The organism is Bradyrhizobium sp. 2TAF24 (genome assembly GCF_052115025.1).
Taxonomy (GTDB): domain Bacteria; phylum Pseudomonadota; class Alphaproteobacteria; order Rhizobiales; family Xanthobacteraceae; genus Bradyrhizobium_A.
This window is the reverse complement of sequence record NZ_JBFRFW010000011.1, coordinates 170862-226512: the sequence shown is the minus strand read 5'-3', so window position 1 is coordinate 226512 and position 55651 is coordinate 170862. Positions and strand designations below refer to the sequence as shown.

The window sequence follows — 55651 nt, the reverse complement described above, 5'->3', positions numbered from 1 at the left end:
CACTTGTGTCACTTGGGGAAGTGACGGGGTCGTCATGGGGTAGTCACTTGGGGTAGTGGGTAGTCTACGTATCCACGGGGCGACTTTGGGGGGCTGGTAAAGAGCCTCGTGAATTCCTGAAATCTCTCTCCTCGTGTCAGCGGGCGGCGTCAGCGAACCACGGAACCGGTGCTCGTCAGCACAACCGGCTTGCCGGCCTTGATGACGCGCGCAGTCTGGGTCCCTTCGTCGGCACCGATGTGAGCGGTGATTCCGACGCCTGCGACGACGATGGCGGCGACCAGCGCGACAACTACAATTTTCAGGTGGGTCGATCGATCCGCACTGTAAATCGAGTGGTTCACGGAAGCCTCCTGCCCTCACGCTGTCCTGCTTCAGGACGTTGGTCGTGTCGTCGGCTGTCAGGTTCAACGCTGTGACCTAAAGAACGTAGGGATCGGCCTTTCGGTTCCAAATAGGCGATCACAAAGCGGTGATAATGCTTGAACGGCCGCGATTAGAAAACCGCGGCCGTTCAAAAATGTAAATTATATCAAGTATTTAAATTGATCCGACAGTTTTGAGTCGGGCGCGGGGGTGGATCTCGGCCTGCGACAAAACAGTTGTCTGTGACCGAAAACGCTCAACCAGAGAGCGGACGAACGGCCGGATCGCCGCGGAGGTTACGAGCACCGGAGCCTCGCCTTCCCGCGCCGCCTGCTCGAAGCGGTCGCGCACCACGGTCATGAATTCCGACAGCTTGGAGGGCTGCATCGCGAGGCTGCGGTCGTCGCCGGTGCCGATCAGCGATTCGGCGAACGCCTGCTCCCATTTGGCCGACATGGCGATCAGCGGCATGTAGCCGTTGATCGAGGTGTTCTGGGCGCAGATCTGGCGGGCGAGGCGGGCGCGGACATGCTCGACCAGGGTCGCCGGGTTTCGGGAGAACGGCAGCGCGTCGGCGATGCCCTCCAGGATGGTCGAGAGGTCGCGGATCGAGATGCGCTCGGCGAGCAGCAATTGCAGCACCCGCTGGATGCCCGACACGGTGACCTGGTTGGGAACGATGTCCTTGAGCAGCTCGCCCTGTTCCTTCGGCAGCTCCTTCAGCAGCTTCTGGACCTCGCCGTAGGAGAGGAGGTCCGACATGTTGTTCTTCAGCAGTTCGGTGAGATGGGTCGAGAGCACGGTCGCGGCGTCGACCACGGTGTAGCCCTTGAGCGAGGCTTCCTCCTTGAGTGCGGCATCCACCCAGGTCGCCGGCAGGCCGAAGGTCGGCTCGGTGGTGTGGGTGCCGGGCAGTTGCACCTGGCCGCCGGCGGGATCCATGACCATGAAGTTGCTCGGCCAGACCCGCCCGTTGCCGGCGTCCACTTCCTTGATCTTGATGATGTAGGTGTTGGCTTCGAGCTGGACGTTGTCGAGGATACGCACCGCCGGCATCACGAAGCCCATCTCCATCGCCAGCGACTTGCGCAGGGCCTTGATCTGCTCGGTCAGGCGGTCGGTGCCGTCGGGGCCGTTGACCAGCGGCAGCAGCGCGTAGCCCAGCTCGATCTTGAGGTCGTCGATCTTGAGCGACGCCGAGATCGGCTCTTCCGCGGCGGCGGCCGCAGCGGCCGCGGCCGCGGGCGCGGCGGCGACGGCTGCGGCTTCGGCCGCGTCCTTGCGGCTCTGCTTGCGGGCGATGACCGCGAGCGCGCCGGCGCCGCCGCCGAGCAGCAGGAACGGAATGGTCGGGATGCCGGGCACGATCGCCAGCAGGATCATCACCGCCGACGACATGCCGAGCGCCTGCGGGTAGCCCGAGAACTGCTTCATCAGCGCCTTGTCGGCGGCGCCGCTGACGCCGGCCTTGGACACCAGGAGGCCTGCGGCGGTGGAGACGATCAGCGCCGGCACCTGGGTGACGAGGCCGTCGCCGACGGTGAGCAGGGTGTAGCTGCGCGCCGCTTCGGTGAACGGCAGGCCCTGCTGGGCGATGCCGATGATCATGCCGCCGATGACGTTGATGAACACCACCAGCAGGCCGGCGACGGCGTCGCCGCGCACGAATTTCGAGGCACCGTCCATGGCGCCGTAGAAGCCGCTCTCGTCCTCCAGCGCCTTGCGGCGCTCGCGGGCGGTCTTCTCGTCGATCAGGCCGGCGGACAGGTCGGCGTCGATCGCCATCTGCTTGCCGGGCATCGAATCGAGGTGGAAGCGCGCCGCGACCTCGGCGATGCGGCCCGAACCCTTGGTGATGACCACGAAGTTGACGATCACCAGGATGATGAAGACGATGATGCCGATGACGAAGTTGCCGCTCATCACGAAGTTGCCGAACGCTTCGATGACGTGGCCGGCCGCGGCGCTGCCCTCGTGGCCATGGGCCAGGATCAGGCGGGTGGAGGCGAGGTTGAGCGACAGCCGCAGCATCGTCGAGATCAGCAGCACGGTCGGGAACGCGGAGAACTCGATCGGCGACTGGATGAACAGCGCGGTCATCAGGATCAGCACCGACAGCGTGATCGAGACCGCGAGGAACAGGTCGAGCACGATCGACGGCAGCGGCAGGATCAGCACCACCAGGATGGTGAGGATGCCGATCGCGAGCGCGATGTCGCCGCGCCGCAGGATGCGGCTGATCTCGGCAAACGAGGGAATTCCGGTCGTGGCCGCCGCCACGCCGCCGCCAGCCACCGCCGTCTCTGCCATTGCCGCCGCTTCCCCGCGCCCGTGCCGATCGCGGCCGCCAAGCGTCCGCGCGGCGGCCAACGGGCCGCCGACCGAGAAGTGATTCACCGCACTGGCGTCCACGGGGCACCCCCGCTCTGCAGGCCGACGACACTCACCTTCACTGGGCAAAATTTGCCCGGTGTATGGTTAGCAAATGGTTAACGGACGCCCGGCGGAAGGTCGCAGTGGCTTTGTGGCAGCATGTTTTTTCTTGCATGGGCGCCATTCGTAGAACGACTTGACCGGGAGGCGCGCGGCGATGAAGCTGTCACCGTCGCCGGGTTTCAATCATTCCATGTCTCAATCGTCTGTTTTCGTCCCTAACTCGCGCCAGGCGTGGGTCCGACTCGGGCTCGCCCTGATCATTGGCTCGCTGGGCAGCGTCGGCATGTGGTCCGTCGTGGTGTCGTTGCCGGTCGTGCAGGCCGACTTCTCCGCCACGCGCGGCGCCGCCTCGTTCGCCTTTACCTGCGTCATGCTCGGCTTCGGGGCCGGCGGTGTGGTGATGGGGCGCGTCACCGACCGCCTCGGCATCGTCCCGGCCATCGCCATCGGCCTCGTGGCGCTGGCGATCGGCTTCCTGGGCGTCGGATTCTCGCAGGCGCTGTGGCAGTTCAACGCCATGTACGTGGCGATCGGGCTCGGCGGCGCCGCCACCTTCGGGCCGCTGATGGCGGAGGCCTCGCACTGGTTCGAGCGCCACCGCGGCTTTGCCGTCACCATCGCCGCGAGCGGCAATTATATTGCCGGCACCATCTGGCCGCCGCTGGTGGAGCGCGGCATCGCGCTGGCCGGCTGGCGCACCACCCACATCGCCATTGCCATCGCCTGCGGCATTCTGATGGCCCTGACGCTGCTGGTGCTGCGGGCGCAGATGGGCGGGCAGGCGCAGCGCGGCCATGCCGACGCGGCGCCGCCGCGCATCGACCTGCGGCTCGGCACCAACACGCTGACGGCCCTGCTCAGCCTCGCCTCGATCGCCTGCTGCGTCGCCATGGCGATGCCCCAGGTGCACATCGTCGCCTATTGCGGCGATCTTGGCTACGGCGTGGCGCGCGGCGCGGAGATGCTGTCGCTGATGCTGGCGTTCGGGATCGTCAGCCGGGTCGGATCAGGATACCTCGCCGACCGCATCGGCGGCCTGCGCACCCTGCTGCTGGGCTCGGTCGCCCAGGGCATGGCGCTGCTGTTCTATGTGTTCTTCGACGGCCTGACGTCGCTGTACATCATCTCGGCGATGTTCGGCCTGTTCCAGGGCGGCATCGTGCCGAGCTACGCCATCATCGTGCGCGAGTCGATGCCGGCGAGCGAGGCGGGGACCCGCGTCGGCATCGTCATTTTCGCCTCGGTGTTCGGCATGTCTCTGGGGGGCTGGATCTCCGGCGTGATCTTCGACGCCACCGGCTCCTATGCCGCGGCCTTCCTCAATGGCCTCGCCTGGAACGCGGTCAACATGGTGATCGCCGTCAGCCTCCTGCTGCGCGCCCGCCGCCGCTTCGCGCTGGCGTGAGGGGGGCGGACGCCCCGGCCGAGCGAGGCTCGGGGATCGCCTGATTGCGGGGAGCTCGCCTTCATTGTAAGGGGTGATCCGCTGCCGTGGCGCGTTCGGCCCCGGCGGGCCTGTAGCTCAATGGTTAGAGCCGGCCGCTCATAACGGTCTGGTTGCAGGTTCGAGTCCTGCCGGGCCCACCACACCAGACCCGAGAACGAAGCGGCGTCTGTTCTTACAGCGCGTCCTAATGTTCAACCCGGTACAGCCGCCAGCGTTGCGGAACGCCTTTGAGCTGGTGGACGCCGCGGTCCTTGAAACTGATGTCAGACTTCGGCATTAAATCCCGGACCGCGCTCGACACCAGCACTTCGCCGGCGCGCGCCTTGGCGGCGACGCGGGCGCCGATGTGAAACGCAAGGCCCACCACCTCAGCGCCGCTCACCTTGTACTCGCCGGCATGCAGCCCCACTCTGATCTCGAGGCCCAGTGTGCGCACGGCTTCGCGGATCGCAGTCGCGCAACGCACGCCGGCGGCCGGCGCCTTGAACGTCGCGAGCAATCCGTCGCCCGTCGTCACCACTTCCTTGCCGCGCGAACTCCTGAGCTCCTTACGGACGGCGGCGTAGTAGTGGCCCATCACCTTGGTCCAGCGGGCGTCGCCGAGTCGCGCGGCTTTTTCAGTCGAGCGGACGATATCGACGATGAGGATGGTGGCGAGGGCCTGTTTGAGGTCGGCGTCACGCGTGGCCGATCGGCGCCCGTTCGCGATCGGCCCTGTCAACGGCTCGTAGCGATGGTTGCGACGCCGCGCGATCGCAGCCTTCGTGTAGTCCATGGCACGCTGCGCCGTGCCGCAGCGTACGGTTTTCTCCCGCGGCGGAATCGTCCAGAACACCTTTCGCCCGGCGCCCGCGCCCTGGACCTCGACGGCGCCCCACTTGAGGAGGACCGCCGAGCCGACCCGTCGCACACACCACGCCTTCGAGGTGTAGCCGGAGACGTTCGACTGATGGATGCCGATGCGAAGGAATTTGGGCATGAACGTGCGGCCAATCGAAAAACCGTTCGGGCGTATCGGTCGTGAGCGTAGTCATCCGGCCTTTTCTTGGCAACGGTCTGACTGATCGAGTTGGTAGTCGTCAGATTGATTGATGATCAGCTCGTATTTCAGACTCACGCCGCCTTCGCACGTGGGGTCACTTGTGGAAGTCCGCGCTTATAGGGGGCGTCTTGATGCCACTCCCGTCCAGGGCCTCACTGCGGTCTGATGCTGGTGTCGCCGGGGCCGACCTATGCCGGCAGAAGACCCGCGGCGCGATAGCTATCGATCAACGAATCGTAGAGCGAAATATCGCTGCGGCTTCTGGCCATGAGCTGCGCGCCGGCGATGGCGGCGAAGATGGCGCGGGCCCGCTGTTCGCTCTTCCTCGAATTAGCCAGGCGCGTGGCCACCAGCAGTTTGCTCAGCCACGCCACGTTGACGTCGGCAAAGGTCCGGACCTCCTGCTTCACTGCGTCCGGCAGGTCATCGACTTCCGCGGACATGTAGCTACAGAGGCACATCCGGTTGTTGCTCTCGAGCGCTTTACGAAACACATCGGGATATCGACGCAGACAGCGGACAGGATCCACCGTTTCCGTCAGCATCAACTCGAGCTGGGCGGCGGTGTCCTCCCAGTAGCGCCGCGCGACGGCCACGCCGAGATCGGCCTTGCTCGGGAAATGGTGGTAGATGCTGGCGGCCTTGATGCCGACTTCGTCCGCGAGATCGCGGAAATTCAAGCCGCCATAGCCACGCGCCTGCGCGGTCCGCTTTGCCGCCGCCAGGATGGCCTCCCGAGAGCTTGAACTCATTTCATCGCCTCACCGCCTCGTTATCTACCAAGTGACAGATAGGCTTTGACGAGTCGGATTTGAAGCCCTTATATCTACCTACCAAGTGGTAGGTAGATAACATGGGAGTCGTGATGAAGATCTACGATTGGCCAACCGGCCCATATCCGGCCCGCGTTCGCATCGCCCTGGCCGAGAAGAACCTGCGGTCGCACGTGCAGTTCGTATTGGTCGATCTCTACAAGGGCGAGCACAAGAAACCCGAATTCCTCGCCAAGAACTACTCGGGCACCCTTCCGGTGCTCGAGCTCGACGACGGGGCTTTTATTGGCGAATGCACGGCCATTACCGAGTATCTTGACGCGCTCGATGGCGCGCCGACGCTGACCGGCAAGACGCCGCGCGAAAAGGGCATGATCCACATGATGAGCAGGCGCGCCGAACTGGAACTGCTCGACGCCATCAGTGTCTATTTCCACCATGCCACGCCGGGTCTTGGGCCTCATGTCGAGATCTATCAGAATCCTGAATGGGGGTTCCGTCAGCGCGACAAGGCCCTCAAGGGAATGCACTATTTTGACGGCATTCTGAAAAGACAGCCGTTCGTCGCCGGCGAGGCGTTCACGATGGCCGATATCACCGTCATAGGCGGCTTGATCTTCGGGGGACTCGTGAAGGTGCCGGTGCCGGCGGAGTGCGAGGCTCTACTGGCGTGGTACGCGAGGATGCAGGAGCGTCCCAGCGTCAAGAACCGGATAACGATGTCCGAGACGACCGAGACATCCGCTTGAAATCGCCTGCGAGCAACCGCTCTCGCGCGGCCAGCGCGAGGGCGGATCGGCAAGTAGAGCCCGGATGAGCGCAGCGATATCCGGGGCCCTTCCATTCGCGTCGTGGTCTCCCGCATATCGCTGGGCTCATGCCCGCTACGCGGCTAGCCGCTCTTCGAACAGCGTCCATACGCCTTCGATTACGGCTCCTTCTTGAATAAATCCTGGAAGATGAGCTGGCCCCAAGTGCGGCCGCGCGCGTGCACGTGCGCGCCACCCTCGTTGAGCTTTCCGAGCTTGACCGAGTCAGACGTCAGCTTCGGGGTAAACGCGCCTGACCCGGCCAATCACGAATGCCACCTGATGTCGGGCTCACGTCCAACAGCGAACGACGTCGCATCGGCGATGCAACCCGTTCTGCGATGAGCCAACTTGGAACCAGGAAGGATCACCGCGACGCGAATGTACCCGCGCTTCACGCGGATGTCGCTCCGAGCGAACAGCTTAAGGCGGACTATTTCAGCGTTAGAACGACCGGTCCAGCAACGGGATCTGTTACACCGAGCCCGTTGCCGAGGTCTTCCAAGGTGTCCCGGAACGAATTCAGTGTCGCGATCATGTCCGAACGTGCGCTTGCTAACGTTTCCATGTCCGGCCACTCGGCGATGACGCAATATGTGCGCTCGCCCGTCTTTATCATGTGAGAATGCTTAAGGCCGGGCCAGCTGACGTTCTTGTGAGCTTCAATAAATTCTTCATCACGTCCGGGCTTCACCCGAAAGCGTACCGCGTTGAATGCAGTCATGGGTGTGCGTCCTTCCAGCGCAGATGCGAATAGCCCCGATTTCTTGCACGGGGATCATCCCCATTTTACATCGTTGCGCAAGCACCGCCCAACTCGCCCTGACCGCTCTGATGTCGGCACCGGGCCAATCGCGTCGTTTGGGCCGACCACGCATGACTTCCGGTCTTCACCCGGAAGCCGACATGATCAACGCAGTCGGAGGTGCAAGAGCCTCAAAACTGCCCACCAGACATCCCACAGAAATCCCCTGAACAAACGCGCATGAATGCACGAGCTTCATTGAAAACACTCGAATTTTCCGGATATTCGCTGCGCTCAGCAACAGACTTCATCCACATTCTTGAGAGACAAAAACTCGTTCTACTCGCGAAGTTGGTCGAGCGGCACGTTTCCGATCTGTAGGCACGATAAGTGATCTGACCTCAGTTGGCGCAACGGCAGCGCCAGCAGCGCACCAGAACGACCCAACCGAAAACGCAACAACGCCAGACCCGAGGACGAACCAGCGTCCGTTGTTGCGGCTTGCCCTCATGTTCAACCCAGTACAGAAGCCATCGCTGCGGCACGCCCTTGAGCTGGTGAAAGCCGCGCTCCTTGAAGCGGATCTCTGACTGCGACATCACATCCCTGACCGCGCTCGCGGCGTGCCGCCAGGCGTCGATCTGATCCGAAGCTTCGCTCGGGGACTGTCGCCCGCGCCACGCTCCAGCCTTGCTCCCGAACGGCGCTTCCGGCCTGATCGCCCGTCGGATTGGCCGGATGGCACCCCCGGTTTGGCCGGCTTCCACCGTTTCCCGGACCGAGCGATGGCCTACTCTTGGCGGCGAACTTGGCCCGCAGCAGGAGGCTCAACATGGGCGCACGCATCGACCAGTTTTGCGAAGACCTTCGGCAAAAACTCACCAGCGCCGACAGCGGCCTCGACAGCCTGAAGGCAAAGATCGACGGCAAGGTGGCGCACGTCGAACAGGACGTGCAGAGCCATCTCGACAGGGTGCGCAAGCGTGTCGAGCAGGGCCGCACCAAGATCGCGGCTGCTCAGGCTGACATCCAGGAGTGGGCGGACCAGAAGAAGGCCGCCACCAGTGACAGGATCGCCGAATGGAAGGCGACGCGCGAGCTCGACAAGCTGCAGGGGCGCGCCGACAAGGCCGAGCGTTATGCCGCGGCGGCCTCGGCCGTTGCAGTCGCCGCCCTCGATGAAGCAGAGGAAGCCTCGCTCGAGGCATGGCTCGCTCGCCAGGATGCGAACGCGGCACAGGCGAAGTAGGCGGCCGATCGGTGTTTCCGGCATGCGGCCATGCCCCGTCGACACCCAGATGATTGCATTGTGGAGGTTATCATGAAGCGTCAAGCTACAGCGGTGCTGGCCGCTCTCGCTCTGATCGTGCCGGTCGTGGTCCAGGCACAGGTCGCCGGATCGACCCTTCTTGGTGTGAGCTACGGTGAGCTGCGCAATGTGACGCTCGGCTGGAGCGCCAAGCGGCAGATCCTGGGACATCCAGTCTACAACAACGTAGATGAGAGGATCGGTGCGGTCGAGGACATCATCGTCACGACAGACAAGTCGGTCTCCTACGCCATCATCAATGCCGGCGGTTTCCTCGCGGTTGCGAAGCACACCGTCGCCATCCCCGTTTCCCAGTTTCAGCTGAATGGCGAGAAGCTGGTCCTGCCGGGCGCGACCAAGGACGCTCTGAAGGCGACCCCGACATTCGAATACGCCAACTGACCCGTTTCACGGCAGCGGCGATTGTCGCACCGGCAGTCGCCCGAGGCAGAGCCGAATGGAGAAGCACAATGGCTGATACGCATCCTCAAAGTCGACCGGTGGTGGGCCTTGCCGGGCCGGGCCTGCTGCGTTCGCTTGCAGACAATTGGTGGCTGCTGCTGCTGCGTGGCCTCGCGGCCATCGCCTTTGGCGTCCTGGCGTTCCTCTGGCCGGGGCTGACGCTGATCACCCTGACCTGGCTCTGGGGCGCTTATGCCCTGAGTGACGGCATCATTGCGATTTGGGCTGCCATCAGCGCATCGGGCGGCGATGCCAGTCCGCGCTGGTGGCTCGGCCTCAGTGGCGTCGTCAGCATCTTCGCCGGCGTCGCGGCGTTCTGGTACACCGGCATCACCACGCTCATGCTGCTGATGTTCATCGCCGTGTGGGCCGTCATCATCGGTGCCATCCAGATCTGGGGCGCCATCGCGCTGCGGAGCGTGGTGCAGAACGAATGGCTGCTCATCCTCAATGGCGTGCTGTCGATCGCCTTTGGTGGCATTCTGATGGTCCAGCCAGGCGCGGGCGCGCTGTCGGTGGTCTGGATAATCGCCTGGTATGCGATCTTCTTCGGCGGTCTCTACGTCGCGGCAGCTGTCCGGCTCCGGCGCTACAGGAGCGCATAAGGACCATCGCCGAACGCCGATGAATTCGCCGTCAGAGGCCGGGTTTATCGGCTGCCGGCATCATTCGGACCGTGTCCTGCTCCGATCACGGACCGGAGGGTGATCGCCCTCCGTCCGGGAGTGATCCTCTCCAGGGCGAGGAGGCTGGCGGGGTGCCATCGCCGCATCACCTCGCCTTCGTCCGGGGGCGTTGAAAATAGCCTCTGAAAAATAGCCCTTGACTTTGACGCTACGTCAAACCGCCATAACAGCCTCCTCGAGCAACCGAGGAGGCCTGTCATGATCACCACGCGCCGCATATTCCTGGGAACGACGCTGCTGGCCGTCTCGGCGGCGGCCTTGCCGCGCGTCTGCGATGCTCAGGACACGGTCCGCACCGGCACGATCAAGGGCAAGGACGGTGTCGAGCTGTTCGTGAAGGATACCGGCGGCACGGGCCGCGCGATCGTCCTCACCCATGCCTGGCCGCTGAACGCCGATATCTGGGATGATCAGGCCCGTGCGCTGTCCCGGTCGGGCTTTCGTGTCATCAGCTACGACCGCCGTGGCTTCGGGCGCTCCGGCAAGCCGGACAGCGGCTATACATTCGATACGTTCGCAGATGACCTGGCTGCGGTCATCGACCAGACCGGGGTGCGCGACGCCACCATTGTCGGCTACTCCATGGGGGGAGGCGAGGTCGTGAGATATCTCACGCGCCATAACGGCAGGAATGTCGGCAAGGCGGCTCTTGTCAGCGGCGCGGCATACGACCTGCTCAGGACCGAGGATAATCCGATCGGTGCGGACATCGCGGTCTTCGACGGCATGAAGCAGGGCGTGCAGCGCGACCGCAAGGCGTTCCTGACGGAGCTGCTGACCAACGTCTTTTTCGACGCCAAGCGTTCGTCGACGGTCCCGGTGACGCCGCAGGTGATCGATCGGGCGGTCGCTATGGCGATGCAGGCGAGCCTGCCGGCCACGATCGGCTGCATCGATGCCTTCAGCAAGACCGACTTCCGCCCGGAACTCGGGGCGGTGAAGGTGCCGACGCTGGTTCTGCACGGCACGGCCGACATTCCCGTGCCGTTCGCGCAGGCGAAGGCGACCGCCGCGGCAATCGCCGGGGCGAGGCTGATCGCCTATCAAGATGCGTCACATGGCATTGTCGTGACCGAACGTGACCGGGTCACCATGGACTTGCAGGCGTTCGTCGCCGGCTGAAGATACCCCGACAGAGGCAGGACCGCTCATGTTTCGCATTGGTGAATTTGCCCAGATTGCCCAGATCTCCAGCCGCCAGCTGCGGTTCTACGATCAGCTCGGGCTGCTGCAGCCGGCTCACATCGATCAGCAGACCGGCTACCGCTACTACACGATCCGGCAGCTGCCGCGGCTCAACAGCATCCTTGCGCTGAAGGAGCTCGGGCTGTCGCTCGAGCAGATCGGCCCCCTCCTGGACAAGGAGGCATCCGCCGCCCAGCTGCGCAGCATGCTGACGCTGAAGCGGGCGCAGGTCGAGCGCTCGCTCCAGGAGGAGGAGGCCCGGCTGCGGCACATCGAGTCGCGGATCGCGCAGATCGACAGGGAAGGGAAGGCCGAGGGTTTCGATATCCTGACGAAGTCGGTGCCGGCGACGCCGATGCTGTCCGTCAACTGCGCGTGTGACGGCATGGATGACGTCGTGCGCATGGTGCGAACGGTCGCGGAAGAAGGCACGCGGCGGATCAAGCCGGCGCTCCGCGACAAGCTCGTCGTCATCGCCCGCAACGACGTCGACGGCGACAGGCTCGACCTCGACATCGGGTTTTCTTTGACGCGGTCCACGAACGAAAGCGTGCGTATCGCCGGCGACCTGGTGCTGCGCCCCGCCGAACTGGCCGCGGTCGAGACCATGGCCACCATCGTGCGGCCGGGAACGAACGCCGAAAGCCACACCTCGTTCAGCGCCCTCGGCCGCTGGATCGAGGCCAACCACTACGAGATCGCGGGGCCGTGCCGCGAAATCTTCCTCGAGCCGATCATCGGCGCCCCAGGCTTTGAGGGGGCGCTGGTCGAAATCCAGTTCCCGATCCGCAAGGCCGCCTAGCTTCATCGACGGCGATTTGCGTTCTCGCCGGGCACGCCACGCGTGCCGGCAACACCCCGGCTTTGCCTCATGCAAGCCTCAACCGCAGGAGACCAAACATGTTGACCATTCATGGCGTGCCGCTCTCGGTCCACACGCGCAAACCGATCGTGACCGCAATCCTCAAGAAGCTGGACTACACATTCGAGGTGGTGATTCCGGTGATCCCGGACAATCCGCCGGCGAACTGGAATACCTTGAGCCCCACCGGTCTCATTCCGGTGCTTCAGGACGGCGGCTATACGCTTCCGGACTCGACGGCGATCTGCCTCTACCTCGAAAAGAAGCAGCCCGCGCCGGCGATCCTGCCGGACGATGCCAAGCACTATGGCCGCGTGCTGTGGTTCGATGCCTATGCCGGCGGCACGATCTACCGGCACGTTGTCCATCCTCTCTTTATCCAGACCATCGTTCGTCCCAACATCCGCAAGGAGTCGACGGACAAGGCGTTGGTCGACGATGTTCTGAACAACGTCCAGCCCAAGATCCTGAACTACCTGGAATCGCAGATCAGCGGCAAATTCCTGGTCGGCGACACGATGACCCTCGCCGATATCGCGATCGTGTCGAACTTCATTGTCTACCACTACATGGGCTACAGGCTTGACGCTGCGAAGTATCCAAAGCTCATCGCCTACATCAAGGGCATCGCCGCCACGGATGCTTATGGCAAGGCACTCGACGATGAACGGCCGTTCGTTGCCAGCATGGGCCTCGATCGCAGCTTCTTCGGCTGATCGCCCGCGCGATCGTTCCAGCTGTCCTGGAGACGGGGAGCTGCCGTTCGTCACGGCAGCCCCCATGATCTGATCGCGGTGCGCCGCGGAATCCGTATGGCCGACGACTGCGGTGAACGGTGACACATGTACCGCCACGAGCGGTCGCTCGACCGATCCAAAGGCGCTGCGGCGTCGGTGGCGTCCTCGCGTCCCGGCCAGCAGCATGTCGCTTGAACCGGCATCTTCGTCAGGGCGCTCGAGCGCTGGCGTTCGGCGAGATCTGGGGCATGACGAAAGCCCCGCCAAACGCGACAGCGACGGCCTGCTGCTGTGGCCCCGCCGCGATCTGGCCGCCAATCTCCGCCGCGGTGCCGGGAGCGCCGATGCACGCGGTATCAATGACAAAACAACGGTTTAAAGGCATAAACCAGTTGCCGAAAATCGTCGCAGGTGTCACGTTCCCGGGCGACAGCGGCACCATTTGATTGCCTCACCGCTCGATACCGAGGAAGCCTGCGCATGAGCACGACGCCCCCCACCATCATCTACACGCTGACCGACGAAGCCCCGGCGCTGGCGACCGCCGCGTTCCTGCCCATCGTGCGGGCGTTCGCGGCCTCCGCCGGGATCAATGTCGCCACCAGCGACATTTCGGTGGCGGCTCGCATCCTCGGCGAGTTCCCGGAGGCCCTGAGTGCGGATCAGCGCGTGCCGGACAACCTGGCCGAACTCGGCCGGCTGACACTGCTGCCGGGCACCAACATCATCAAGCTGCCGAACATCAGCGCGTCGGTGGCGCAGCTCAAGGCGGCTATCAAGGAACTGCAAAGCAAGGGCTACAGGATCCCCGACTATCCGGACACGCCCAAGACCGACGAGGAAAAGGCGATCCGCACACGCTATGCCAGGTGCATCGGCAGCGCGGTCAATCCGGTGCTGCGCGAGGGCAATTCCGACCGCCGCGCGCCGCTGGCGGTGAAGAACTATGCCCGCAAGAACCCGCACAGCATGGCCGAATGGAGCCAGGCGTCGCGCTCGCATGTGTCGCACATGCATCACGGCGACTTCTACCACGGCGAGAAGTCGATGACGCTGGACCGGGCGCGCGACGTCAAAATGGAGCTGATCACCAGCTCCGGCAAGACCATCGTGCTCAAGCCCAAGGTGTCGCTGCAGGACCGCGAGGTCATCGACTCGATGTTCATGAGCAAGAAGGCGCTGCTCGATTTCTACGAGCAGCAGATCGAGGACGCCTACAAGACCGGCGTGATGTTCTCGCTGCACGTCAAGGCCACGATGATGAAGGTGTCGCACCCGATCGTGTTCGGCCATTGCGTGCGGATCTTCTACCGCGACGCCTTCGCCAAGCATGGCGCGCTGTTCGATGAGCTCGGCGTCAACGTCAACAACGGCATGGTCGATCTCTACAACAAGATCGCCACCCTGCCGCAGAGCAAGCAGGACGAGATCAAGCGCGACCTGCACGCCTGCCACGAGCACCGGCCCGAGCTCGCGATGGTCGATTCGGCCAAGGGCATCACCAACTTCCATTCGCCCAACGACATCATCGTCGATGCGTCGATGCCGGCGATGATCCGCAACGGCGGCAAGATGTGGGGGGCCGACGGCCGCCTCAAGGACGTCAAGGCGGTGATGCCGGAAAGCACCTTCGCCCGCATCTACCAGGAGATGATCAACTTCTGTAAATGGCATGGCGCCTTCGACCCCAGGACCATGGGCACCGTGCCGAATGTCGGCCTGATGGCGCAGCAGGCCGAGGAGTACGGCTCGCACGACAAGACGTTCGAGATCCCCGAGGACGGCGTCGCCAACATCACCGACCTTGCCACCGGCGAGGTGCTGCTGAGCGAGAACGTCGAGCAGGGCGACATCTGGCGCATGTGCCAGGTCAAGGATGCGGCCATCCGCGACTGGGTCAAGCTGGCGGTGACCCGCGCCCGCAACTCCGGCATGCCGGTGGTGTTCTGGCTCGACGCCTACCGCCCGCACGAGGCGCAGCTCATCACCAAGGTCAAGATGTACCTGCACGAGCACGACACCACGGGGCTCGATATCCAGATCATGAGCCAGACGCGCGCCATGCGTTATACGCTGGAGCGCGTGATCCGCGGCCAGGATACCATCAGCGCCACCGGCAACATCCTGCGCGACTACCTGACCGACCTGTTCCCGATCATGGAGCTGGGCACCTCGGCCAAGATGCTGTCGATCGTGCCGCTGATGGCCGGCGGCGGCATGTACGAGACCGGGGCGGGCGGTTCGGCGCCCAAGCATGTGCAGCAGCTGGTGGAGGAGAACCACCTGCGCTGGGACTCGCTGGGCGAGTTCCTGGCGCTGGCGGTCTCGCTGGAAGACCTTGGCCTGAAGACCGGCAATCAGAAAGCCAAGCTGCTGGCGAGGACGCTGGATGCGGCCACCGGCACCTTGCTGGACAACAAGAAGTCGCCGTCGCCACGGACCGGCGAGCTCGACAACCGCGGCAGCCAGTTTTATCTCGCGATGTACTGGGCACAGGAGCTCGCGGCGCAGACCGAGGACCCGGCCCTGCAGGCGCAGTTCAAGCCGGTCGCGGAGGCCCTCGCCCGCAATGAGGACAAGATCATTGCGGAGCTCGCAGCCGTTCAGGGCAAACCGGCCGATATCGGCGGCTACTACCTGCCCGATCCGCGCAAGTGCGAAGCCGTGATGCGCCCGAGCCCGACGCTCAACGCGGCGCTGGCGCTCGTGGCTGGTGGGGCATAAGGGATGGCCGCCGATCAGCACATGGGGCGCTGCAAACGTCCTCCATGGTGATGTCGTCCGAGCCGAACAGCGAGGCAGCAGACAAGCGCGGGCGTGGCCGATGCCGAGCCCGGCGTGGTGTTCTGTGCGGTCGACCGCCCGGACGGCCGGGCGAATACGTTCTTCCTCTATGAGCTGTACCGCACGCGTGCCGGCTGGGAGGAGCACCTGCAGATTTCGGTCATCGCCGATGCACTCAGGCAGTTCGAGACGCTGCTGGCCATCCCGCCGAAGATCACGTTCTGCCAGGGCGCGTTCGTCACCGGCGTCGGGAGGTCCTGACGCCGGCGCGCCGGAGCGGCGGTCGAGTCAGCTTTTGCCTGGAGCGCCCTGCGCTTGCTCGAAGAAGCTGCGCTCCTCCGCGGCGGCGTCGAGCAACTGGGTGTCCTGCTCGTAGATGTCGTCGCGGAAGTGCACGGTGCCGTCGCGGGTCATCCAGGCGGTGAGGTAGATCCACGCCACCGGTACTTTCTTCGCCAGCTGGACGTTCTGGCGCTCATTGGTGGCAATGGCGGCGTCGATCCCAGCGCGGTCCCAGCCGGGGGTGTCCTGCAGCAGCCAGGCGGCGAGGTCGCGAACCTGGTCGACGCGCACGCAGCCGTGGGAGTCGAAACGGTAGTCGCGGCTCAGCAGGCTCTTCTGGTTGGTGTCGTGCATGTACACGGCATAGGCGTTCGGCATGTTAATCTTGAGCTGTCCCAGCGCATTCCAGCTGCCGGGGTCCTGGCGGACGATGACGTTCGGTGTCCTGCCCTCGCTCCAGTCGACGGTCGCGGGGTCGACGATGCCGTCGTGCTCGTCATAGAGCTGCATGTGCATACGGGCGAGGTAGCCGGGATCGCTGCGCATATGAGCGGCGATCTCGTTCTTGGTGATCGAGGCCGGCACCGTCCAGCGTGGGTTGAGGCTGATGTCGGTGATCTCGGCGGAGACCGTCGGCGACGGCTTCTCGGTCTTGCCGACGACGACACGGTAGCGGTGCACGACCTTGTCGCCTTCCACGGCCTCGACATAGGCGGCGGGAATGTTGACGGCGACGAAGCGCGGGCCGAAGCCGAAATTGATCGCGGAGGTACGCAGCAGCGAGGCTTCGAGCTGCTTGCTGCGCTGCTCGACGGGCACGTCGAGCGCGGCGAGGGTGCGCGGGCCGACGGTGCCGGTCTCCGGCAGGCCGTGGCGCGTCTGGAAATGCTTCACCGCGGTGGTGAGCGTGTCATCGAACGCGCCTGACGTCTTGTCGGCGGCGAGGTCGCCGGTGGCGATGAGGCGCCGGCGCAGCAGCGCATCGTGCGGGCCCTCGACGCCCGGCGTGAACTTGGCGTCCTTGGCAAGGATCGGCCAGCCGCCATGCGCCGCGATCGCGGCGTAGCGCTGAATGGCTTCCTTGATGCGTCCCGCGGTGCCCTGATCGAAGGTCGGATCGCTGGTCGCGGGCAGGTCGCGCGTGATCTTGACCTGGGGCGCGGCCGCGCTCTGTGGCGCTGCCTTGTCCTGCGGCACGGCGGACTGGCCGTGGATCAGGCTGGCGCCAAGCACATCGGTCGCTGCAACCACCAGAATGAAGAGTGCACGCTTCATTGTTCGCCCCATCTGAAGAACGAGGAGCATGCTAGGGCAAGACCATCAACCACCCGTTAACGATATAAGTCGTTGTTATGGCGGTCTTTTTCCAAGAAGGTGCTGTGCATGGCTGGGGCGGGAGTGGCCGTCCTGTTGCGCGTCACCGCGCGACGAGGTCCGGCAGCATGGCCTTGGCGCCGTCGAGAAAACCACGAACCGCATCGCCGATGATGTCATCGAGCCGGGCGGGCGTCGGGGTGTCGTAGACGAAGCGACGGATCGCCAGATAGAACACCCGGCCGTGCAATCCCCAGAACATCTCGATCTCGCGCTCCGACAGCGCAACCTCGCTGCCCGGCGGCAGTGCCAGCTCGTGGCGGAGCTCGGCGCAGGCGGGCTCGACGACTTCCTTGCGGATGATGTCGAGATAGCGCTTGTTGATGTCGAACGACTTCATGCCGGAGAAAACGAAGATCCGGACCCAGTTGTACTCGAACACCCGCTCGGCGTATTCCAGATAGAACTGCGTCAGCCGCGCCTGCAGCGAGCGCGAGCGGTCACGAATCAGCGGGCCCCATGAAGGCGCCCAGCGGCTGAGATAGACCTCTTCATAGACGCGCTCGATCAGTGCTTCCTTGCTCGGAAAGTGCCGATAGATCGCCGAGTGGGTGATGCCCAGCCGCTTGGCGAGCTCGCGGGTCTGTCCGCCAAATCCCTGTTCGGCGAAGAAGCGGATGGCTTCGTCCACGATCACGCGTTCGCGCTCGGGCGCCCGCATGTTGCGTCGCCGTGGTTTGGCGCCTGTTTTCGCTGCCTTTTTTGCCAACGTTCCAAGTCTCGCTGCCGCGTGCGCTGTCATACCGCAACGCAAAGAAGTGACCAAATGGTCATTTCTATTGACCGCAGTTTTGTCGCGTGCTTAGTTTTTGAGACCAAATGGTCACAAATGCAAAAGGGCGGAACGGTCGGGAGATGCTGTCTTGAAAGCGCGCGCCTTCAGCTATGCGCGCCCCTCGACGATCGAGGAGGCGCTGGATGCGTTCGCCAGTGCCGGCGACGACGCCAGCTATATTGCCGGCGGTCAAAGCCTGGTGCCGGCGCTGGCGCTGCGCCTGCAGGCGCCGAGCCTGCTGATCGACCTCGCCCATATTCCGTCGCTGCGTGGCGTGGAGCTCAAGGATGGTTGGCTGCGCATCGGCGCGCTGACCCGTCATTGTGAAGCGCTCGCTGATCCGTTGATCGCGCGCCATGCGCCGCTGTTCAGCGCGGCGGCGCCGTTCGTGGCGCATCCGGCGATCCGCAACAAGGGCACGCTGGGCGGCAGCCTTGCGCTGGCCGATCCCGCGTCCGAGTTTCCGGCGATGGCGCTCGCCATGGGCGCCGAGCTCGAGATCGTCGGGCCTCGTGGTGCGCGCCGCGTCCCCGCCGACGACTATTTCGTCGATCTGTTCCAGACCGCGATCGAGCCGGGCGAACTGCTGGTCGCGATTCACGTGCCTGCTGTGGCGGAGCGTCACCGCTGGGCGTTCGACGAGCTGGCGCGCCGCCGCGGTGACTATGCGCTCGTCGGCGGCGGCATCCTGGCCGAGATGACCGGCGACCGGGTCGATCACATTCGCATCGTGTTCTTTTCCGTCGGCAGCACGCCCGTGCGGGCGCGGCAGGCGGAGGCGGCCTTGACCGGCCGCAGCCTGATCCCCGCCGCCGTGGCGGACGCGCAGGCGACGATCGATGCCGATCTGGCGCCGCCGGACGATGAGCAGGTGCCGGCCGCGATGCGGCTGCATCTGGCGCGCGTTTTGTTGGGCCGTTTGTTGGGACGAATTGCGGAGCCCGCATGAGCGAGACCGTCGATATCAATCTGTCAGTCAACGGTGTTGCAGTGGCGCGCAGCGTCGCGCCGCGCGACACGCTCGCCGATTTCCTGCGCCAGACGCTGGAATTGACGGGAACGCATACCGGCTGCGAGATGGGCGTCTGCGGCGCCTGCCTCGTGCTGGTCGATGGCCGTGTCGTCCATTCCTGCCTGATGTTTGCCGTACAGGCCGACGGCGCGGTGGTCGAGACGATCGAAGGGCTGTCCGAGCGCGGCACCATTACCGATATCCAGGACGCCTTCCACCAGCGCAACGCCCTGCAGTGCGGGTTCTGCACGCCGGGCGTGCTGATGACGGCCCACAGCGTGCTGTCGCAAGGCGCTATTCCCTCGCGCGAGGACATTCGCGACGCCCTGTCCGGCAACTACTGCCGTTGTACGGGCTATGAGGCGATCGTCGATGCGATCGAGACCGTCGCGCGGCGACGCGCGGCTGGCGTCGGGGCTGCCACGACGGAAGAGGTAAGCGCATGACCGCGCCGCTGACCGCGCTCGACCGGCCGAACTCCTATATCGGCCGCTCGGTGCCGCGCCCCAACGCCAAGCGGCTGCTCAACGGCCGCGGCAAGTATGTCACCGACATCGTACTGCCGCGCATGCTGCATGCGGCGTTCGTGCGCAGCCCGCACGCCCACGCCCGGATCGTCTCGATCGACGTCGATGCGGCGCGCGCCATGCCGGGCGTCCGCCTGATTGCAACCGGCAAGGATCTCGCGGCGATCTGCGCGCCATGGATCGGCGCGCTCGACCATTTCAAGGGCATGAAATCGTCGCCGCAACTGCCGCTGCCGCTCGACAAGGCAGTGTGGGCCGGGCAGGCCGTGGTCGCGGTCGTCGCGGAGACGCGCGCGCTGGCCGAGGACGCGGCGGAAGCCGTTCACGTCACCTACGAGGAACTGCCGGCTGTCGTCGATATCGATGCCGCGCGCGCCCCGGATGCCCCGGTCATCAATCCGGAACTCGGCGACAATGTTTGTTTCCGCGGCGGCCTCGACACCGGCGGCGTCGACGACATCTTTGCCCGCGCCGCTCATGTCGTTGCGCATGAATTCCATTTCGGCCGGCATACCGCGGTCACCATGGAGCCGCGCGCCATCGTCGCCGACTATGACCCGAGTGAGCCGCGGCTGACTGTCCATCACGCGACGCAGACGCCGTATCAGTTTCAGGACCTCTACGCGCGCCACTACGGCATCCCCGAGGCCAGCGTCCGGGTGATCGCGCCGGATATCGGGGGCTCGTTCGGCATGAAGCTGCATGTCTATCACGAAGACATGGCAGTTGTCGGGCTGAGCATCCTGCTGGGGCGTCCGGTGAAGTATGTCGCCGATCGTCTCGAGTCGTTCGTTTCGGACATTCATGCCCGCGACCATCGGGTCCGCGCCCGCATGGCGGTGGATGCGGAGGGCACGATCCTTGCCATGGACGTCGAGGATGTCACCGGCATCGGCGCGTTCTCGGCCTATCCGCGCACCAGCGTCGTCGAGGGCAACCAGGTGTTCCGCCTGATCGGCGCGCCTTATGGTTTTCAGAATTACCGCGCCGATCTGCAGGTCGTGTTCCAGAACAAGGTGCAGATGAGCCAGTACCGTGCGGTCGGGCATCCGATCGCATGCACGGTGACCGAGCGCCTGGTCGATCTCGCGGCCACGAGCGTCGGCGTCGATGCCTTCGACATCCGCGCCCGCAATCTCATCCCGGACGACGCCTACCCGTGCGTCTCGCCGACCGGCTACCGGTTCGAGGCGCTGTCGCATCACGCCTGCCTCGCGAAGCTGCGAGAGATGATGAACTACGATGGCCTGCGTGCCGAGCAGCGCGCATTGCGGGCCCGCGGCGTCCATCGCGGCATCGGCATCGCCTCCTTTGTCGAGATCACCAATCCGAGCCCGGCGTTCTACGGCGTCGGTGGCGCGCGCATCTCGTCGCAGGACGGTGCGATCATCAAGATCACGCCATCCGGTGAGGTGCGCTGCCTGATCTCGGTGACCGAGCAGGGGCAGGGCACCGAGACCATCATCGGGCAGATCGTCGCCGAGCATCTCGGGGTCGAGCGCGAGCATGTGCGGGTGATCACCGGCGATACGGAAGTCACCCCCCACGGCGGCGCCACCTGGGCCTGCCGCGGCGCAGGCATCGGCGGCGAGACCGCGCTGCAGGCCGCGAAGAAACTCAAGCGCAATGTCCTGGCTGTTGCCGGCGCCATCCTGCAGGAGCAGCCCGACAGGCTCGACATCCGCAGCGGCTGGATTGTGGATGGCGCGACGGCGCAGCCACGCATCGCGCTGTCGGAGATCGCGCGCATCGCCTATTTCCGCTCCGATACGCTGCCGCCCGGGACCCAGGCACAGCTGTCCGTGGCGCATCACTTTGCGCCCGAGGGCTATCCATTTGCCTTCACCAACGGCATCCAGGGCTGCCATGTCGAGCTCAATGTCGACACCGGCTTCGTCAAGATCCTGAAGCACTGGGTCGTCGAGGACTGCGGGCGGATCATCAACCCACTGCTGGTCGACGAGCAGATCCGCGGCGGCGTCGTGCAGGGGCTTGGCGCGGCGTTCTTCGAGGAATGCCTGTATGGCGACAGCGGCCAGCTCATCAACGGCTCGCTCGCCGACTATCTCGTGCCGATGGCCTGCGAGATGCCCGACATTGCCATCGGGCATGTCGAAACGCCGACCCTCGATACGCAACTGGGCGCCAAGGGCGTCGGAGAAGCGGGAACCGCGGCGGCTGCGGCCGCCGCCCTCAATGCCGTGAATGACGCGATGGCGCCGTTCGCAGCTTCGGTCGCGCAGGTGCCGATGACACCGGCGCGGCTCCTCAAGGCTCTTGGACGGATCTGACCAACAAGACAAAGCCGAAACTCATATGGAGGAGGACATCATGACGGACGTAATCCGGACAATCGGTCGGCGGAAAATCTCGCGCCGCGACGCGCTCGTGGCGTTTGGCGTGGGCGCCGGGTCTCTGGCGGCGCCATGGATCGCGCGGGCTGCCGACGACACCATCCGCATCGGCTTTCCGACGCCGCTGACCGGGCCGTTTGCGGCCGAGGCCAAGGACCAGGTCAAGAGCGCCGAGCTCGCGGTCAGGCAGTTCAACGACAAGGGCGGCATCGGCGGCCGCAAGATCGAGCTGCTGGTTCGCGACGACAAGCTCAATGGCGGCGAGGCGGCGACGCGCACCCTCGAGCTCATCGAGAAGGACAAGGTCCACGCCATCGTCGGTTCGCTGTCGAGCGCGGTGCAGCTCGCGGTCAACGAAGTGACACGGGCGCGGGGCGTCATCTATGTGTCGATCAGCCAGTCCGATACCATCAACGAGGTCAAGGACTTCAGCCAGTTCACCTTCCATGAGGCGCTCAATCCGCACATGACGGCCGGTGCCGTCGCGCAGTACGCCTTCAAGAAGGGCACGAAGGTCGCCCATCTCGTTGCCGACTATGCCTATGGCCATGAGATGCTGCGCGGCTTCAAGCGTGCCCAGGCGGCGATCGGCGCGGAGACCGTCGGCGAGATCCTGCATCCGTTCGGTGCGGCCGACTATTCGACCTTCATGCCACGGCTGCGGTCGATGCGTCCGGATGTCCTGTGCATCAGCAATTTCGGCCGCGACCAGGCCAACTCGATCAAGCAAGCGGTCGATTTCGGCATGAAGCAGCAGATGAAGATCGTGGTGCCGGTGCTGCTGCACAACCAGCGCCTCGCGGTCAGCCCGGAGGTGTTCGAGGGCGTGGTCGGCGGCGCCAATTACTACTGGGGGCTGGAGGACAGCCTGCCGACCGCGAAGGCCTTCAACGATGCCTATCGCGCGGCGAATGGCGGGGCGGTGCCGACCGACTACGGCGCCTATGCCTATACCGGGCTCAACGCCCTGCTGCTGGCGATGCAGGCCGCTGGCGGCACCGAGACCCCGAAGGTGATCGCTGGCCTGGAAGGGCTGAAGTACGACGTCGCCAAGGGCGCCCAGCATTATCGCAAATGCGATCACCAGTCGGTCCAGTCCGTCCTCGTGCTCGAATCCAAGAAGAAGGCGGATATGAAGAGCGAGGCCGATCTGTTCAAAATCGTGGCCAACGACGCCCCGTCGGAGGAGGTGCTGCGCAGCTGCACCGAACTCGGCTTCCCGGCCTGACGCGCTGGGACGCACGATGGATATCGAACTCATCCTGATGCAGCTCTTCTCCGGAGTTGCGCTCGGTGCGATCCTGGTGATCACCGCGCTCGGCCTGTCGATCATCTTCGGCATGCTGGGCGTGGTGAACTTCGCCCATGGCGCACTGTTCATGGTCGGGGCCTACGCCGGCCTGTGGGTCGCCTCGCTTACCGGCAGCTTCTGGTGGGGGCTGCTGGTGGCGCCGATCATGACCGGCGTGTTCGGCATGCTGATCGAATTCGTCCTGATCAGGCCGCTGTACGGTCGATCGATCGATGATCCGCTGCTGCTGACGTTCGGCCTCAGCTACGTGCTGGTGGAAGCGGTGCGAATGATCTTCGGCAGCGACGGCATTCCGTTCCCGACGCCGTCACAACTGACCGGTGTCGTCGATCTCGGCGTCGGCTTCTTCCCGCTCTATCGCCTGTTCGTCATCGGTGTGGTGCTTGCCGTCCTGCTGCTGCTGTGGCTGGGGCTGGAAAAGACCAGGTTCGGCCTGATCGTGCGCGCCGGCGCGCGCGATCCCACCATCATGCGCGTCCTCGGCGTCGATATCAGCAAGGTCTGGCTGCTGGTGTTCGGTCTCGGTGTCGGCCTCGCGGCGCTCGGCGGTGTGCTGGCCGGGCCGATGCGCAGCGTCAGTCCGGAAATGGGCTCGCTGGTGCTGGCCGAGGCCTTTGTCGTCACCGTCATCGGAGGCCTGGGATCGCTGCTCGGCTCAGTCGTTGCCGGCCTGCTGGTCGGGATCGCGATCAGCATGACGGCGCTGTTCGCCCCGGAAATGGCGACCATCGTCATGTTCGCGCTGATGGCCATCGTCCTGCTGATCCGCCCGCAGGGGCTGTTCGGCAAGTTCGCATAACGGAGCAGATCCATGACTTCCCCAGCGATTGCGGCCCCGGTGCCCGCCAATGGACGCAAGCCGTCCGGCCTCGGCGCAATGCTGACGGCCGGCCGCGTGCCCCTGTCCATCGCGGTGCTCTGCCTGCTGCCCTGGCTGCTGCCGTCGCAGGCGCTCGCGGTCAATGTTCTTGTCTATGGCGTTCTGGCGGTCGGCTACAATCTGCTGTTCGGCTATACCGGCCTGTTGTCGTTCGGCCATGCCGCATTCTTCGGGGCCGGCGCCTATATCACCGGCATTGCGATCGGTCGGTTCGGCGTGCCCTGGTTCATGGCGGTGGCCCTGGGGGTCCTGGGCGGTAGCGTCCTCGCGCTCATCATCGGTGCATTGTCGACGCGCACGCGCGGCATCTACTTCTCGATGGTCACGCTGGCGCTGGCGCAGCTCGTCTATTACCTGGCGCTGCAGGCGTCGTCCTGGACCGGTGGCGAGAACGGCCTGCGCGGCTTCACGGTGGACCGGATCAACCTGTTCGGCGTCAGCATCAACTTCCTCGACCCGGTCAACAAGTATTATGTGCTGATGGTCTTTGCGGCGCTGGCGCTGTGGCTGGTTTCGCGGATCCTCAAGTCGCCCTTCGGCGCGGCGATCGAGGCGATCCGCGAGAACGAGCGGCGGGCGCGGACATGCGGCTATGATGTCGAGCGCACCAAGCTGTTGTCGTTCGCGCTGTCGGGGCTGATCTGCGCGCTGGCCGGCGCGATGTCGGCGCTGCACCTCGCGTTCGTGCCGCTGGACGTCCTGAACTATCAGACATCGGGCATGATCGTGATGATGACGCTGCTGGGCGGCGCGCGCAGCTTCTTCGGCCCGTTCGTCGGCGCGCTCGCCTTCCTGCTGATGGAGGACGTGTTTTCGCTGTGGACGTCACACTGGCAGCTCATCGTCGGATCGATCTTCGTGCTGTTCGTCCTGTTCCTGCCCAAGGGGCTGTGGGGCACACTGCTGGAAAGGATCGCGCGATGACGGAGCCAATTCTCGCCGTCGAGGGGGTCGGGCGCAAATTCGGTGGCTTCGTCGCGCTCGAGGGCGTCACCACGGCGTTCCTGCCGGGCAGGGTGACATCGATCATCGGGCCAAACGGGGCAGGGAAGAGCACGTTCTTCAATATCCTGTCCGGCGTGATCGAGCCGTCGAGCGGATCGATCCGCTTCAAGGGGCGCGACCTGACAGGAACGCGTCAGCACGCCTTCGTCCACCTCGGCATCGCCAGATCCTACCAGATCACCACCATCTTTCCGGAGCTGAGCGCGCATGAGAATGTGCGCGTCGCCGCGCAGGCGGGGCGCTCCAGGTACAACATCTGGACCAATCGCGATCGCTTCGGTGAGCTCAGCGACAGGGCGGATGCGGCGCTCGATGCGGTCGGCCTCGCGAGTAAGCGATGGGAGAGCGCGCGGCTTCTCGCCCATGGCCAGCAGCGCGCGCTCGAGATCGCCATCGCACTCGTATCCGATCCCGAGGTGCTGCTGCTCGACGAGCCGACGGCCGGCATGGGCCCTGAGGAAACCAAGGAGATGGTCGCGCTGCTGGAGAAACTGGCCGCGCAGCGGACCATTCTCCTGGTCGAGCACAAGATGAAGATGATCCTCGGCCTCAGCGACCGGATTCTGGTGCTGCATCACGGCCGCCTGATCGCCGACGGTACGCCGCAGGACATCCAGACGGACCCGGAGGTCCGCCGCGTCTATTTGGGACAGAACGATGGCTATGCTTGAGACCAAGGAGCTGCAGGCCTGGTATGGCGCGAGCCACATCCTGCACGGGATCTCCATTGCGGTGGAGCGCGGCGCCATTGTCGCGCTGGTGGGGCGCAACGGCGCCGGGAAAACCACGACCATCCGCTCGATCATGGGACTGATGCCGAAGACGAGCGGCGAAATCCGTTTCGACGGTGTCGACCTGACGGCGCTACGCGCCCATGACCGGTTCAATCTCGGCCTCGCCTATGTTCCGGAAGAACGACGGATCGTGCCGGGGCTGACGGTTCGTGAAAATCTCCAGCTCGGTCTCGTGGCCAGTCGCGCCGGGATCGACGAGCGGGTTGCGATCGACGAGATCGCCGAGAGCTTTCCGCGTCTCAAGGAGCGGCTCGGTCAGGAGGCGGTGACGATGTCGGGCGGCGAGCAGCAGATGCTGGCGATCGCCCGCGCCATGATCGCGAAGCCGAAAATGATCCTGCTCGACGAGCCGTCGGAAGGGATCATGCCAGTGCTGGTCGAGGAGATGGGCGTCCTGTTCCGCCGCCTGCGCGACCAGGGCGTCACCTTGCTTCTTGTCGAGCAGAATGTCGAATGGGCGCTCCGCCTTGCTGACCGTGCCGTCATCATCGATCAGGGCGAGGTGGTTCACGAAAGCAGCGCCGATGTCCTGCTCGCCGACAAGGCCATGCAGGAGCGCTACTGTGCAGTCTGACAACGCTCTTCCACGGGGACGATAATCCATGCAGATGAAAGACAGCCAGCGTGTCCCGGCCTCGCTCGACAAGGTGTGGAACGCGCTCAACGATCCCGACGTGCTCCGTCAATGCATTCCGGGATGCCAGAATCTCGAGATGTCATCGTCGACGCAGATGACCGCGACGGTGGTTATCAAGGTCGGCCCGGTCAAGGCGACCTTTGGCGGCAAGGTGACGCTGAGCGATCTCGATCCGCCGAACGGTTATCGCATCAGCGGTGAAGGGTCCGGCGGCGTCGCCGGCTTCGCCAAGGGCGGAGCCGTCGTTCGCCTGGAGAAGGCCAGCGATACCGAAACGATCCTGCACTACGAGGCTGAATCGCAGATTGGCGGCAAGCTGGCACAGCTCGGCGCGCGGCTGATCGATTCGACGGCAAAGAAGCTCGCCGGAGAGTTTTTCACCAAGTTCACCGCGGTGGTGGCGGCGGAGCCCGGCGCGGCCTGAACGCTGATCCACTGGGACCGCGTGGCCGACGCTGGAGGCGTCGTTCAGTCGTCGGTCGCCACAGCCTTCAACTGGTAGGCGGCAAGCGCGTTGGGACCAAACGCTTTGCGATGAAACTCCGGGCCAAGGCGCAGCAGGCACGTGTCGAGCGCGGCTTTGGTCATCTCGTAGCTCCCCGCCAGCAGACAGACCGGCCAATCCGAGCCGAAGATCAGGCGATCCTCGCCGAAGCGGAGTGCGATATGGGCCATGACGGGGAACAGGCTATCCGCATCCCAGTCGCTCCAGACCGCTTCGGTTGCAAGGCCCGAGATCTTGCACCAGACATTGCCGCGGGTGGCCAATTGCGCCACGCGCTCCGCCCACAGCCGGTCGAAGCCCGTCGCGATGGGGGGCTTGGCGGCATGGTCGAGAACGAAGCGGCCATTGGGCAACGCCTGAGCGGTCGCGATCGCCGCGGGCAGCTCGCGGCTGCGCACCAGGAGATCGTAGGCGAGGTCGCGCGCGAACACGGCGGCAAGCCCACGCTGGACGTCGGCGCGCAGCAGCCAGCCGGGGTTGGCTTCGTCGTGGACCTGGTGGCGGATGCCGACCAGCTTGCCGCCGCCTGGCAGGCTTCGCAGGCGATCGATCTCCTCGCCGATGGCCGGATTTGTCAGGTCGGCCCAGCCGACAACCCCGGCAATGAACGGCGTGACGCTGGCGAGATGGAGAAAGTCTTCAGTTTCCTCGGTCGAGGACCGGCACTGCACGACGATGCTGGCATGGATGCCGCTCGCCTGCAGTAGTGGAGCGAGGTCTGCGGGCCCGAAGGCGCGGCGGATTGGTGCCATGTCCGGGCCCTGCATCCAGGGATAGTCCGCTTGCTGCGGATCCCAGAAGTGCTGATGCGCATCAATGATCATGGTGGCACACCTCGCCGGGCAGGAGCGCGCGCGGATCGATCAGGCCGCGCTGGCGCAGCTCACGCCAGAATGCCGGCGGCACCGCCAGCGCCGCCATGGCGGCGTTGTCGGCGACCTCCTCCGCCGAGCGCGCGCCCAAAAGCGCCGTGGTGACGGCCGGATGGGCCAGGCCGAACTGGATGGCGGCTGCCTTGAGCTCGGTGCCGTGCTTGCGGCACAGCGCTTCCAATTCCTGGGCGCGGGCGAGGAGGGACGCGTCCGCGTCTTCGTAGTTGAACTTTGCGCCGACCTTCGGATCGGCGAGGATGCCGCTGTTGTAGATACCGCCGAGAACGATGCCGATGTTGCGGGCGAGGCACGCCGGAAACAGCGAGTCGAGAGCGCCCTGGTCGAGCAGGGTGTAGCGGCCGGCCAGCAGGAAGCAGTCCACCGGCACGGCGTCCGCAAAGCGGGTGAGCATCTCGGACTGGTTCATGCCGGCGCCGATCGCCCGCACTGTGCCGTCCTCGCGCAATTGCTGCAGGGCGCGGAACGCGCCGGCGATGGCCTCGTCGTAGTGCGCATCCGGATCATGCACCAGCAGGATGTCGACATGGCCGAGGCCCAGCCGGTCGAGGCTCTCCTCGACCGAGCGCATGACGCCGTCATAGCTGTAGTCGTACACCGGGCGCTCCGCGGACGTGCCCTTGTAGTGGCCGTCTTCCGCCGGCCTGTGGTCGTCCGCGCGCAACAACCTGCCGACCTTGGTCGAGATCACGAAGGAGTCGCGCTGCTGCCGCCGCAGGAAGCTGCCGAGGCGGCGCTCCGCAAGGCCAAAGCCATAAAGCGGCGCGGTGTCGAAATAGCGGATCCCCAGCGACCAGGCGCGCTCAATCGTGGCCTCCGCGCCGGCGGCGCTGAGCGGGGCGAACAGGCCACCGAGCGGTGCTGTTCCCAGCCCCAGCCGGGTCAGTTCGATGCTACCTCCTGCAAGTGGCATCCGCTTCATTCGACCGCCCTTTTATGTCGTGCATGGACCAGCTGCCGCCGGAGAGATTACGTCACGATGACTTGTCCTGTCGCCTTGTCGAACAGATGGGCGCGATCGAGATCGAGTGCTACCTCGAACGGCTGATCCGGCTGGGCTGCGACGCCGACCGGCATCTGCGCCGTGAACGGTGCGCCGGCGACGGAGCCGATCACCAGGGTATGCGGGCCCAGCGGCTCGACATCCCTGACGGTCATGCGGATCGAACAGCCGTCCGGCGCGCCCTGGTGCAGGATGTGGTCCGGCCGCACGCCGAGAACCACTGCGCTGCCGACGGCGCGGGCGTAGGCCGCCTCGCGCGCCCTCGGCAGGCGCAGCGCGGTGCCCGCCGGGCCCATGAAGTGCAGGCCGCCGTCGCGGGCGATGAGTTCGCCATGCAGGAAGTTCATGCTCGGCGCGCCGATGAAGGCGGCGACGAACAGGTTGCTCGGTTTCTCGTAGAGCGTGATCGGATCGGCGGCCTGCTCGATGCGGCCGCCGTTCATCACCACCACGCGGTCGGCCATGGTCATGGCCTCGACCTGGTCATGGGTGACATAGACGATGGTCTTGGCGAGCCGGCGATGCAGCGCCTTGATCTCGGTGCGCATTTCGATGCGCAGCTTGGCGTCGAGGTTGGACAGCGGCTCGTCGAACAGGAACACGTCAGGGCTGCGCACGATAGCGCGGCCGATCGCCACGCGCTGGCGCTGGCCGCCCGACAACTGCTTGGGGCGGCGATCGAGATAGGGATCGAGGCCGAGCACGCGGGCGACGTCCTTCACCGCCTTGTCGATGTCCGCGCGCGGCTCGCCGCGCACCTTCATGCCATAGCCGATGTTCTCGGCGACGCTCATGTGCGGGTAGAGCGCGTAGTTCTGGAACACCATGGCGCAGTTGCGCAGGCCCGGACGCAGGTGGGTGACGTCACGCGCGCCGATGCGGATGGTGCCGCCGGTCGCCGTCTCCAGCCCGGCGATCATCCGCAGCGTCGTGGTCTTGCCGCAGCCGGACGGGCCGACCAGCACGACGAACTCGCGGTCCGCGATCGTCAGATCGAGGCCCTCGATGACCTTGTAGGTCCCGTAGGACTTGCTGACGTTGTCGATCTCGACGTGCGCCATCGCTCCGCTTTCTCTTGGCAGCTATCTCTTGGCAAGGCAAACCCGGGTGACGCGGTGCGCCACCCGGGCAGTTCTGATCGTAGATCAGTTCTTCGGCGGCAGGCCCATTGCTGCGCGGTAGGCGGCGAGCTGCTTGGCGCGGCCGAATTCGTCGGTCAGGCGGTTCCACTCCTTCGCCACCGCATCGAGCGCGGCCTTCGGGGTGGTCTGGCCGGCGAGCGCCTTGCCGAGCTCGATCTCCACCACCTCAGTGTAGGAGAAATAGCCGGGCAAGCGCATGTCGAGCGCGACATTCTTGCCGTTGATCGAGTCCGATTGCGCGCCAAGATATTCCTTGGCCTCGACCGGCGTGAAGATCTTGCTCCACAGCTCGAGATTGGCGGTGTGCGACTTGCGGTAGGGGTTGACGCCGGTGCCGCCGGTGATCGCGGCCTGGCCGGAGACTTCAGGGCTGGTCAGCGTCTTGACGAAATCCCAGGCCGCCTTCTGATTCTTGCCGGCCTTCGGCACCGCGATCTGCCAGCCGCCGAATGCCATGAAGGGCGCGGGCAGCACTTGCGGGAACTTGTCCCAGGTCTTGGTCTTGGCGTTCCAGATTTCGTCCGAGCCCGGCAGCACCGCGGAGCCGACCTTGCCCGAGATCTTCGACTGCTTGGGATCGGCGGCGATGACACCGGTGTCACCCCAGCCGATCGACTCGGCCACCTGGCCGCCGGCGACCGCCGCGTTGACCTCGCCGAACGAGAAGTTCAGCGCATTTGGAGGCCCGAGCTTGGAGGCGCGGATGTACTCTTCCAGGCCCTTGACCCAGCCCGGGTTGTTGATCTCAGCGTCCATGGTCTCCGGGTCGAAGAACATCGCGCCGGGATAGTTCGGGTTGTTGGCGTAGGCGGCCGCGTGGCTGAAGAAGAACCAGAACTGCTGGCCGCCGCGGCGGAACGCTTCCGCCGTGCCCCACATGCCCTTGTCCGGGCGCTGGAAGAACTCGGCGATATCGAGATACTGCTTCCAGGTCTTGGGCGGCGCGAGGTCATAGCCGTACTTGGCCTTGAAGGCGTCCTTCTCCTTGGGATCGTCGAACAAGTCCTTGCGGTAAGTGTAGGTGTGGACGTCGCCGTCCATGGACTGCGAGTAGATCTTGCCTTCCCACACCATCAGCCGCTCGCGATACGCCGGCTCGACGTCGTCCCAGTCCTTGCCGGACTGCATGTCCTTGGGCATCTCGCTGAGATAAGGCACGAAGTCTGGCAGCCATGCCGGAGCGAAGCTGACGAGGTCGAAGGTGGCGTCGCCTGACGTGAGCGAGGTCGCGATCTTCGGATAGAGCTCCGACCACGGGAATTCGACGACATTGACCTTGCCGCAGGTCTTCTTGCTCCATTCATCGGCGCCGAGCTTGAGCGCGGAGGCGATGTAGGGACCGGTCTGCGAGGCCACCGTCAGCGTGACCCCGGTATAGTCCGGGCTGCAGGCCGCCTGGGCGTGGCTGACGGCACCGGCGGTGGCCAGGGATGTCGCGAGCATCAGAAATGTTCGTCTCAACATGGTGTCTTCTCCCCTTCACTTTGTTGTTTCTACTTGATGGCCCCGAGCATGAGGCCGGAACGCATCATGCGGCCGAGCAGGGCCGCCATGATCATCATCGGCACGATGGCGACCAGCGCCGCGGCCGAAATCGCCCACCACTCGTCACCGCGCTGGCTGTTCTGGCCCGCGACCAGGATCGGCAGCGTCTGCCATCTGGAGTTGGTCAGGAACAGCGCGAACAGGAATTCGTTCCAGACGAAGGCGAGGGTGATCATGAAGGTCGCCAGCAGGCCATTCATCGACATCGGCACGACGATGCCGACGAAGATTCGCCAGGTCGGCACATTGTCGACCATTGCCGCTTCCTCGACCTCGATCGGCAGCGCCTCGAAGAAGTCGCGCATCAGCCAGACCACGATCGGCAGCGAGAACGCGACATAGCACAGCGTCAGGCCGACATAGCTGTCGATGAGCTGGAAGCCCATGCGGCCGATCTCGCTGTACAGCAGGTAGAGCGCGAACGCGGTGACGATCGGCGGGAACATGCGCTGGCTGACGAACCAGAACAGGATGTCCTCGTTGCCGAGGATCGGGCCAGGCAGCGCTGCGCGGTTGGCCGCGATGGCGACGACCAGCGCGATCGGGAATGCCAGCAGCAGCGCCTGTGGCCGCGTCAGGCCGAGCGTGGCGTTGAACAGCAGGTAGCCGCCGAGCGCCAGGGCGAGGAAGACGAGGCCGGCGCCGAGGCGCACCTTGAACTCGAAGCGCACCAGGGCGTAGGCCGCCATCGCGCCGATCGCGGTCGCGATCAGCGCCGCGGACAGGCCGACGATGGTCGAGTTGAGAAAGGTGCGGAAGAATTCGCCGCGGATGCCCTGATAGAGATCGATGAAGGGTTGCAGCGTCGGCGTGAAGTCGATGAACGGCAGGTAGGTCGGCCCGCCGACGACCCCGGGCGGCGCCTTGAACGCCGTCACGACCACCCAGTACAGCGGGAAGATGGTGATGGCGCACCATACGGCGCAGCCCAGTGCGACCAGCCAGCGGGCGCGGCCCGACAGACCGGTGAGGGAAGGCGCGCTCATCGCCGCTTCTCCAGATGGGGCCGCAGCAACGCGAGATAGGTGACGCCGATGATGGTGATCACGATCAGGAACAGGAAGCTCAGCGCCGACGTGTAGCCGAGGTTGAACTTCTTGAAGCCCTCCTGATAGGCGAACAGCGTCAGCGTCTCGGTGTCGACGCCGGGGCCGCCGCCGGTCATGACGAACACCGTGTCCATGATCTTGTAGCTTTCGATCAGACGGATGAAGACGACGGCGGCGGAGATCGGCAGCATCATCGGGAAGGTGATGCCCCAGAACTGCTGCCAGCCGCTGGCGTTCTCCAGCGCCGCCGCCTCGTAGACGTCCTCGGGCAGCGTCTGCAGGCCGGCGAGCAGCATCAGGATCACGAACGGCGTCCACTGCCAGATCTCGACCGCGATGATGCACGCGAGCGCCCAGCGCCCGTTGGTGAGGAAAGGCAGGTTGGCGAGGCCGAACTGGGTCAGGAGCTGGTTGAGCGGCCCCATGGTCGGGTTGAACATCATGCGCGCCACCAGCGCGACGGCGACGGGCGCCAGCAGCATCGGCAGCAGGAAGGCGACGCGGAACAGCCGTTCGCCAGGCACGCGGGCATTGAGCGCCAGCGCCACCGCAAAGCCGATGACATATTGCAGGCCGACGGAGATGACGGCGATCAGCGTCGTGGTCAGGATCGCGTTCCAGAACCGCGGTTCCTGCAGCAGCGTTCCATAGTTGCCGAGCCAGACCACGCGCGGCGGCAGCGGCGGGATCAGGCGGTAGCTGAGAAAGCTCGTCGTCAGCGAATAGATCAGCGGAAAGATCGAGATCGCCAGCACGACCAGGACGGCCGGCCAGATGAAGACGTGCTTGATCGGATCGTTCCGCATCACGACGGGGCGTGCTCCTGCATCAAGGCCTCGATCTCCGAGCGCCGCGGCATGGCCGGTGCGGTGCCGGGCCGGGTCACGGAAATCCCCGCGGTCGCCGAACCGAACCGCGCCGCCGCGAGCGGCTCGGCGCCGCCGGCCAGCGCCGCGGCGAAGCCGCCGACGAACGCATCGCCGGCGCCGGCGGTCTCCACCACCTTGCCGGCGGCGAAGGGCGGCACATGCACGGAGAGGTCGCGGGTGTGGAACAGCGAGCCGCGCTCGCCGAGGGTGATCAGCGCCGTGCCGGCGCCGCGCGCAAGCAGGATGTCGCCGGCGCGGCGCGCGGCGGACAAGTCGCTCACGGTGACGCCGGTGAGCGCCTCGGCCTCACTCTCGTTCGGCACGATGTAGTCGCTGAGGCCGAACAGGTCGTCGTCGAATTTGGCGGCCGGCGCCGGGTTGAAGATGGTGATGCACCCGGCGCGGCGCGCGGTCTGAAGCCCGCGGCGGGCGGCCGCCACCGGCTGCTCGAGCTGGGTGACGAAGACGCGGCTGCCGCGAATGACGTCCGCCGCCGCATCGACATCGGTCTCATCGATGTCACCGGCGGCGCCCGACACCACGATGATGGCGTTGTCGCCGCGCGTCTCGTGGACATAGATGAAGGCGGTGCCGGTCGGCGCAGTGTCGACCTGCGTGACGCGGGGCGCGATGCCTTCGGCCTTCCAGGTCTTGAGCGCGAGCTCGCCGAAGGTGTCGCCGCCGATGCGGGAGATGAAGGTGACGTCGGCGCCGGCGCGCGCGGCGGCTACCGCCTGGTTCGAGCCCTTGCCGCCCGGCCCCATGGCGAAGCCGGAGCCGGCGATGGTCTCGCCGATCGCGGGCATGGCGCTGGCGCGGAACGCGAGGTCCGCCACGAAGATGCCGAGAATGGCGACGCCGTTACCGCTCATGGTCATTCTCCTGTCGGCGGGATCACGCCCTTGGTGAACAGGAAGCAGCCGTAGAACCGTCGCTCGCCGGTGGCGATGACGCAGTAGGCGCCCTTGGCTTTGTCATAGAAGGCGTGGCGCTCGACGCCGACCAGCGGCCAGGAGCGACCCTCGGCGCTGTTGACTGCGGCCTGGACTTCCTGCTGAACCGGCGGCACTTCGAGGGGCTGGCCGACGATCTCCATGCGGATCGCGGCGTCGTCGACGAAGGTGTCGAGCGGCATCACCGACAGCACCGCGGCGGTGGCGCGGGCGGCGCTGACATTGTCGATGCGCAGGAGGCGTCCGAGCACGGTCTGGCGCGCGATCGAGTCGGCCGGGAAATTGGTGTCGCAGATCACCAGACGGTCGCCGTGGCCCATGGCGCGCAGGGCGTAGAGCACGTCGGCATTGAGCAGCGGATCGATGGCCTTGAGCATGTGTCCTCCTGTTCGTCGTCGTCCCGGCGATCATCCCGGGCTCTCGGGGCCCGGGTTGGGATCGCCGTCGGTGAGATCCCCTAGTCGCCGTAGGGGATCCAGATGTTCTTCACTTGCACGGCATGGCGCAGCAGGATCTCGCCCTCGCTGGCACGGGCGTCGGTCCAGTCGAGCGCAAGGCCGTGATCGACCAGCGTGCGCTTGAGATTGCCGATCGACAGCTTCTCCGCCGTGGCGGAGGCCTCCTTCGAGCCGAACACCCACAGCGCGTCGACGTCGTCATGTTCGGCCAGGACTTTTACGAGAGCATTACGGCCGCCGGTGACGATGTTGACGACGCCAGCCGGCACGTCTGAGGTCTCCAGCACCTGGTAGAGGTCGGTCGCCGCCAGCGGGTGGCGTTCGCTCGGGATCGCGACGACCCGGTTGCCCATGGCGATCAGCGGCGCCACCAGGCTGATGAAGGCGAGCAGCGGGGCCTCGTCCGGGCAGGCGACGCCGACGACGCCGATCGGCTCGCGCATGGCGAGCGCGACACCGCGCAGCGGCGGGGTGTGGACTGCGCCGTCATACTTGTCGGCCCATGCGCCGTAGCTGAACAGCCGCCGGATGCTGGCGTCGACCTCGGCCTTCGCCTTCGCCCCCGTCATGCCGGTCATGGTGGCGATGCGGGCGGCAAACTCGTCGTGGCGCGCGGACAGATTTTCGGCGAGGTAATAGAGGATCTGCGCGCGGTTGTGGGTCGTGGCTTTGGCCCAGCCTTCGGCGGCGCGGGCGGCGGCGACGGCGTTGCGGATGTCCTTGCGGTTGCCCTCGCCGACCTCGCCAAGGGGCCTGCCCTTGGCCGACAGCACGGCGCGGGAATAATTGCCGTCGGGACGCACCTGCTTGCCGCCGACGAATAGTTTGGCCGTGCGGTCGAGCGCCGGCACGCCGAAGCCAGCCTCGTCGGTCGCCTGCGACAGCGCCGCCGGCTCGGGCCGCGGCTTGCGTCCGGCCCAGGCCGCGGGCTTGAGATATTCGGTGATGCCTTCGCGGCCGCCCTCGCGGCCGAAGCCGGATTCGCGATAGCCGCCGAAGCCGACCGCGGCGTCGAACAGGTTGGTGGCGTTGATCCAGACCACGCCGGCCTGCAGCTTCGGCGCAATATCGAGCGCAAGGCCGATGGTCTCGCTCCACACACTGGCGGCGAGGCCATAGCGCGTGTTGTTGGCGAGTGCGACCGCTTCGTCCGGCGTACGGAAGGTCATGGCCACCAGCACCGGGCCGAAGATCTCCTCGATCGCCACCGTCGACGACGGCTGCACGTTCCACAGCAGCGTCGGCAGGTAGAAGCAGCCGTCCGCAGGCAGCGCCGTCGCGGCCTGGTACTTCCGCGCGCCCTCTTTCACGCCGGTTTCGACCAGCGCCTTGATGCGCTCGAGCTGGACGGGGGCGACCACGGCGCCCATGTCGATGGCCTTGTCGAGCGGCGGGCCGACGCGCAGCGTCTCCATGCGGCGAACGAGGCGTTTGCGGAAATCTTCGGCGATGCCTTCGTGCACGAGCAGGCGTGAGCCGGCGCAGCACACCTGGCCCTGGTTGAACCAGATGGCGTCGACCACGCCCTCGATGGAGCCGTCGATGTCGGCGTCGTCGAACACGATGAACGGCGACTTGCCGCCGAGCTCCAGTGTCAGTGACTTGCCGGTGCCGGCGGTGGCCTGGCGGATGAGGCGGCCGACCTCGGTCGAGCCGGTGAATGCGATCTTGTCGACACCGGGATGCGCGACCAGCGCCGCGCCGGTCGTGCCGTCGCCGGTGACGACATTGAGGACGCCCGGCGGCAGGCCGGCTTGCGCGGCGAGCTCGGCGAACAGCAGTGCCGTCAGCGAGGTGAATTCGGCGGGCTTGAGCACCACCGTGTTGCCGACCGCGAGCGCCGGCGCGATCTTCCAGGCCAGCATCAGCAGCGGAAAATTCCAGGGGATGATCTGGCCGACCACGCCAAGCGGCACCTGGTCTGCGAGCTCGCGGTCCTGCAGCTGTGCCCAGCCGGCATGGTGCAGGAAGTGGCGCGCGGCGAGCGGCACGTCGAGGTCGCGCGTCTCGCGGATTGGCTTGCCGTTGTCGAGCGCTTCCAGCACGGCGAACAGCCGGGCGTGTCGCTGCAACATGCGCGACAGGGCGTAGAGATGGCGGGCGCGGCCATGGCCGCCAAGCTTCGCCCACTGCGGCTGGGCCTTACGTGCGGCGGCGACGGCGGCATCGACGTCGGCATCAGAGCCCTCGGCTATTTTCGCGAGCGGCTTGCCGGTGGCGGGTTCGGAGGTGGTGAGGTGCCTGCCGCCGCGCGGCGTCACGAAGGCGCCGTCGATGAAATGGCCGAATATCGCGTCATGCCGTTTCAGCCAGGCGCGCGCTTCGCCGTCCGCCTCGGGGGCGGGGCCATAGTCCATGGTCTCGTAGTAGTGTGCAACGCTCATCGGCCGCGTCTCATGCCAGGGGGTGACGGTTGAAGGCCGAGTAGCGGCCGGTGACATGATGCTCGAGCTGCCGTTCGATATCGGCGAGCAGGCTGGAAGCGCCGATCCGGAACAGGTCCGGCTCGAGCCAGTCGCGCCCAAGTTCCTCCTTCATCAGGAACTGGTAGTTGAGGACGTCCTTCGCGGTAGAGATGCCGCCGGCCGGCTTGAAGCCGATCTTGAAGCCGGTGTGGTCCTGATACAGCCGGATCATGCGCAGCATCGCCAGTGTCACCGGCAGTGTGGCGTTGACGCCCTCCTTGCCGGTGGAGGTCTTGATGAAGTCGGCGCCGGCCATCATGCAGACCATCGAGGCCTTGGCGACATTGCGCAACGTCTTGAGGTCGCCGGTGGCGAGGATGGCCTTGAGATGCGCCGCGCCGCAGGCGGCGCGAAAGTCGCGCACCTCCTGATAGAGCGCCTGCCAGTTGCCGGTCAGCACGTGCTCGCGGGTGATGACGATGTCGATCTCGGCCGCGCCGTCGTTGACGGACGCCTCGATCTCCTTGAGCTTGAGATCATGCGGCACGAGGCCGGCGGGAAAGCCGGTGGAGACGGCGGCGACCGGAATGCCGGAGCCTTCGAGCGCCTCGACCGCAGTGGCGACGAAGCGGTGGTAGACGCAGACGGCGCCGGTGTGCACGGCGCGGCCGGCAAAGCCCAGCGCAGCGAGGATGTCGGCGCGCACGGGGGTTTTCGCCTTGGCGCACAGCCGCTTCACCCGCTCAGTGGTGTCGTCGCCATTGAGTGTGGTGAGATCAATGCAGGCAATGGCTTTCAGCAGCCATGCGGCCTGGGCGTCGTTCTTCACCGTGCGTCGGCCGGGCAGGGTCGCGACACGGCGCTCGGCGGCCGAGAGATTGATGCGGATGTCATCCACCCAATCCATCTCGAGCGCGCAGCCGTCGTTGCGCGGGAATGCCGCGGTCGGCGCGTGCGCCCGGTCGCGGCTGCGGAAAGGTACAGTGGATGGTTCTGGGATCAAGGCACTGCTCGACATTGAAACGCTACACGCATGCAAGGGAATCGAGGGCTCCGTCAGACGATGACGGTCGCGATGGCCGCACACGTGCCTCCCCGCACAGGCCAACGATGCTCGCGCCCTCTCGATGCATGATCGGGTGCCGGCAACCGTGGCGCGTTTGTTATTATTCTAACATTTTGTTGTTTCGATCATCACATCATTGTAAGACCGTTGTCAACGGGGTAAGCAGGATTCATGAGCAAGATGGCTGAGATTCCGAATGCGCGCCCGAGTGAAACACGCGCGCAGCGCCTGCAACGTCTTCGTCGGGCGGTCGAGACAAGTGGCGCACTGCATCTCAAGGACGCCGCCGAGTTGCTCAATGTTTCGGAAATGACGGTGCGTCGTGATCTCGCTGCATCCGATGCGGTGCTCGCCTGTCTCGGCGGCTATGTCGTGAACGCCGCTTCGCCGACCGGTATCAAGTACACGCTCGAGCAGGAGATCGATCAGCACACCCAGGACAAGCGGCTCGCCTGCCGCGCCGCGGCGGCATCGATCAGGGAAGGCGAGACTGTCTTCATCGACTGCGGCACGACCATGCAGTCGCTCGCGGAGTGCCTGCCTGATGACCTGCCGCTGTCGGTGATCTGCTATTCGCTGAACGTTGCGACCATCGTCGCCCGGCGGCCGGCAACCCAGCTGATGATGATGGGCGGGCTCTACCATCCGTCATCGCAGTCGTTCTCGTCGGAAGAGGGCCTGTCATATCTGCGGCGGCTCGGCATCAACAAGGCGTTCATCTCCGCCGGCGGCGTACATCCGCTCCGCGGCGCGAGCTGCTCCAACTTTCACGAGGTCGCGGTCAAGCAGGCTGTCATCGCGACCGCGATGGAGAGCATCCTGGTGGTCGACGCCAGCAAGCTCGGCAGCCTCAAGCCGGCGTCGTTTGCCGATCTCGATGCGTTTTCGCGGATTATCGTCGGCGGTTCGGCGACGAGCGATCTGCGCAAGCAGTTCAAGGCGCTGCCGGTGGATTATGTGACAAAGACTGCCTGACGAGGCGGGCTTGTCCGTCGCGATCCCTGCGCGTCTCGCACCGTATTACATGACGCCGCAGGGCCCAGCACAGCCGGGCCCTGCGTCCTGGCCCATGATCAGTTGCAGGCCGGCTTGGCCTTGCTGCAGGCGTCAGTCAGCTCCTTCGGCGGGTCCTTCTTGAACACGGTCTTGTAGGATTCCAGCACGTTCGACTGCACCACAGGCAGCGACTGCACGCCGACCCACGCCGGCGTCGGCTTGCCGAGCAGCGCATTCATCATCGCCAGCGCCTCGGCGACGCCCTGGTCATAGGGCCGCTGCGAGCCGGTCGCCTTCAGCGGGCCGCCCTTGGCGATCTCGATCGCCGACTGCAGGCCGAGATCGACGGTGGTGACGGGGACGTCGATGCCCTGTGCGCGCATCGAGCTCAGCGTGTCCAGCGCCGGCTGATCCCACACCGCGAACAGGCCCTTGATGTCGGGATTGCCGGTGAGGAAGTCGCCGGCGATCTGCGACACCTTCGGCGGGTCGGTGAAGTCGACCTGCTTCATCTTGATGTCCGGCCGGTTCTTCTTCATCCACTCGCTGACGCCCTTGGTGCGCTCGTTGGTGCTGAAGTAGTCGACGCCGAAATTGACGAGGCCGATGGTCGCGCCCTGCGGCACGCAGGACGCGAGGATCTGCGCGGCGATCTGGCCATTGCCCTGGCTGTCGGCGGAGATCATCGCGGCGTATTCCTCCGGATGCTTCAGCCCGGTCGGGATGCTGTCCATCAGCACCAGCTTGATGCCGGCCTTGGATACCTTCTTGTAGGTCGGAGCGGTGGCGGTAAAGTCGACCGGGATCGAGATGATGCCGTCAGGATGCTGCTGGATGGTGTTCTCGATGTCGGCGATCTGCTTGTCGACCTGGTACTCGGCGGACGCGACGCCGGTGACGGTGACGCCGTACTTCTTCAACGTGTCGGTGATGCCCTGGATCTGGAGCTGCGACCAGTCGAGGTTGACCGTCTGCATGGAGATGCCGACCTTGAAGTTGCCGGCCTTGATCTTGGCGATGTCGGCGTCCGAGAGCGCGAGCACATCGGGCGAAGCGGCCTTTTCGCCATGCGGCCCCTGGCCGACGATCGATTTCGGCCCGAGCGTGGCAAGGTCGACGCCCTTGACGCAGCTGTCGGGAACGCCGGCAAGGGCGGATGTCGCGATCGCGGCGGTCGATGCCGCCGTCAGGATCGCTGTCAGCAATGTCTTCTGTCTCAGTCCCGGCTTTCGCATGATGTCCTCCCGTTGTCGTTGTGGTCGCCTGTTTACTGAGGCTGGCGGCCTTGCCCCTCGACACCGCACGACGGTGGTCGTGCGGCGTCCAATCTCGCTCAGCGTTTGGTGAAGGCGACGGCGGCGACGATGATCGCGCCCTTGATGACGAGCTGCAGCGGCGAGCTAACGCCGAGCAGCACGAGGCCGTTGTTGAGGGTGCCGATGATCAGACTGCCGAGCAGGGTGCCGAGAATGAAACCCCGTCCGCCGAACAGGCTGCAGCCGCCGAGAATCACCGAGGCGATGACGTCGAGCTCCATGCCCTGCACCACGTCGGGCCGCGCCGCATGCGACCGCGCCGACAGCACCAGCGCGGCGAGGCCGGCCAACGTGCCGGTGAGCACGAAGGCGAGCGTCGCCACGCGCTTGATGTGGATGCCGGAATAGAGCGCCGCGGTCGGGTTGCCGCCCGCGGCATAGATGCGCCGGCCGAACACGTTGAAATGCAGGAGCAGGATGCCAACGATGATGGCGCCCAGCGTCCAGGCGATCGGCGCCGGCATGCCGAGAAACGAGCCTTCACCGAAAATCAGGAAATAGGTCTCGTTGGTGATGATGACTGGCTTGGTGTTGGTGACCATCATGGCGAGGCCGCGCGCCATGCTCAAGGAGCCGAGCGTCACCAGGAACGAGGGGATCGCGAGCTGCGTCGTCAGGATACCGTTGACGAGGCCGACCAGCGCGCCGGTGCCCAGCCCGGCAAGGGCGCCCACGATCCAGTGGTTGCCGATATGGGCCATCGCCAGCGCCGCGGCCATGCCGGACAGCGCCAGCGTGGACGCGACCGAGAGGTCGATCTGGCGTGCGATGATCACGAAGGTCATGCCGACGGCGACGATCGACACCAGTGTGGTCTGCCGGCCGATGTTCAGGAAGTTGTCGACCGACAGGAACCACGGCGAGGCCAGGCTGAAGACGACCAGCAGGATCGCGAACGCGATATAGAGCATGTAGGGCTGCTCGCCGCGCAGCAGGGTCTGCAGCAGCCTGCGCGGCTGTTCCGATCGGGCAGGCGTAAAGGACGCGGCGATGCGGGGCACGTCGAGATCGGTCATGCGGGCAACTCGTGGGCTAAGCGTTCGTAGTCGGTCTGAGAGCGCTGCAGCAGGTGGTGCAGCTCCTCGGCGTCGCTGACCTCGCCACGGACGAGGGTGCGGACGATGCCGCCTTCGACGACGATGGAGATGCGGTCGCAGAGCAGCAGCAATTCGGTGAGATCGGAGGACACCACCAGCACGCCGGTTCCGTCCTGTGCCGCCTTGCGGATCACGCCATAGATTTCTTCGCGTGCGCCGACATCGACGCCGACGGTGGGCTCGTCGAGCAGCAGCACCTGCGGGCGTGGATTGTTCCACTTGGCGAACACGACCTTCTGCTGGTTGCCGCCGGAGAGCGTCCGGACCAGGCTCGATGCGCCCTGTGCCTTCACCGCGAGCTTGCGGACGGCGGCCTCAGCGCCTTCCATCGCTGCGCGTTGCCGCATCCATCCCCAGCGCGAGAGGCGGGCCAGCCGTGCCAGCGTGACGTTGCGCTCGATCGAATGCTCGAGAACCAGCCCCTGGACATGGCGGTCCTCGGGCACCAGGGCGACGCCATGGGCGATCGCTTCGGCCGGGCTGCCGGGTGATCGTGACTTGCCATCGATCGTGATTGTGCCGCTGTTGGCGCGGCGCAAGCCGAAGATGGTCTCCAGGATTTCGGTGCGTCCGCTGCCGATCAGGCCCGCGAGACCGTGAATTTCACCCTTGAAGACCGTCAGGTCGAGCGCGCGCAGCCGGTCGTTGCCAACACGGGACAGCGCGAGCGCTGGTGTGCCGCTCGGCGCCGACGCCGTTTGTCCGGCGACAGCCGTCGGCGCGGCGTGGCCGGGCCCGATGATCGCCGACACTAGGCGCTTCATGTCGGTCTCGGCGGTGACGAAGGTGCCGGCATTGCTGCCGTCGCGGAACACCGTCACCCGCTGCGAGATCTCGAACACTTCGTCGAGCCGATGGGTCACATAGATCACGCCGACGCCGCGGCTGGTCACCTTGCCGATCGCGTCGAACAGGATCTGCACCTCGTCGCCGGTCAGCGACGAGGTCGGCTCGTCGAGAATGAGCAGGCGGACATCGCCCATCAGCGCCTTGGCGATTTCCGTCATCTGTCGGTAGGCGAACGGCAGCGTACCGACATTGGCCCGCGGGTCGAGCGGAATGCCGAGCCGTTTCAGGAACGTTTCGGCCTCCGCCATCAGTTGCGTCTTACGCAGGAAGCCGAAGCGGTTGCGTGGTTCGCGGCCGAGCATCAGGTTGTCGGCGACACTCAAGGACTCCACCAGGCTGAGATCCTGGTAGACGACGGCGATGCCCGCTTCGCGCGACTGCGAGGGACTGTCGAACTCCGCGCGCCGGCCGGCGATGTCGATGGTGCCGCCGTCGGCGCTGTGAACGCCGCTGAGAATCTTGATGAGGGTGGACTTCCCCGCGCCGTTCTCGCCGAGCAGGGCGTGGACCTCGCCGGGGAGCACTTCGAGGCTGACGCCGCGCAACGCCCGTGCGCCGCCAAAGCTCTTGGTGATGCCTTCGACCCTGACGAGCGGCGCTGACGGCCGGCCCTCGGTCGCTGCCGGGCGCGGCTGATTCATGTTTCCCCCCTCGGCTTTCGCCATTGGGACTATTGTAACATTGATTGATATTATTGTGACTTATGATGTGACTATTCTATCAAACGGGTGGGGTGTCAATGGTCGGCGGCGCCGGCTGTGTCGCCCAGGGGAGATGTGCCGAGGTCGGTGCGGGAGAGGTGGAGCCGGCCGTGTGGGGCCGCGCGCTGTGAAACAGCCGCGGTGTGGACATCGCGATTCGGTCTCAGCTGGGGACAGATCAGTCCGGCAGGCCGCGCTTGGCCCGTCTCGCCTCACCGTGCGGCGGTTGCAGCAGCGACCTGATGCTGAGCCGCGTTGGGGCGGTGGCGCTGGATCAGCTTGGCGATGATTGCCGCCATCTCCTCCATGCGCGGGCGCATGCGATATTCCGGTCCGGCGATGACCGCAGAGAGGCGGCGGTCGCCGACCGGCAGCGGCAGGGCGACGCCGGCGAGGTCGCGGCTGTAGTCGGCAAAGCTCAGGCAGTAGCCGCGCTCGACCGATTTGCGCAGCTCGGCTTCCACCGCATCGATGCTGATCGGGGTGGTCGGCCCGTACTGCTTGAACTCGATCTTGCGATAGAGCGCGTTGCGTTCCTCCGGGGAGTACTGCAGCAAAAGCGCGCGGCCGCTGGAGGCGGCATGGATCGGCACGCGGTGGCCGATCTGGGCGAAGTAGCGGATCGCCGCGCTCGATTCGACGACGTCGATGAAGATCGCCAGCGTTCCGGACGGCGCCGCGATCGCCGCGGTCTCGCCGCTGTCGGCCGAGATGTCGGCGATCAGGGCGTGGGTCCACTCCGGCAGCGGCTCGACCTCCGCCACCGCGCGGGCCTGCGCCAGCCAGCGCAGGGTCGGGTAGTAACCGCCGCGCGGCCGTGGCTCATAGAGGTAGCCCTTTTCCGACAGGGTGGTGAGTAGATTGAACGTGCTGGAGCGCGGCCAGCCGAAATGATCGGCGATCTCGGCGAGCGAAGCCGGCTGCCTGGTCCGTGCGAAGTATTCGAGGATGTCCAGTACGTAGGCAGCCTGTCGAACGATCACTATTGGTCCTGGTTGCTGGCAGGAAGCTCCGTCAATCCGAGGGTCTTCATAGCCGCCCTGAGATGCGGCTTGTCAATCATCTTGCCGTCGATCCGCACGACCCCGAGATTCGGATTGGCAGCGAAGGCGGCGACGATCTTTTCCGCGAGGGCGCGTTCCGCAGGCGTCGGCTCGAACGCCGCGTTGACGATGTCGACGTGCTTGGGATGGATCACCGCTTTGACCGAGAATCCGTCACGGCGGGCGGCGCGGGTTTCCTGCTCGAGCCCGGCGAGGTTTTCGATATCGGTATAGACGGTGTCGATGGCGGCGACGCCCGCCGCCGCGGCGCCCATCAGGCAGAGGTCGCGCGCGAGACGGTAGGGGCTGTGGAACTGGCCGCCGCTGCCGTTCTCGGTGGCGCCGAGCGAAGCGGCGAGGTCTTCGGCGCCCCACATCAGGCCGGCAAGCCGCGGCGAGCAGTCCGCATAGGTGCCGAGGCCGAACACCGATCCGGCGGTCTCGGTCGCGACCACGACAATCCGGGTCGCGCCGACACGTGCGCCGGCCGCGGCCTCGAAGGCGTCGAGCCAGAACGCGAGCTGGCGGACGTCGTCACCGCCGCGGCATTTCGGCAGCACGATGCCGTCGGGCGCGGCCGGCATCACCGCGGCGAGATCCTGCAGGGTCATGCCGGTGTCGAGCGCATTGACGCGCACGTACAGGTGCTGCCCGTCGCGGCGGCCGCCGAGCATGGTACGCGTCAGTCCGCGTGCTTCGTCCTTGTTGTCGGGGGCGACCGAGTCCTCGAGGTCGACGATCAGCGCGCTGGCCTTGCTTTGCAGCGCCCGCTCGAACTTGCGCGGGCTGTCGCCGGGAACGAACAGCATCGAGCGCATCAGGCGGGCCTCCGGTGCATCAGCGCCGCGCGGCGGCAGCTGCCGACGACCTCGTTGTCCTGGTTGAGCGCGTGATGCTCGAACTCGACAATGCCGGCATTGGGCCGCGACTTCGACGCGCGCACCGACAGCACCTTGGTGGTCGCCCGCAGCGTGTCGCCATGAAATACAGGCTTGGGAAAGACCACGTCGGTCATGCCGAGATTGGCCACGGTGGTGCCGAGCGTGGTGTCGTACACCGTCATGCCGATCATGATGCCGAGGGTGTAGAGGCTGTTGAAGATGCGCTGGCCGAACTCGGTCTTGGCGGAGAAGTGCGCGTCGATGTGCAGCGGCTGCGGATTGAGCGTCAGCAGGCTGAACATGGTGTTGTCCATCTCCGTGACGGTGCGGGTGAGGGGATGGGCGAACTCCTGTCCCACCGAAAAATCCTCGAAATACAAGCCGGCCATGGTCGTCCTCTGTGGTTGGTCGTTTGTCTGCCCGGCTGTGACGGCCGGGCATTGTTGGATCAGGAAGCGGCGCTGACAACCGCCTTGCTGGTCGTGAGCTGCTCGATTTCCTCGGGCGTAAAGCCGGCGCCGCGCAGGATCTCGCGGCCGTGCTCGCCGAGTGTCGGCGCCGGGCCGCCGGGCTGCGGCTGGCTGACGCTCCAGGTCGAGGGCACCTGCATCTGGCGGATGCGGCCTTCGGTCGGGTGCTCGATGGTCCTGAAGAAGCCGACGGCGTTGAGATGGGGATCGTCGAGGATGCTCTCGAGCGTGTGCATCGGCATCACCGGGATGTCGGCCTTTTCCAGCAGTTCGCGCCACACGGCGGTGGTGCGGGTGAGGAAGATCTGGCCGATCTCCTCATAGATCTCGTCGATGTGCTTGTGCCGCGCCGCATGGTTGGCGAAGCGCGGCTGCTGCAGGAAGTCCTCGCGGCCGATCGCCTCGAAGAAGCTCCGCCACTGCTTGTCGTTGTAGATGAGAACGCAGAGGTGACCGTCGCTGGTCTTGTATGGCTTGCGGTAGCGCGACAGCAGCCGCGCATAGCCGCCGCGATCGAGCGGCGGGTCGTAGGTCAGGCCGCCGAGATGGTCGATCAGCACGAAGTCCGCCATCGATTCGAACATCGGCACGTCGATGCGCTGGCCGATGCCGGTGCGCTGCTGGTGCATGAGGCCGCCGAGAATGGCGTTGACCGCCATCAGTCCGACGACGCGGTCCGCCATGGTGATCGGGACGTAGCGCGGAGTGCCGTCACCGGCCGCCGCCAGCAGGGTCGGGATGGTCGAGGCGCCCTGGATCAGGTCGTCATAGGCGGGCTTGGCCGCATAGGGGCCGGACTGGCCGTAGCCGAACACGCCGACATAGACGAGGCGCGGGTTGATCGCGGCGAGGGTGTCGTAGTCGAGGCCGAGGCGGGCCATGGCCTGCGGCCGCACATTATAGACGAGCGCGTCGGCGGTCTCGACGAGGCGCAGCAGGGCGTCGCGGCCGTCCTTGTTCTTGAGGTCGATGGCGATGCTGCGCTTGCCGCGGTTGGCGTTGAGAAACATGCCGCCCATCCCCGGCGTGCGGCCCGGTCCGAGCTGCCGGACGATGTCGCCCTCCGGGCTTTCGACCTTGATCACGTTGGCGCCCATGTCCGCCAGGATCTGGGTCGCATAGGGGCCCATCAGCACCGTGGTGAGGTCGAGAATGGTCAGGCCGTTCAGGGGACCCATGGCGCGATTCCTTCCCGCAGAATATTATGTGATTATTTTGTCCATTAGTGTGGACATTAAATTTGAAAAGCGTGCTGTCAACGTGCGTCGCACGCATTTCTGTTCGGATAATTCAGTGTATTGACGATCTAGTCCACATATATGTACAAATTATCCAAACAAGACGAGCCCAGCCAAGGGCATCGGGAGAAAACGCATGAAGACATCGTTGGGATGGGCCGGTTCGCTGGTCGCGCTGTCGCTTGCCGCAGGTGTGGCCGCTCCGGCGCAGGCCCTTGAGTTGAAGGTCGCGGACTCGTTTCCCGCGGGGCACTATCTCGTCCGGCTGATGCTCAAGCCGTGGATGGACGAGGTCACGGCGCGCACCAAGGGCGCGGTGACGTTCAGCTACTATCCCAACCAGCAGATCGGCAAAGCCGCCGACATGCTGCGGCTGACCCAGTCGGGCGTCGTCGACATCGGCTACATTGCGCCGTCCTATGCCTCCGACAAGATGCCGCTGTCGGAGGTCGCGCAACTGCCGGAGGCCTTCCACACCAGTTGCGAGGGCACGGTCGCGTACTGGAAGAGCGCCCGCCAGGGCGTGCTCGCCAAGCAGGAATATGCGCCGAACAAGATCCGGCTGCTGATGGAAGTCGTGCTGCCGCCTTATCAGGTCTACACCACCAAGCAGAAGGTCGAGACGCCTAAGGACGTACAGGGCTTGAAGCTGCGCACCACCGGCGGTGCGCAGGACCTGACGCTGCGCGCGATCGGATCGGTGCCGGTGCGGATGTCGGCGCCCGACGCCTATGAATCGCTGTCGCGCGGCACGCTCGATGGCCTGCTGTTTCCGATGGAGAGCGTCAGTTCCTACGGCCTGGAGAAACTGGTGAAGCACGCCACCGAAGGTGTCAGCTTCGGCAGCTTCATCGTCGCCTATTCGATCAGCCAGGCTGCCTGGGACCGGCTGCCGGCCGATGCAAAGACCGCGATGGATGAAGCCTCGGAGGCGATCCAGGCCAAGGCTTGCGCCGATGTCGACAAGGAGCAGGACGGCTCGCGCCAGCGTCTCGAGCAGGCCGGCATCACCTTCGAGCCGATCCCCGCGGACACGCGCGCCGAGATGAAGACGAAGCTCAAGGGCGTGGGCCATGACTGGGCGGCCGCGCTCGATGCCCGTGGCAAGCCGGCCTCCGCCGCGCTCAAGGAGTTCGATGCCCTGCTCGCCGAAGGAGCCAGGAAGTGATCCGGCGCGCTGGCGACATCCTCGCCGCGATCGAACGCATCCTGACGTTCATCGCGGTCGCCTTTCTCTTCATCATCATGGTGCTGGTGGTCGCCGACGTCTTCATGCGCTACGTCGTCAACCGCCCCTTCAGCTTCACCTATGACCTGATCGGGCTCTACCTGCTCGCCGGGGTGTTCTTCCTCACGCTGTCGGATGGCTTGCGCGAGCACGCTCATGTCGGCGTCGACATCCTGCTGCATCGCTTTTCGCCGGCCGGGCGTCGCCTGTCCGAGATCGTCACGGCGCTGGTCGGGCTGTTCGTGTTCGGGCTGATCTCGCAGGTTGGCTTCGAGCGCGCGCTCGACAACTACCAGCAGGGCGACGTGCTGGCGGGGGCCATTCCGTGGCCGACCTGGATCTCCGCGGCGCTGGTGCCGTTCGGCTGCGGCGTGCTGGTGCTGCGACTGCTGCTGCAGCTCGTCGGCCATCTCCTCAGCCTCGCCGCCGGGCGCGACCTTTATCCGCTGCCGCCGATCACCGGGGCCGGCGAAGCCAATTCCTTCGAATAGCGGGCGACATCGGACATGACTCCTCTTCTCGTTCTTGGCCTGCTGTTTGCCTTGCTCGCGATCGGCACGCCGGTCGGCTTCGCCATGGCGTTCGCCGGCTCCGTCGGCCTGATCATCGTTGGCGGTGTGCCGACCCTGTATGGCATCCTGCAAACGGCGCCGCTCTCCACTGTGTCGTCCTACGAGCTGATCACCATTCCGATGTTCCTGCTGATGGCGGATCTTGTGCTGCTGTCGGGCGTCGCGGACGACCTGTTCAAGACCGCGTCGGCCTGGGTCGGCCGCATTCCCGGCGGTCTCGGCATGGCGACCGCGCTCGCCGGTGCCGGCTTTGGCGCGATCTGCGGCACCAGCACCGCGTCGGCGGCGACGCTGTCCTCGACCAGCCTGCCGGCGATGATCCGCCAGGGCTATGAGCCGAAGATGGCGGCGGGCGTGGTGGCGATCTCCGGCACGCTGTCGATGCTGCTGCCGACCAGCGTCGCGCTGGTGATCTTCGGTCTGCTCGCCGAGGTCAACATCGGCAAGCTGCTGATCAGCGGCATCATCCCCGCCATCCTCGTCACCATCACCATCATGGCGACCATCTATCTCCTGGTCTGGCAGGATCCGTCGCGGGCGCCGCGCACCATGTCGGTGCCGTGGCGCGAGCGCTTTGCGCTGTTGTGGCAGGTCAGCCCAATGGTGATCCTGTTCTCGATCGTGACCGGCACCATCTATCTCGGCGTCGCGACGCCGACGGAGGCTTCGGCTTTTGGGGCGTTCGGCGCCTTCGTGCTTGCGCTGTGGAAGGGCAAGATCACGCCGGCCTCGCTCTACAAGACGCTGCTGCGCGCCGCCCACGGCACCTGCATGATCGTGATGATCCTGATCGGCGCCTCGATCTTCGGCTACTTCTTCACGCTGACCCATGTGACCCAGGATCTCGTCGCCTGGATCGGCAGCTTGCCGACCTCGCGCTGGGTGATCATCACGCTGATCCTGTGCGGCTATATCGTGCTGGGCTCGTTCATGGACCAGATCGCGATCCTGGTGCTGACGGTGCCGATCGTGATCCCGCTGATCAAGACACTGGGCTTCGATCCGATCTGGTTCGGCGTCATCAAGATCGTCACCGCTGAGGTCGGCATGATCACGCCGCCGGTGGGGCTCAACTGCTTCATCGTCGCGCGCTACGCCAACCGGCCGGTGGCGGAGGTATTCCATGGCACTTTCCCGCACTTCATCGCCCACCTGATCGCCATCGCGATTCTGGTCGCGTTTCCGAGCATCATCCTGTGGCTGCCGTCGCAGATGGGCAACTGAGCTGCTGTTCAGAGGAGTCATCCATGAAATCGATCCTTGCGGGTTGTCTCGCGGTCGCGCTGCTGGCCCCGGCCACCGTTCGCGCCGAGGATGCGGCGATCACGCTGCGGCTCGCCGACAGCTTGCCGATCGGCCATGTCATCCATGAAGCGGTCACCAAGCCGTTCATGGCGGCGGTCGAGCAGCGCACCGGCGGCAAGCTCAAGCTCACGCACTATCCGGCGGAGCAACTCGGCAAGGCCAAGGACTTGTTGCGGCTGACGCAGTCGGGTGTGGTCGATATCGGCTACATCGTGCCGTCCTATGCCTCCGACAAGATGCCGCTGTCGGCGGTGGCGGAGCTGCCCGGCGGCTTTCGTGATGCCTGCCAGGCGACACAGGCCTACTGGAATCTGGCGGAGGACGGTCAGTTCCTCGGCGTGAAGGAATATGCGCCCAACGCCATCCGGCCGCTGGTGACCTTCGTGCTGCCGACCTACCAGATCGTGCTGTCGACCCGGAAGACGGTGAACAGCCTCGCCGACATCGAGGGGCTCAAGATCAGGACCGCCGGCGGCGCGCTCGACCTGATGGTGCGCAGCATCAAGGCGGTGCCGATCCGGATGTCACCGCCGGAAATCTACGAGGCGATGTCGCGCGGCACGCTGGATGGCGCGATGATCGGCTACCAGAGCGCGGCGTCCTATGATCTGATCGGCCTGCTCAAGACCGGCACGGTCAATGAGCCGCTGTCGTCGGTGGTGATCACCTACTCGATCAGCGCGGCGAAATGGAAGACGTTGCCCGAGTCCTACCGCCAGGTTCTGGCGGAGGAAGGCGAACGCATCACCCGCGAGAGCTGTGCCAGGTTTGCGCATGCGGAAGAGGAGGCACTGGCAAAGGCCCGGGACAAGGGTATCCGCCTGATCCATTTCTCGCCCGAGGATGAAAAGACCATGACGTCGGTCTTCGATCTCGTGGCGCATGACTGGGCGTCCGGCCTCGACGGCCGGGGCAAGCCGGGCAGCGAGGCGCTGGCGGCATGGGCTGTCGCGCTCAAGGCGGTGCCCGGACAGCACTGACCGGAGTAACCTTCGCCGACGAACACCACAGCTATCAACCAGGACGAACGACATGGATTTCGCGCTCACCGACAATCAGGAAGCCATTCGCGACGCCATCGCGAAGATCTGCAGCGGCTTCGACGACGCCTACTGGTTGAAGAAGGATCACGACGGCGGCTTCCCGCACGACTTCCACAAGGCGCTGGCGGATGCCGGCTGGCTTGGCATCTGCGTGCCGGAAGCCTATGGCGGCTCCGGTCTCGGCATCACCGAGGCGGCGATCATGATGCGCACGATCTCGGAGTCGGGCGCCGGCATGTCCGGCGCGTCGGCCGTGCACATCAATGTGTTCGGCCTCAATCCGGTGGTGGTGTTCGGCACCGAGGAGCAGCGCCGGCGCATGCTGCCGCCGATGGTCGAGGGGCGCGAGAAAGCCTGCTTCGCTGTCACCGAGCCCAACACCGGCCTCAACACCACGCAATTGAAGACGCGCGCGGTCGCCAAGAACGACCGCTACATCGTCAACGGCCAGAAGGTGTGGATCTCGACCGCGCAGGTGGCGCACAAGATCCTGCTGCTGGCGCGCACCACGCCGCTGGAGGAGGTGAAAAGCCCGACCCACGGCCTTAGCCTGTTCTACACCGATTTCGACCGCAAGCGGATCAAGGTCCACGAGATCGAGAAGATGGGCCGCAAGATCGTCGATTCCAACGAGCTGTTCTTTGAGGATTTCGAGATCCCGATGGAAGATCGCATCGGCGAGGAGGGCCGCGGCTTCCAGTACATCCTCGAGGGCATGAACCCGGAGCGGATCCTGATCGCGGCGGAAGCGGTCGGGCTCGGCAAGCTGGCGCTGGCGCGCGCCACCGACTACGCGAGGACGCGCAACGTGTTCAACCGCCCGATCGGCCAGAACCAGGGAATCCAGCATCCGCTGGCGGTGAACTGGACCGAGCTCGAGGCCGCTTGGCTGATGGTGATGTCGGCGGCGTGGCAGTACGACAAAGGCCTGCCGTGCGGTGCCGCCGCCAATGCCGCGAAATATCTCGCGGGCGAGGCCGGCTTCCGCGCCTGCGAGCAGGCGGTGATGACCCATGGCGGCTTCGGCTATGCCAAGGAATTCCATGTCGAGCGCTACCTGCGCGAGGTGCTGATCCCGCGCATCGCGCCGATCAGTCCGCAGCTGGCGCTGAGCTTCATCGCCGAGAAGGTGCTGGGCCTGCCGAAGTCGTACTGACGGTTTGGCTGTCGACGGGGGCTGGCTGATGGATGACGTCATGACGGCTGCCGCACTCGATTTCGCCGGGCTGATCAGGGCCGGCGACGTCGTGGTGTGCGGCCAGGCCACCGCTGAGCCGCGCACGCTGACCAAGGCGCTGGTGGCCCAGAAGGATCATCTGCCGCCGTTCACCATCGTGGTTGGTCCGGTGTTCTCGCGGAGCTTCGCGCCGGAGCACACGGGCACCATTGCGTTCCGCAGCTATGGCGCGATCGGCGCGGCGCGGCGGCTCGCCGAGGCGGGGCGGCTCGACGTCGTGCCCAGCCATTACAGCGCGTTCTGCGCCGACTTCGCCTCCGGCCGTCACCGCGCCGATGTCGTCCTTGTCCAGCTCGCGGTGGACGAGGACGGGCGCCTCAGCGCCAGCCTGTCCAACGACTACGTCATCGATGCGGCCCGGCGCGCACGCCTCGTCATCGCCGAGATCAATCCGCATGCGCCCTGGACATTCGGTGCCGAATGGCCGGCGGACATCCCGCTGCACATCCGCGTTGCCGCCGACCTCCTGCCGCTGGAATTGCCGGCGGGCGAGCTCGATGATGTCTCACGGCGCATTGCCGCCCATGCCGCGGGCCTGGTCGCCGACGGCAGCACGCTGCAGTTCGGCGTCGGGCGGATTCCCGACGCCATCCTGTCGTCGTTGTCCCATGTTCGCGACCTCGGCATCCACTCCGGTCTGATCAACGACGCGGTGGTGGATCTCATTGCCTGCGGTGCTCTGACCAATGCCCGTAAAGGCATCGATATTGGCCTGACTGTCACCAACCAGCTGATCGGCACACGGCGGCTCTATGACTTCGCCCACCGCAATCCGGCGATCGCGGTGCGGCCGACGTCCTATACTCATGCCGCTGCGGTGCTCGGTCGTGTCAACCGTCTCGTTGCGATCAACTCGGCGCTGCAGGTTACCCTTGATGGTAGCGTCAATGCCGAAACCATCGATGGCGTTGCCATCGGCGCGATCGGCGGGCAGGTGGATTTCGTTCGGGGCGCCAACGCCTCGCCGGGCGGCCGCGCCATCATCGCACTGCCGGCAACGACACCCAAGGGCGCGAGCCGGATCGTGCCTGAGGTCGAGACGGTGACGACATCGCGCGCCGATGTCGACGCCATCGTCACCGAATGGGGCGTCGCCGAACTGCGCGGCTGCGGGCTCGCCGAACGGGCGCAACGCATGATCGCCATCGCCGCTCCGGAGCATCGCGAGACGCTGGCGCAAGGGATGTGGCAGAGGGAGCGCAAGGCATGACAGTATCAGCCGGACAACATGTGTCGGGCGATGAGCGCAAGGGGCCGCTGTCCGGCCTGCGCGTCGTCGAGTTCGCCGGCATTGGCCCGGCGCCGATGACCGCGATGCTGCTGGCCGATCTCGGCGCCGATGTGATCCGGATCGACCGTTTGCAGCCGAGCGGGCTCGGCATCGCCAAGCCCAAACAGTTCGATTTCCTGGCGCGGGGGCGCCAGGCGGTGGCGATCGACCTCAAGCGTCCGGACGGCGTCGCCTGCGCGCTGGATCTCGTCGCGTCCGCCGACGGTCTCGTCGAAGGCTTCCGTCCCGGCGTCATGGAGCGCCTCGGTCTCGGCCCGGACGCCTGTCTCGCGGTCAATCCGCGCCTGGTGTACGGCCGCGTCACCGGCTGGGGGCAGGACGGTCCGCTCGCCGCGGCCGCGGGGCATGACCTCAACTACATTGCGCTGTCAGGCGCGCTGCATGCCATTGGCCGCGCCGGTGCGCCGCCGACCCCGCCGCTCAACCTCGTCGGCGATTTCGGCGGCGGCGGACTGTATCTCGCGTTCGGCATGGTCTGCGCGCTGCTCGCAAGCGAGCGCTCGGGCGTGGGGCAGGTGGTCGATGCGGCGATGATCGACGGCGCGGCAACATTGATGACGTCGATCTACGGCATGATGGGTGCCGGCCTGCACAGCGAGCAGCGCGGCACCAACATCCTGGATTCCGGTGCGCCCTACTATGACGTCTACGGCTGCGCCGACGGTGAATACATCAGCATCGCGCCGATCGAAGACAAGTTCTGCGCCGAACTGCTCGCGCGGCTCGGGCTCGATGCATCGACCTTTCCCGACGTCAGGGATCGCGCCAACTGGCCGGCGGCGCGGACGATTCTGACCGAGACGTTCGCACGCAAGTCGCGCGCCGAGTGGTGCGCCCTGCTGGAAGGCACCGACGTCTGCTTTGCGCCGGTGCTGTCCGCAGCGGAGGCGCCGCATCATCCGCATGTCCGGGCGCGCGGGACATTCGTGGAGATCGACGGCGCGGTCCAGCCCGCGCCGGGGCCGCGGTTCAGCCGCACCCCGCCGGCGCTGCCGCGCAGCGCCCGTCAGAGCCAGGGCGATACAGCCGAACTGCTGCAGCGGTGGGCGATTGCGCCCGAGCGCGTTGCAGCGCTGCGCGCCGACGGTATTGTCCGGTAACGCAAGCCGCTGGGCACGCGCCTCACCGCACACTCTACTCTATATGTATCCCGACGCATCGCGGGCGCCGTCGTGCGCGTGGCGCGATGTGCGTCATATTGCGTGCTATCAGACAATCTGACATGTTGTGCATGAAGGGCTTCGTGTCGTTTTCGATGGCCACCCGATGGCCGACGCGACGAGTGAGGAATGAATACGATCAATCTCCAGGTTCCCCGCCAGGCCGCCACGCTGCGCCTGTTGGTCGAGGACAAGCTTCGCAGCGCGATCGCGGCCGGCCATTTCAAGCCGGGGCAGCGCCTGATCGAGCGCGAGCTGTGTGAGCAGATCGGGGTCGGGCGCACGTCGGTGCGCGAGGCGTTGCGGCAGCTCGAGGCCGAAGGCCTGGTCGTCACGGTGCCGCATCGCGGACCGGAGGTCTCTTCGATCACCGCTGATGAGGCGCGCCAGCTCTATGAGCTTCGCGCGCTGCTCGAAGGTTTCGCCGGCCGTCATTTCGCCGAGCATGGCAGCGACGCGGCGATCGCCGAGCTCGGTCGCGCGGTCGACGGCTTCGCCACTGCGGCGAAGGGCGATGATCGCGCCGCGCTCGTCGCCGCGAAGACGCGCTTCTATGCCGTGCTCACCCAAGGTGCCGGCAATGTGTTCGTCACCCAGACCCTCACCACCCTGCACAACCGCATCACCTTGCTGCGGGTGACATCGATGACCCAGAGCGGCCGGCTCGACGACAGCGTCACCGAGATCCGGGCGATCTATGACGCGATCGTCGCGCGCGATCCCGATCGGGCCGAAGCGCTGTGC

General features: G+C 65.6%; 53 protein-coding genes, 1 tRNA gene and 1 pseudogene (1 of these 55 running past the window's edge). 29 read left to right on the top strand and 26 right to left on the bottom strand.

Annotated elements, in window-relative coordinates; translation table 11 throughout:
* Window positions 1–149: 149 nt before the first annotated feature.
* The gene (locus AB4Z37_RS18605; protein ID WP_441518220.1) at window positions 150–344 is read right to left on the bottom strand and encodes a hypothetical protein; all 195 of its coding nucleotides are present in this window, start codon (window positions 342–344) and stop codon (window positions 150–152) included.
* Between the two features lie 196 nt (window positions 345–540).
* On the bottom strand, window positions 541–2778 hold the full coding sequence (flhA, locus tag AB4Z37_RS18600; RefSeq protein ID WP_441518219.1) for a flagellar biosynthesis protein FlhA: 2238 nt from the start codon (window positions 2776–2778) through the stop codon (window positions 541–543).
* Window positions 2779–2956: 178 nt separating this feature from the next.
* Here flhA and AB4Z37_RS18595 point away from each other — a divergent pair, with 178 nt between their 5' ends.
* Window positions 2957–4207 (top strand): MFS transporter, encoded by a 1251-nt coding sequence (locus tag AB4Z37_RS18595; RefSeq protein WP_441518218.1) that lies wholly within the window; start codon window positions 2957–2959, stop codon window positions 4205–4207.
* 106 nt (window positions 4208–4313) lie between these two features.
* Window positions 4314–4389: transfer RNA gene (locus AB4Z37_RS18590), tRNA-Ile, on the top strand.
* 44 nt (window positions 4390–4433) lie between these two features.
* Here AB4Z37_RS18590 and AB4Z37_RS18585 read toward each other — a convergent pair.
* Both AB4Z37_RS18585 and AB4Z37_RS18580 read right to left on the bottom strand, forming a co-directional pair.
* Window positions 4434–5228, bottom strand: a complete 795-nt coding sequence (locus AB4Z37_RS18585; protein ID WP_441518217.1) for an adenylate/guanylate cyclase domain-containing protein — start codon at window positions 5226–5228, stop codon at window positions 4434–4436.
* Between the two features lie 251 nt (window positions 5229–5479).
* On the bottom strand, window positions 5480–6043 hold the full coding sequence (locus AB4Z37_RS18580; RefSeq protein WP_441518216.1) for a TetR/AcrR family transcriptional regulator: 564 nt from the start codon (window positions 6041–6043) through the stop codon (window positions 5480–5482).
* A 113-nt stretch (window positions 6044–6156) separates the two neighbouring features.
* Between AB4Z37_RS18580 and AB4Z37_RS18575 the strand changes: the two genes are divergently transcribed.
* Complete coding sequence (locus AB4Z37_RS18575; RefSeq protein WP_441518215.1) at window positions 6157–6813, top strand: glutathione S-transferase; 657 nt, start codon at window positions 6157–6159, stop codon at window positions 6811–6813.
* A 179-nt stretch (window positions 6814–6992) separates the two neighbouring features.
* Here the strand turns inward: AB4Z37_RS18575 and AB4Z37_RS18570 are convergent.
* Both AB4Z37_RS18570 and AB4Z37_RS18565 read right to left on the bottom strand, forming a co-directional pair.
* Window positions 6993–7100, bottom strand: a pseudogene (locus AB4Z37_RS18570) (NADP oxidoreductase coenzyme); the annotation flags it as partial.
* A gap of 206 nt (window positions 7101–7306) precedes the next feature.
* Window positions 7307–7597, bottom strand: a complete 291-nt coding sequence (locus AB4Z37_RS18565) for a DUF718 domain-containing protein (RefSeq protein ID WP_441518214.1) — start codon at window positions 7595–7597, stop codon at window positions 7307–7309.
* A gap of 853 nt (window positions 7598–8450) precedes the next feature.
* On the opposite strand from AB4Z37_RS18565, the gene AB4Z37_RS18560 reads away from it, so the two are divergent.
* From AB4Z37_RS18560 to AB4Z37_RS18535, 6 genes are all read left to right on the top strand, one after another.
* Window positions 8451–8867, top strand: a complete 417-nt coding sequence (locus AB4Z37_RS18560; protein WP_441518213.1) for a hypothetical protein — start codon at window positions 8451–8453, stop codon at window positions 8865–8867.
* A 72-nt stretch (window positions 8868–8939) separates the two neighbouring features.
* On the top strand, window positions 8940–9329 hold the full coding sequence (locus AB4Z37_RS18555; protein ID WP_441518212.1) for a PRC-barrel domain-containing protein: 390 nt from the start codon (window positions 8940–8942) through the stop codon (window positions 9327–9329).
* A gap of 68 nt (window positions 9330–9397) precedes the next feature.
* Window positions 9398–9994, top strand: coding sequence for an HdeD family acid-resistance protein (locus AB4Z37_RS18550; protein ID WP_441518211.1), 597 nt, complete (start codon window positions 9398–9400; stop codon window positions 9992–9994).
* 279 nt (window positions 9995–10273) lie between these two features.
* A complete protein-coding gene (locus AB4Z37_RS18545) occupies window positions 10274–11197 on the top strand; it encodes an alpha/beta fold hydrolase (protein WP_441518210.1) in 924 nt (307 codons plus the stop codon).
* A 28-nt stretch (window positions 11198–11225) separates the two neighbouring features.
* On the top strand, window positions 11226–12062 hold the full coding sequence (locus tag AB4Z37_RS18540) for a MerR family transcriptional regulator (RefSeq protein WP_441518209.1): 837 nt from the start codon (window positions 11226–11228) through the stop codon (window positions 12060–12062).
* Between the two features lie 98 nt (window positions 12063–12160).
* On the top strand, window positions 12161–12838 hold the full coding sequence (locus AB4Z37_RS18535) for a glutathione S-transferase family protein (RefSeq protein ID WP_441518208.1): 678 nt from the start codon (window positions 12161–12163) through the stop codon (window positions 12836–12838).
* Window positions 12839–13067: 229 nt separating this feature from the next.
* Here the strand turns inward: AB4Z37_RS18535 and AB4Z37_RS18530 are convergent, their stop codons facing one another.
* A complete protein-coding gene (locus AB4Z37_RS18530) occupies window positions 13068–13301 on the bottom strand; it encodes a hypothetical protein (RefSeq protein WP_441518207.1) in 234 nt (77 codons plus the stop codon).
* A 38-nt stretch (window positions 13302–13339) separates the two neighbouring features.
* Between AB4Z37_RS18530 and AB4Z37_RS18525 the strand changes: the two genes are divergently transcribed.
* Both AB4Z37_RS18525 and AB4Z37_RS18520 read left to right on the top strand, forming a co-directional pair.
* Window positions 13340–15583: an NADP-dependent isocitrate dehydrogenase gene (locus AB4Z37_RS18525; protein ID WP_441518206.1), complete on the top strand. Its 2244-nt coding sequence runs from the start codon at window positions 13340–13342 to the stop codon at window positions 15581–15583.
* A 93-nt stretch (window positions 15584–15676) separates the two neighbouring features.
* Window positions 15677–15904 carry a putative quinol monooxygenase gene (locus AB4Z37_RS18520; RefSeq protein ID WP_441518205.1) on the top strand — a complete coding sequence of 76 codons (228 nt, stop codon included), beginning with the start codon at window positions 15677–15679 and terminating at the stop codon, window positions 15902–15904.
* Between the two features lie 27 nt (window positions 15905–15931).
* Here AB4Z37_RS18520 and AB4Z37_RS18515 read toward each other — a convergent pair whose 3' ends face one another.
* Window positions 15932–17200, bottom strand: a complete 1269-nt coding sequence (locus tag AB4Z37_RS18515; protein WP_441518204.1) for a L,D-transpeptidase family protein — start codon at window positions 17198–17200, stop codon at window positions 15932–15934.
* A gap of 142 nt (window positions 17201–17342) precedes the next feature.
* Window positions 17343–17960, bottom strand: a complete 618-nt coding sequence (locus tag AB4Z37_RS18510; RefSeq protein ID WP_441518203.1) for a TetR/AcrR family transcriptional regulator — start codon at window positions 17958–17960, stop codon at window positions 17343–17345.
* 202 nt (window positions 17961–18162) lie between these two features.
* Between AB4Z37_RS18510 and AB4Z37_RS18505 the strand changes: the two genes are divergently transcribed.
* From AB4Z37_RS18505 to AB4Z37_RS18465, 9 genes are read left to right on the top strand one after another with little or no spacing between them, the layout of a single operon-like run.
* A complete protein-coding gene (locus tag AB4Z37_RS18505) occupies window positions 18163–19023 on the top strand; it encodes an FAD binding domain-containing protein (RefSeq protein WP_441518202.1) in 861 nt (286 codons plus the stop codon).
* Window positions 19020–19532, top strand: a complete 513-nt coding sequence (locus AB4Z37_RS18500; protein ID WP_441518201.1) for a (2Fe-2S)-binding protein — start codon at window positions 19020–19022, stop codon at window positions 19530–19532. The genes AB4Z37_RS18505 and AB4Z37_RS18500 overlap by 4 nt, the downstream gene beginning before the upstream one ends.
* Window positions 19529–21904 carry a xanthine dehydrogenase family protein molybdopterin-binding subunit gene (locus AB4Z37_RS18495; RefSeq protein ID WP_441518200.1) on the top strand — a complete coding sequence of 792 codons (2376 nt, stop codon included), beginning with the start codon at window positions 19529–19531 and terminating at the stop codon, window positions 21902–21904. The genes AB4Z37_RS18500 and AB4Z37_RS18495 overlap by 4 nt, the downstream gene beginning before the upstream one ends.
* 40 nt (window positions 21905–21944) lie before the next feature.
* Window positions 21945–23195 carry an ABC transporter substrate-binding protein gene (locus AB4Z37_RS18490; protein WP_441518199.1) on the top strand — a complete coding sequence of 417 codons (1251 nt, stop codon included), beginning with the start codon at window positions 21945–21947 and terminating at the stop codon, window positions 23193–23195.
* Between the two features lie 16 nt (window positions 23196–23211).
* Entirely contained in the window at window positions 23212–24078 is an 867-nt protein-coding gene (locus tag AB4Z37_RS18485) for a branched-chain amino acid ABC transporter permease (RefSeq protein WP_441518198.1), read from the top strand.
* A 12-nt stretch (window positions 24079–24090) separates the two neighbouring features.
* Complete coding sequence (locus tag AB4Z37_RS18480) at window positions 24091–25083, top strand: branched-chain amino acid ABC transporter permease (protein WP_441518197.1); 993 nt, start codon at window positions 24091–24093, stop codon at window positions 25081–25083.
* Window positions 25080–25835 carry an ABC transporter ATP-binding protein gene (locus tag AB4Z37_RS18475; RefSeq protein WP_441518196.1) on the top strand — a complete coding sequence of 252 codons (756 nt, stop codon included), beginning with the start codon at window positions 25080–25082 and terminating at the stop codon, window positions 25833–25835. The genes AB4Z37_RS18480 and AB4Z37_RS18475 overlap by 4 nt, the downstream gene beginning before the upstream one ends.
* Window positions 25828–26532 carry an ABC transporter ATP-binding protein gene (locus AB4Z37_RS18470; RefSeq protein WP_441518246.1) on the top strand — a complete coding sequence of 235 codons (705 nt, stop codon included), beginning with the start codon at window positions 25828–25830 and terminating at the stop codon, window positions 26530–26532. Before AB4Z37_RS18475 ends, AB4Z37_RS18470 begins: the two co-directional genes overlap by 8 nt.
* Window positions 26533–26560: 28 nt before the next feature.
* Window positions 26561–27019 carry a CoxG family protein gene (locus AB4Z37_RS18465; RefSeq protein WP_441518195.1) on the top strand — a complete coding sequence of 153 codons (459 nt, stop codon included), beginning with the start codon at window positions 26561–26563 and terminating at the stop codon, window positions 27017–27019.
* A 44-nt stretch (window positions 27020–27063) separates the two neighbouring features.
* Here AB4Z37_RS18465 and AB4Z37_RS18460 read toward each other — a convergent pair whose 3' ends face one another.
* From AB4Z37_RS18460 to deoC, 10 genes are all read right to left on the bottom strand, one after another.
* Window positions 27064–27924, bottom strand: coding sequence for an amidohydrolase family protein (locus tag AB4Z37_RS18460; protein ID WP_441518194.1), 861 nt, complete (start codon window positions 27922–27924; stop codon window positions 27064–27066).
* A complete protein-coding gene (locus AB4Z37_RS18455; RefSeq protein ID WP_441518193.1) occupies window positions 27914–28912 on the bottom strand; it encodes an aldo/keto reductase in 999 nt (332 codons plus the stop codon). Before AB4Z37_RS18455 ends, AB4Z37_RS18460 begins: the two co-directional genes overlap by 11 nt.
* 47 nt (window positions 28913–28959) lie before the next feature.
* On the bottom strand, window positions 28960–30054 hold the full coding sequence (locus tag AB4Z37_RS18450) for an ABC transporter ATP-binding protein (protein ID WP_441518192.1): 1095 nt from the start codon (window positions 30052–30054) through the stop codon (window positions 28960–28962).
* Between the two features lie 84 nt (window positions 30055–30138).
* Complete coding sequence (locus AB4Z37_RS18445) at window positions 30139–31599, bottom strand: extracellular solute-binding protein (RefSeq protein WP_441518191.1); 1461 nt, start codon at window positions 31597–31599, stop codon at window positions 30139–30141.
* 29 nt (window positions 31600–31628) lie between these two features.
* Window positions 31629–32666: a carbohydrate ABC transporter permease gene (locus AB4Z37_RS18440; RefSeq protein WP_441518190.1), complete on the bottom strand. Its 1038-nt coding sequence runs from the start codon at window positions 32664–32666 to the stop codon at window positions 31629–31631.
* A complete protein-coding gene (locus tag AB4Z37_RS18435) occupies window positions 32663–33538 on the bottom strand; it encodes a carbohydrate ABC transporter permease (protein ID WP_441518189.1) in 876 nt (291 codons plus the stop codon). The genes AB4Z37_RS18440 and AB4Z37_RS18435 overlap by 4 nt, the downstream gene beginning before the upstream one ends.
* On the bottom strand, window positions 33535–34470 hold the full coding sequence (locus AB4Z37_RS18430; RefSeq protein WP_441518188.1) for a ribokinase: 936 nt from the start codon (window positions 34468–34470) through the stop codon (window positions 33535–33537). Before AB4Z37_RS18430 ends, AB4Z37_RS18435 begins: the two co-directional genes overlap by 4 nt.
* Before the next feature lie 2 nt (window positions 34471–34472).
* Window positions 34473–34928, bottom strand: coding sequence for an RbsD/FucU family protein (locus AB4Z37_RS18425; protein WP_441518187.1), 456 nt, complete (start codon window positions 34926–34928; stop codon window positions 34473–34475).
* Between the two features lie 80 nt (window positions 34929–35008).
* Window positions 35009–37393, bottom strand: a complete 2385-nt coding sequence (locus AB4Z37_RS18420; protein ID WP_441518186.1) for an aldehyde dehydrogenase family protein — start codon at window positions 37391–37393, stop codon at window positions 35009–35011.
* Window positions 37394–37403: 10 nt separating this feature from the next.
* On the bottom strand, window positions 37404–38321 hold the full coding sequence (gene deoC, locus AB4Z37_RS18415; protein WP_441518245.1) for a deoxyribose-phosphate aldolase: 918 nt from the start codon (window positions 38319–38321) through the stop codon (window positions 37404–37406).
* Window positions 38322–38651: 330 nt separating this feature from the next.
* Here deoC and AB4Z37_RS18410 point away from each other — a divergent pair, with 330 nt between their 5' ends.
* On the top strand, window positions 38652–39455 hold the full coding sequence (locus AB4Z37_RS18410) for a DeoR/GlpR family DNA-binding transcription regulator (RefSeq protein WP_441518185.1): 804 nt from the start codon (window positions 38652–38654) through the stop codon (window positions 39453–39455).
* A gap of 98 nt (window positions 39456–39553) precedes the next feature.
* Here AB4Z37_RS18410 and AB4Z37_RS18405 read toward each other — a convergent pair whose 3' ends face one another.
* The 7 genes from AB4Z37_RS18405 to AB4Z37_RS18375 form a co-directional block, all read right to left on the bottom strand.
* Window positions 39554–40711, bottom strand: coding sequence for a substrate-binding domain-containing protein (locus tag AB4Z37_RS18405; protein WP_441518184.1), 1158 nt, complete (start codon window positions 40709–40711; stop codon window positions 39554–39556).
* Window positions 40712–40809: 98 nt separating this feature from the next.
* Window positions 40810–41808: an ABC transporter permease gene (locus AB4Z37_RS18400; RefSeq protein WP_441518183.1), complete on the bottom strand. Its 999-nt coding sequence runs from the start codon at window positions 41806–41808 to the stop codon at window positions 40810–40812.
* On the bottom strand, window positions 41805–43379 hold the full coding sequence (locus AB4Z37_RS18395; RefSeq protein WP_441518182.1) for a sugar ABC transporter ATP-binding protein: 1575 nt from the start codon (window positions 43377–43379) through the stop codon (window positions 41805–41807). Before AB4Z37_RS18395 ends, AB4Z37_RS18400 begins: the two co-directional genes overlap by 4 nt.
* A gap of 272 nt (window positions 43380–43651) precedes the next feature.
* Window positions 43652–44422, bottom strand: coding sequence for an IclR family transcriptional regulator (locus AB4Z37_RS18390; protein ID WP_441518181.1), 771 nt, complete (start codon window positions 44420–44422; stop codon window positions 43652–43654).
* Window positions 44422–45300 (bottom strand): HpcH/HpaI aldolase/citrate lyase family protein, encoded by an 879-nt coding sequence (locus AB4Z37_RS18385; RefSeq protein ID WP_441518180.1) that lies wholly within the window; start codon window positions 45298–45300, stop codon window positions 44422–44424. Before AB4Z37_RS18385 ends, AB4Z37_RS18390 begins: the two co-directional genes overlap by 1 nt.
* Window positions 45300–45752 (bottom strand): MaoC family dehydratase, encoded by a 453-nt coding sequence (locus AB4Z37_RS18380; RefSeq protein ID WP_441518179.1) that lies wholly within the window; start codon window positions 45750–45752, stop codon window positions 45300–45302. Before AB4Z37_RS18380 ends, AB4Z37_RS18385 begins: the two co-directional genes overlap by 1 nt.
* Before the next feature lie 59 nt (window positions 45753–45811).
* Entirely contained in the window at window positions 45812–47011 is a 1200-nt protein-coding gene (locus AB4Z37_RS18375; RefSeq protein WP_441518178.1) for a CaiB/BaiF CoA transferase family protein, read from the bottom strand.
* A 196-nt stretch (window positions 47012–47207) separates the two neighbouring features.
* Between AB4Z37_RS18375 and AB4Z37_RS18370 the strand changes: the two genes are divergently transcribed.
* The 8 genes from AB4Z37_RS18370 to AB4Z37_RS18335 all read left to right on the top strand — a co-directional run.
* Window positions 47208–48239, top strand: coding sequence for a TRAP transporter substrate-binding protein (locus AB4Z37_RS18370; protein WP_441518177.1), 1032 nt, complete (start codon window positions 47208–47210; stop codon window positions 48237–48239).
* Window positions 48236–48790: a TRAP transporter small permease gene (locus tag AB4Z37_RS18365; protein WP_441518176.1), complete on the top strand. Its 555-nt coding sequence runs from the start codon at window positions 48236–48238 to the stop codon at window positions 48788–48790. Before AB4Z37_RS18370 ends, AB4Z37_RS18365 begins: the two co-directional genes overlap by 4 nt.
* A 15-nt stretch (window positions 48791–48805) precedes the next feature.
* Window positions 48806–50095 (top strand): TRAP transporter large permease, encoded by a 1290-nt coding sequence (locus AB4Z37_RS18360; protein WP_441518175.1) that lies wholly within the window; start codon window positions 48806–48808, stop codon window positions 50093–50095.
* A 23-nt stretch (window positions 50096–50118) separates the two neighbouring features.
* The gene (locus AB4Z37_RS18355; RefSeq protein WP_441518174.1) at window positions 50119–51156 is read left to right on the top strand and encodes a TRAP transporter substrate-binding protein; all 1038 of its coding nucleotides are present in this window, start codon (window positions 50119–50121) and stop codon (window positions 51154–51156) included.
* A gap of 52 nt (window positions 51157–51208) precedes the next feature.
* Complete coding sequence (locus tag AB4Z37_RS18350; RefSeq protein ID WP_441518173.1) at window positions 51209–52375, top strand: acyl-CoA dehydrogenase family protein; 1167 nt, start codon at window positions 51209–51211, stop codon at window positions 52373–52375.
* 40 nt (window positions 52376–52415) lie between these two features.
* Entirely contained in the window at window positions 52416–53666 is a 1251-nt protein-coding gene (locus AB4Z37_RS18345; RefSeq protein WP_441518172.1) for an acetyl-CoA hydrolase/transferase family protein, read from the top strand.
* The gene (locus AB4Z37_RS18340; RefSeq protein ID WP_441518171.1) at window positions 53663–54847 is read left to right on the top strand and encodes a CaiB/BaiF CoA transferase family protein; all 1185 of its coding nucleotides are present in this window, start codon (window positions 53663–53665) and stop codon (window positions 54845–54847) included. The genes AB4Z37_RS18345 and AB4Z37_RS18340 overlap by 4 nt, the downstream gene beginning before the upstream one ends.
* Window positions 54848–55036: 189 nt before the next feature.
* Window positions 55037–55651: the 5' portion of a GntR family transcriptional regulator gene (locus AB4Z37_RS18335; protein ID WP_441518170.1), read on the top strand. It continues 75 nt past the right edge of the window; only the first 615 of its 690 coding nucleotides appear in the window; its start codon is at window positions 55037–55039; its stop codon lies beyond the right edge, outside the window.

Excerpts from the sequence above, each read along its gene's own strand:
- AB4Z37_RS18555 (WP_441518212.1), top strand. The coding sequence starts at position 8,940 with ATGAAGCGTCAAGCTACAGCGGTGCTGGCCGCTCTCGCTCTGATCGTG.
- AB4Z37_RS18410 (WP_441518185.1), top strand. The coding sequence starts at position 38,652 with ATGAGCAAGATGGCTGAGATTCCGAATGCGCGCCCGAGTGAAACACGC.
- AB4Z37_RS18480 (WP_441518197.1), top strand. The coding sequence starts at position 24,091 with ATGACTTCCCCAGCGATTGCGGCCCCGGTGCCCGCCAATGGACGCAAG.
- AB4Z37_RS18530 (WP_441518207.1), bottom strand. The coding sequence starts at position 13,301 with ATGGTGCCGCTGTCGCCCGGGAACGTGACACCTGCGACGATTTTCGGC.
- AB4Z37_RS18405 (WP_441518184.1), bottom strand. The coding sequence starts at position 40,711 with ATGCGAAAGCCGGGACTGAGACAGAAGACATTGCTGACAGCGATCCTG.
- AB4Z37_RS18560 (WP_441518213.1), top strand. The coding sequence starts at position 8,451 with ATGGGCGCACGCATCGACCAGTTTTGCGAAGACCTTCGGCAAAAACTC.
- AB4Z37_RS18360 (WP_441518175.1), top strand. The coding sequence starts at position 48,806 with ATGACTCCTCTTCTCGTTCTTGGCCTGCTGTTTGCCTTGCTCGCGATC.
- AB4Z37_RS18545 (WP_441518210.1), top strand. The coding sequence starts at position 10,274 with ATGATCACCACGCGCCGCATATTCCTGGGAACGACGCTGCTGGCCGTC.
- AB4Z37_RS18470 (WP_441518246.1), top strand. The coding sequence starts at position 25,828 with ATGCTTGAGACCAAGGAGCTGCAGGCCTGGTATGGCGCGAGCCACATC.
- AB4Z37_RS18340 (WP_441518171.1), top strand. The coding sequence starts at position 53,663 with ATGACAGTATCAGCCGGACAACATGTGTCGGGCGATGAGCGCAAGGGG.
- AB4Z37_RS18595 (WP_441518218.1), top strand. The coding sequence starts at position 2,957 with ATGAAGCTGTCACCGTCGCCGGGTTTCAATCATTCCATGTCTCAATCG.
- AB4Z37_RS18550 (WP_441518211.1), top strand. The coding sequence starts at position 9,398 with ATGGCTGATACGCATCCTCAAAGTCGACCGGTGGTGGGCCTTGCCGGG.
- deoC (WP_441518245.1), bottom strand. The coding sequence starts at position 38,321 with ATGGATTGGGTGGATGACATCCGCATCAATCTCTCGGCCGCCGAGCGC.
- AB4Z37_RS18385 (WP_441518180.1), bottom strand. The coding sequence starts at position 45,300 with ATGCGCTCGATGCTGTTCGTTCCCGGCGACAGCCCGCGCAAGTTCGAG.
- AB4Z37_RS18565 (WP_441518214.1), bottom strand. The coding sequence starts at position 7,597 with ATGACTGCATTCAACGCGGTACGCTTTCGGGTGAAGCCCGGACGTGAT.
- AB4Z37_RS18345 (WP_441518172.1), top strand. The coding sequence starts at position 52,416 with ATGACGGCTGCCGCACTCGATTTCGCCGGGCTGATCAGGGCCGGCGAC.
- AB4Z37_RS18475 (WP_441518196.1), top strand. The coding sequence starts at position 25,080 with ATGACGGAGCCAATTCTCGCCGTCGAGGGGGTCGGGCGCAAATTCGGT.
- AB4Z37_RS18350 (WP_441518173.1), top strand. The coding sequence starts at position 51,209 with ATGGATTTCGCGCTCACCGACAATCAGGAAGCCATTCGCGACGCCATC.
- AB4Z37_RS18395 (WP_441518182.1), bottom strand. The coding sequence starts at position 43,379 with ATGAATCAGCCGCGCCCGGCAGCGACCGAGGGCCGGCCGTCAGCGCCG.
- AB4Z37_RS18535 (WP_441518208.1), top strand. The coding sequence starts at position 12,161 with ATGTTGACCATTCATGGCGTGCCGCTCTCGGTCCACACGCGCAAACCG.
- AB4Z37_RS18370 (WP_441518177.1), top strand. The coding sequence starts at position 47,208 with ATGAAGACATCGTTGGGATGGGCCGGTTCGCTGGTCGCGCTGTCGCTT.
- AB4Z37_RS18585 (WP_441518217.1), bottom strand. The coding sequence starts at position 5,228 with ATGCCCAAATTCCTTCGCATCGGCATCCATCAGTCGAACGTCTCCGGC.
- AB4Z37_RS18375 (WP_441518178.1), bottom strand. The coding sequence starts at position 47,011 with ATGGGTCCCCTGAACGGCCTGACCATTCTCGACCTCACCACGGTGCTG.
- AB4Z37_RS18460 (WP_441518194.1), bottom strand. The coding sequence starts at position 27,924 with ATGATCATTGATGCGCATCAGCACTTCTGGGATCCGCAGCAAGCGGAC.
- AB4Z37_RS18445 (WP_441518191.1), bottom strand. The coding sequence starts at position 31,599 with ATGTTGAGACGAACATTTCTGATGCTCGCGACATCCCTGGCCACCGCC.
- AB4Z37_RS18455 (WP_441518193.1), bottom strand. The coding sequence starts at position 28,912 with ATGAAGCGGATGCCACTTGCAGGAGGTAGCATCGAACTGACCCGGCTG.
- AB4Z37_RS18465 (WP_441518195.1), top strand. The coding sequence starts at position 26,561 with ATGCAGATGAAAGACAGCCAGCGTGTCCCGGCCTCGCTCGACAAGGTG.
- AB4Z37_RS18355 (WP_441518174.1), top strand. The coding sequence starts at position 50,119 with ATGAAATCGATCCTTGCGGGTTGTCTCGCGGTCGCGCTGCTGGCCCCG.
- AB4Z37_RS18450 (WP_441518192.1), bottom strand. The coding sequence starts at position 30,054 with ATGGCGCACGTCGAGATCGACAACGTCAGCAAGTCCTACGGGACCTAC.
- AB4Z37_RS18440 (WP_441518190.1), bottom strand. The coding sequence starts at position 32,666 with ATGAGCGCGCCTTCCCTCACCGGTCTGTCGGGCCGCGCCCGCTGGCTG.
- AB4Z37_RS18420 (WP_441518186.1), bottom strand. The coding sequence starts at position 37,393 with ATGAGCGTTGCACACTACTACGAGACCATGGACTATGGCCCCGCCCCC.
- AB4Z37_RS18580 (WP_441518216.1), bottom strand. The coding sequence starts at position 6,043 with ATGAGTTCAAGCTCTCGGGAGGCCATCCTGGCGGCGGCAAAGCGGACC.
- AB4Z37_RS18500 (WP_441518201.1), top strand. The coding sequence starts at position 19,020 with ATGAGCGAGACCGTCGATATCAATCTGTCAGTCAACGGTGTTGCAGTG.
- AB4Z37_RS18495 (WP_441518200.1), top strand. The coding sequence starts at position 19,529 with ATGACCGCGCCGCTGACCGCGCTCGACCGGCCGAACTCCTATATCGGC.
- AB4Z37_RS18485 (WP_441518198.1), top strand. The coding sequence starts at position 23,212 with ATGGATATCGAACTCATCCTGATGCAGCTCTTCTCCGGAGTTGCGCTC.
- AB4Z37_RS18575 (WP_441518215.1), top strand. The coding sequence starts at position 6,157 with ATGAAGATCTACGATTGGCCAACCGGCCCATATCCGGCCCGCGTTCGC.
- AB4Z37_RS18525 (WP_441518206.1), top strand. The coding sequence starts at position 13,340 with ATGAGCACGACGCCCCCCACCATCATCTACACGCTGACCGACGAAGCC.
- AB4Z37_RS18540 (WP_441518209.1), top strand. The coding sequence starts at position 11,226 with ATGTTTCGCATTGGTGAATTTGCCCAGATTGCCCAGATCTCCAGCCGC.
- AB4Z37_RS18400 (WP_441518183.1), bottom strand. The coding sequence starts at position 41,808 with ATGACCGATCTCGACGTGCCCCGCATCGCCGCGTCCTTTACGCCTGCC.
- AB4Z37_RS18380 (WP_441518179.1), bottom strand. The coding sequence starts at position 45,752 with ATGGCCGGCTTGTATTTCGAGGATTTTTCGGTGGGACAGGAGTTCGCC.
- AB4Z37_RS18515 (WP_441518204.1), bottom strand. The coding sequence starts at position 17,200 with ATGAAGCGTGCACTCTTCATTCTGGTGGTTGCAGCGACCGATGTGCTT.
- AB4Z37_RS18425 (WP_441518187.1), bottom strand. The coding sequence starts at position 34,928 with ATGCTCAAGGCCATCGATCCGCTGCTCAATGCCGACGTGCTCTACGCC.
- AB4Z37_RS18490 (WP_441518199.1), top strand. The coding sequence starts at position 21,945 with ATGACGGACGTAATCCGGACAATCGGTCGGCGGAAAATCTCGCGCCGC.
- AB4Z37_RS18430 (WP_441518188.1), bottom strand. The coding sequence starts at position 34,470 with ATGAGCGGTAACGGCGTCGCCATTCTCGGCATCTTCGTGGCGGACCTC.
- AB4Z37_RS18510 (WP_441518203.1), bottom strand. The coding sequence starts at position 17,960 with ATGCGGGCGCCCGAGCGCGAACGCGTGATCGTGGACGAAGCCATCCGC.